This window comes from Sphingomonas sp. CFBP 8760, assembly GCF_014841615.1.
Lineage (GTDB): Bacteria > Pseudomonadota > Alphaproteobacteria > Sphingomonadales > Sphingomonadaceae > Sphingomonas.
Window position 1 is genome coordinate 1 of record NZ_JACYUG010000001.1, and the last position, 56,691, is coordinate 56,691.

The following is a 56,691-nucleotide window of genomic DNA, read 5'->3' on the forward strand; positions in this document are numbered from 1 at the left end:
AGGGGGAGCGGGCCGGCACCGCAAAACGCGCCCCGGCGCGTTTTCAAACAGATTCTGACAGCGCCAGCAGCCCGTCGATATCGACATGCGCCTCCAGTTCGGCCGCGATCGCATCGAGTGCGGCATCGACATCGGCGGCGTGATCCGGCCCCTGCCCCGCCGCCGTCAGCCATGCCCGGCGCTGCGCCGCCATGCCGAACAGGCCATGGACGTAACTGCCCGCAACCAGTCCGTCCGCGCTCGTCGCCCCGTCGTGCCGGCCATCGTCGAACGTCGCGACCGGCCGCGCGGCATCGCCGCCCGTCGTCCGGCCGAGATGGATCTCATAGCCGGTGAAGCGTTCGCCCCGCGCGACCCCGGCGACGCGGGTCAGCGTCTTGGCGCCGTCCAGCACCGTCGACACGTCCAGCAGCGAAAGGCCCGGCACCGTCTCCGCCGGCCCCTCGATCCCCGCCGGATCGGCGATCGTCCGCCCCAGCATCTGATAGCCGCCGCACAGCCCCATGACCGGCCGGCCACGACGGCGATGGCCGAGGATATCGATGTCCCACCCCTGTTCGCACACGAAGCGCAGGTCGGCGATCGTCGCCTTCGATCCGGGCAGCACGATCAGATCCGCCTCGACCGGGATCGGTTGCCCCGGCGGCACCATCACCAGCTCGACGTCCGGTTCCAGCCGCCACGGCTCCAGATCGTCGAAATTGGCGATATGCGGCGTGACCGGACAGGCGACGATCGCCTTGCCCCCGGTGCCCCGCGCCGCCGCTTTCTGCAGCACGACCCCGTCCTCGCTGGGCAACCGTCCCGCCGCCGTCAGCCACGGCACCAGCCCATAGCTATGCCAGCCGGTATGCCCCGCGATGGTGGCCAGCCCCTCCGCGAACAGCGCAGGATCGCCGCGGAACTTGTTGACGAGGAAGCCGGCGATCATCGCCGCATCGGCGGGATCGATCACCCGGTGGGTGCCGACCAGCGACGCGATCACCCCGCCCCGGTCGATATCGCCGACCAGCACCACCGGCACCCCGGCCGCGCGGGCAAAGCCCATATTGGCGATGTCGCCACCGCGCAGGTTCACCTCCGCCGCCGAGCCCGCGCCCTCGACCACGACGATATCGGCCTGCGCCGCCAGTCGGCGATAGCTGTCCAGTACCTCCGGCATCAACCCTTCGCGGCCACGGCGCCAGTCGGCCGCGCGCAGGATGCCGCGCACCTGCCCCCGCACCACCAGTTGCGAGGTGCGGTCGCCCTGCGGCTTCAGCAGCACGGGGTTCATGTCGACATGCGCCTCCGCCCGTGCCGCCAGCGCCTGTGTCGCCTGCGCCCGGCCGATCTCGCCCCCGGCTGTCACCGCGGCGTTGTTCGACATGTTCTGCGGCTTGAACGGCCGGACAACCAGCCCGCGATTGGCCAGCGCCCGGCACAGTCCGGCGACCAGCACCGACTTGCCGACATCGGACCCGGTGCCCTGCAACATTATCGCGCCCATGCGATCACCCCCGCCACGATCCACAACAGCCCACAGGCGCGGCGATAGACGGTCAGCGCCCGGCGCACGTCGCGCGCGGTCAGCCCGATGCGACCGTCGCCGATCCACGGTTTGTCCGCGATCACCCCGTCATAGGCGACCGGCCCGGCCAGCCGGATGCCGAGCGCCCCCGCCATCGCCGCCTCGGTCCAGCCGGCATTGGGGGATGCGTGGCGGCGGGCGTCGCGCCGCATGATCCGCCAGCCGCCCCCGCCCGCCAGACAGATCAGGGCGCCGCCCAGCCGCGCCGGGATCAGGTTCGCCGCGTCGTCGAGCCGGGCGGACGCCCAGCCGAACGCGCGCCACCGGGGCTCGCGGTGCCCGATCAGGCTGTCGGCGGTATTGATCGCCTTGTACCCCCATAGTCCCGGCAGCCCGAGGGCGAGAAGCCAGAAGGTCGGCGCGGCGATGCCGTCGCAGAAACTCTCCGCCAGGCTTTCGATCGCGGCGCGCGCCACCCCGGCTTCGTCCAGCGCCGCGACATCGCGACCGACGATCCGCGCCACCGCCGTGCGCGCATCGGCAAGATCGCCGCGTTCCAGTGCGACCGCGACCGCGCGGACATGATCGTCGAGGCTGCGTTGCGCGATCCCCGGCCAGGCGAGCAACGCCACCCCCAGCCATCCGGCCGGGCCGAGCGCGGCACGCGCCGCCGTCGCCACCACCCACGCGCCCCCCGCCCCCGCCGCCACGACCAGCGCGATCGTCGCCACCCCCATGATCCGCCGCGTCGCGAAACGCGCAGCCGGGCGGTTCCCCCACGTCTCGCACCACCCGATCAGCCGCGCGAAGCCGCCGACCGGATGGCCGATCCGCGCATAGAGCCGGTCCGACCATCCGACCGCCGCATCGACCGCAAGCGCGACGAGGGCGACGGGATCAGCGATGGCGCAACGCCCGTGCCAGCCGGTCGAACCCGGCCGCGTCGCCGGGCAGGCCGAGCCGCAGCCAATCCGGCCGGTCGTCGAACGGCCGGCTCAATATCCCCGCCCGCCCCAGTCGTTCGAACAGCGCGGCCGCATCATCGCACTCCACCAGCCGGAACAGCGGACAGTCGCCCGACACCGACAGGCCGGCATCGTGCAGCAACCGGTCGATCGTGGCGGCATCGGCGGCCAGCCGCCGACGGGTGGTGTCGATCCAGTCCGGATCGCCATAGGCGGCGGTACCGCAGGCGATCGCCTGCGCCGATACCGGCCAGTCGCCCAGCATCGCCGCCATCGCCGCGACTGGTGCCGCGGCCCCGCACAAAAACCCCAGCCGCACCCCCGCCAGCCCGAAGAACTTGCCGAACGACCGCATCACGATCACCAGGTCGTCCGCCGTCAGCAACGGCAGCACGCCGATATCCGGCGCGACATCGGCGAACGCCTCGTCGATCACCAGCATCCCGCCCCGCGCCGCCAGCCGATGGGCGATCCCGACCAGCATCGCCGGGGGCAATACCCGGCCATCGGGATTGTTGGGATTGGCGAGCAGGATCGTGCCGCCGCGTTCCGCCTCCGCCGCCAGTCGCGCGACCCCGATCGGCTCGGCCCCCGGCAGCGCGTCGGCATGGGTGCGATAGGTCGGCACGACGATCCGCCACGGCCGTGGCAGGTCGAGATGGCGAAGCAGCCGCAGCCCGATCTCGCTGCCCGGCAAGGCCGCGATCGCGTGTCGGCCAACACCAAAATGGCGAGCGGCGGCCTGGCACAATCCGTCCAGCGCCTCGCGCAGCGGCAGCGGCCCGTTATCGGGCACATCGATCGGCTCGATCGGCCAGGCGACCGGATTGATCCCGGTCGACAGGTCGAGCCATGGCTGCGGCGCCGCCGCGAACCGGCGCCGTGCCGCATCCTGCCGGCCGCCGTGAAAGGTGAATGTGCCGTTCGGGCCGGCGGCTGGTTGGTCTTTCGGCATCGCGGCGTCTATCCGCAAAGCGACCGCGCGGTACAAGCGGCGATCCGGGGATGCGACATGATGGAAGCGACGACCGACGACGATGTGCCGGGCCAGGCGCCGGGCCGGATCGTGCTGGTCATCGGCGGCGCGCGGTCGGGCAAGAGCCGTCATGCCCAGCGACTGGCCGAACGGGCATCCGGCCCGCTGACCTTCATCGCCACCGCACAGGCGTTCGACGCGGAGATGACCGACCGGATCGCACGCCACCGCGCCGATCGCGACGCACGCTGGCACACCGTGGAGGCACCGGTCGATCTGGCCGCGGCGATCATCCGCTGCGATGCGCCGGGCGCGATGCTGCTGGTCGATTGCCTGACCCTGTGGGCATCGAACCTGCTGCTGGGTGACGAGGATATCGATCGGCATGTCGCACGGCTCGATGACGCACTGGCCGGAGCGCAAGGCAGGATCGTGCTGGTCACGAACGAGGTCGGCTGGGGCATCGTCCCGGACAACGCACTGGCGCGGCGTTTTCGCGACGTGGCCGGGCGGATCAACCAGTCGGTCGCCGCCCGTGCGCAGGCGGTCGACCTGATCGTCGCCGGCCTGCCCCTTGCGCTGAAACGCCCGTGACCGGACACGCCGGGATCAACTGCCGCGATAGGTGGAATAGCCATAGGGGCTAACCACGACGGGCACATGATAATGCGCGGCGGCATCGGTGACGCGGAACGTGAGGATGATCTCGGGAAAGAACGGTGCAGCGGCGGTAGCCGATCGACCGGCCATATCGAATTGCAGCCGGTATATCCCTGCGGCGATCGCCCGTGGCTCGCCCAGCTGACGCACCCGTCCCTCGGCATCGGTGGTGCCCCGACCGACGATCGTCCAGCCGCCGTCCGGCGCTTGTCTGGCCAATGTCACCGGCACGCCGCCGCGCCCCGTCCCACGGGACAGGTCGAGGATGTGGGTGGAAACCTCGGCCGCCGTCGCGGGGGTGGCGACCGCAGCGACGGCGAGGCCAAGCGCGAGCGATGCGGCGAGTATCTTGATGGGCATCCTGTCGAGCCTTTGCGACCTGAGTGATAAGGCGATCTATACGGCGCGGGCCGCGTCATCGTTCCGCGCGCAGTCCCCTGTCGTCGTCGTGACCGGATGCCTGTCGACCAGCCGATCGCCAAGGCGCGGATTACGCCGGATATTGCCTGACCGCGCCGACGCCCCTAATGTCCGACAAATAAGCACCGGCACAGCCGGCATCCGGGGGAGGAATATGATCGCGCGACCGGTGTGGGTACAGGATGCCGACGGGACGGCCCTGATTGGTACAGCGGTGTATCGGTGATGCCGGACATGCGATCGATCGCGTTCGCCGCAGCACTGGCGGCCACCACCGCATCCGCACAGATGCCGATGCCCGACAAGGCGCCAGACAAGGCGGCCACGACGCTGAACGACCGGTTGGCGGGCGACATCGCGCCCACCCACGATCCGGTCATCATCCGCGAAGGCGATACCTATCACGTCTATTCCACCGGTCTGGGCGATGGCCCCGACCGGATCATCGCGCACCGCGTATCGCGCGATCTGGTCCATTGGGAAAAGGCGGCGACCCCGCTCGCCGCGCTGCCCGACTGGGCGACCCGTGCCATCCCCGGCGCCGGCAATGCCTGGGCACCCGATATCTCCCGTGTCGGCGGCCGCTATCGCCTCTATTATTCGATCTCCACCTTCGGCTCCAACCGCTCCGCGATCGGATTGCTGACCAGCCCGACGCTCGACCCTGACAAGCCCGGTTACGGCTGGCGTGACGAGGGACCGGTGGTCATGTCGACCCGGTCCGACGACTATAACGCGATCGATCCGAACTTCATCGCCGGTCGCGACGGCCGGCACTGGCTGGCGCTCGGCAGTTTCTGGAGCGGGTTGAAGCTGTTCGCGCTCGATCCCGCCACCGGCAAGCTGCTGAACGCCGGCACCCGCCCGGTATCGATCGCCCGCCGCCCGGCACCGGCCGGCGCACCGGCACCGGTGGAGGCGCCCTTCATCGTCGATCATGGCGGCTGGTACTGGCTGATCGCGTCCTACGACTATTGCTGCAAGGGCAATGCCAGCACTTATTACACCGTGGTCGGTCGGTCCCGCGCGGTCACCGGCCCGTATCTGGGCAGGGACGGCAGCACGATGATGGCGGGTGGCGGCACCGTGCTGCTGCGCGCCGACCTGCCCGAGAAGGATCGCTTCCGCGGCCCCGGCCATGCCGGTCATTTCCGCGATGCCGACGGCACCGACTATCTCGTCTACCACGCCTATGATCGCGAGAACAAAGGCACGCCGACGTTGCGGCTGGTCCGGCTGCGCTGGGACGCGGACGGCTGGCCCGCCGCCCGATGACCATCCCTTCCCCATTCCCGGTATTGACCGATCGACGCGCAGGAGCCTCCCGATGATCCACCCGTCCCGCCGCCTGTTCCTGGCCGGCGCCACGCTGACCGCCGCCGCGCCCGCCCTGGCGCGGGCCGTCCCGTCCGCGCCGATCGTCAACCCGCTGGTCCGCCAGCGCGCCGATGCGCAGGTGTTCCGCCATACCGACGGCTGGTATTATCTGACCGGATCGGTGCCGGAATATGACCGGCTGGTGCTGCGCCGGTCGCGCACCATCGCCGGACTGTCCACCGCCACGGAAGCCGTGCTGTGGCGGCATCAGGCGAGCGGACCGATGTCCGGCTATATCTGGGCGCCCGAGCTGCACCTGATCGACGGCCGCTGGATCATGTACTTCGCCGCCGGCCCCAGCGGCGGTGGCGCCGATGTGTTCCGCATCCGCACCTATGCCGTGGTCTGCGAGGGGGCCGATCCGATGACGGGCACATGGACCGTCCTCGGCCAGCTGGAAACGCCGTGGGACAGCTTCAACCTGGATTCCACCAGCTTCGTCCATCGCGGCACCCGCTATCTGGCGTGGGCGCAGCGCGAACCGGGGATCGAGACCAACTCCAACCTCTATCTCGCGCCGCTGGCCACGCCGCTGACGCTGGCGGCGAAGCCGGCCCGCCTGTCGGTGCCGACGCTCGACTGGGAAATCCGCGGCTACAAGGTGAACGAGGCGCCGGCGGTGCTGGCGCGCAACGGACGCCTGTTCATGACCTATTCTGCCAGCGCGACCGATGCCCGCTATTGCCTGGGGATGCTGACCGCGCGCGACGACGCGAACATCATGGACCCGGCCGCCTGGACCAAGAGCCAGACCCCGGTGATGACCACCTCGCCCGCGCACAAGGTTTACGGCCCCGGCCACAACAGCTTCACCGTCGACGAACGCGGTCGCGACATGCTGGTCTTCCACGCGCGCGATTATGCGACGATCAAGGGCGATCCGTTGCTCGATCCAAACCGCCACACCCGCGTGCAACCGATCGTCTACCGCGCCGACGGTACCCCCGTCTTCGATCCACCGGTGGCGAACGGCCCGCTCGCCTGACCGGCCGGTCGCGGGCCGGGCGGAGGGGGGTTACCCGCTCCGCCTACCGCTTCGCCTACCGCGCCGGTCGCTGCGACGCGGTGGTATCGCGCAGCGCGCGGAATTCGCTGTCGGACGACCAGTTGGGCCACAATGGCTGGTCCGCCAGTCGACGGCCGACCGCGTACAGGATCGACATGTCGCTCTGCACGCTGCCGGTATCCCAGTTCGGATCATATTGATCGGCAGGCTGGTGGTATTTGTCGCGGACATAGGCATCGGCCAGTTCCTTGCCGCGCGCCGTGCCGCCGACCGCCAGATCCTGTCCGGCATCGTAGGATACGGCAGGCACGCCGCGCTTGGCGAACGGGAAATGGTCGGACCGGTAGAAACTGCCCGCCTCCGGCCGGGCATCGGGGGTGAACCGCCGTCCCTGCGCCCCGGCGGCCTCGGTCAGCATGGTCAGCAGGTCGAGCCGCGCCGCGCCGGAGATGCTGAAATCGGTGGTGCGCGCGGCGGCGAAGGGGCCGTCCATGTTGATGACCCCCGCCGTGGTGGCGAGTGGACGGAGCGGATTGGCGGCGTAGTATTCCGACCCCAGCAGCCCCTTCTCCTCTGCGGTCACCGCCAGGAACAGGATCGAGCGATCCGGCTTCGGCCCGGTGGCATAGGCGCGCGCCAGTTCCAGCAGCGCCGCGACGCCCGACGCGTTGTCGAGCGCGCCGTTATAGATGCGATCGCCGGTCGCATCGGGCTGGCCCACGCCCAGATGATCCCAATGCGCGGAATAGATCACCGTCTCCGCCGGATGGCCGGTGCCCGGCAGGACGCCCGCGACATTGCGCGAGGTGATGACCTCCGACTTCACCTGATAGCGCGCGTCGAGCGTCGCCTTCAGCGGCATCGGCCGGAAATCCGCGCGCCGCGCCGCCGCCTTCGCCGCCTCGAAATCGAGCCCCGACGCCTTGAACAGCCGCTGTGCCAGATCGCGCTGGATCCAGCCTTCCATCGGGGTATGCGACGCCTTGGGATCGGCCCGGACGATATCGAACATCGTGTTGGTGTTGGAGTTCTTGACCGTCGCCCAGCCATAGGAGGCGGGCGCCGTCTCGTGGACGATCAGGATGCCGGCCGCCCCCTGACGGGCCGCCTCCTCGTACTTGTAGGTCCAGCGGCCGTAATAGGTCATCAGCTTGCCGCCGAACCGCCCCTCGCCGCCTTCGAAATCGGGATCGTTGACCAGCACGACCATGATCTTGCCGCGCAGATCGACGCCCTTGAAATCGTCCCACTGCCGCTCGGGCGCGCGCACGCCGTAACCGACGAAGACCAGCGGCGCATTCGCGATGGCGACGGCCTGCTGCCCGGTCAGCGCGGCACGAACAGCGATCTCGTTGCCCTGGGTCAGCGCCTGCGTACCGCCATCCGCGCGCAGCGACAGCGCGGGCGTACCCACGATATCGGATTTCAGCAGCGGGACGTTCTGATACCAGCCGCCCTTGTCGCCGGCCGGTTTCAGGCCGGCGGCCCGCATCTGCGCCGCGATATACGCGATGCTCTTGTCCTCGCCCGCCGTCGCCGGCCCGCGCCCCTCATAGGCGTCGCTCGACAGGGTCTGGATATCGCGGGAGATACGTTTCACGTCGAAGGTCGGCGTGGTCGGCGTCGGGCCGGGCGCGGCGATCGCGGAGGCGGAGATCAGGAGGCTCGACAGGATCAGGCGCTTCAACATGCGGTCTCCGTAACTGGCTGGGTCCGCCCGACAATGCATGACCGGTGGGGCCGGGGCAATGGCCCCGGCCACGCATCCGGCCTAAGCCCGCCCCCCGCCCTTGAACGACGTGCGAACCGCATGATCCGCCGCCCGCGCGGTCAATGCCATGAACGTCAGCGACGGGTTCACGCAGGAGATCGACGCCATCTGCGCACCATCCGTGACGTAGAGGTTCGAGGCGGCATGGGCCTGGCTCCATTCGTTGAGGACGGACCGGCGCGGATCGCGCCCCATCCGCGCGCCGCCCATTTCGTGGATCGCGTCGCCGGGAACGTGTTCCTTCTCACTGCTGGTCACGTTGGTCAGTCCCGCGGCCTTCAGCATCGCCTCGCCCTGGATGCGGGCATCCGCCATCATCCGCAGCTCGTTGTCGCGGAAGCGCACGTCGAAGCGGACCAGCGGCACGCCGAACCGGTCGACCTTGCCGGGGTGCAGCGACACGCGGTTGTCGGCATAGGGCAGGCATTCGCCGAACGCGCCCATGCTGAACCGCCACGGGCCATAACGACGCAAGCCCTGCTTCATCGATGCGCCGAAGCCGACCGGCGCCGCCACGTCGCGCCGCGCGCTGCCCTGATAGCCATAGCCGCGCTTGAACCCGACGCCCTCGTCGCCGCCGATGTTGCGGAAACGCGGGATGTAGACGCCACCCGGACGGCGGCCATATTCGATGAATTCGTCCATGCCGGGAATCTCGCCTTCGATCCCGACGCGGAAGATGTGATCCATCACGTATCGACCCAGCGTCCCGCTCGCGTCGAAATAGCTGCGGTCGCTGCCCGGCGCGCGCGAGTTGAGGAGGATCTGCGTGGACGCGATCGCGGAGGCGCACAGGAAGACCAGATCGGCCTGCACCGTTTCCGCCTGCCCCGTCTTCGCATCGATCAAGCGCACCCCGGTGACGCGCTGGCGCGCCGCGTCGTAATCCAGGCTTGTGACGACCGCATCGGATTGCAGCGTCAGCCGCCCGGTCACGCGCGCGGCGGGCAAGGTGACCGCCTGGGTCGAGAAATAGGCGCCGAACGAGCAGCCGTTGCCGCACTGGTTGCGGAACTGGCACTTCGTCCGGTTCTGGTCCGGCTTGTCCTCCGTCATGTTCGACAGCCGGGTGTTGATGAGCTTGCGGCCGGGGAATTTCGTCTCCAGCCCCTGCTTCAGCCATTTCTCGGCGACGTTCATCGGGATCGGCGGCTGGAACTCGCTGTCGGGCAGATAGGGCAGGTTCTCCCGCGAGCCGGACACGCCGATATATTTCTCGACATAGCTGTACCACGGCGCGACGTCGTCATAGCGGATCGGCCAATCGCCATCGATGCCGTCGCGCTTGTTCGCCTCGAAATCCTCCGGGCTCCAGCGAAAGCACCAGCGGCCCCAGATGATCGACTTGCCGCCGACCGCCCCCGGCCTGATCCAGTAGAACTTCTCCCCCTCGTCATAGGCATAGGGGTTCAGCCGGTCGTTATTGTAGAATTCGCGGTTGCTCGGCGCGACATAGCCATGCTTCGCGATGAAATAATCGCTGTCCGTCAGCGGCGCGGGCATGATGTTGCGGGCCGGTATTTCATAGGCGGGCTTGCCGTCATAGGTATAGCCTTCGCCGTGCTCGACCATCCGGCCGCGATCGAGCATCAGGACGCGCAGGCCCTTTTCCGTGAGTTCCTTCGCGGCGAACCCGCCGCTGACGCCCGATCCGATGACGATCGCGTCGAACCTGTTGGTCGAAACCATGATCTGTTCTCCGGTGGCCGGTCAGAAGCGCAGGGCGCGAAGCGTGCGGAAGCTGGTCGTGACGTCGGGCAGATAGGGCGCGGGCGCCTGATCGTTCTCGACATAAAAATGCCGCACGCCCGCGCTGCCCTTCAGCGCGAACAGCGCGCCGAAATCGATCGTCCCCTGCCCCACCGCGGTCATGCTGCGATCCGGGCGCATGTCCTTGACGTGATAGGCGTACAGGCGTGGCGACAGCCGGCCAATCAGCGCCGGCAAATCCTGGCCGGCATGGGCCGCCCAGTACAGGTCAAGTTCCAGCTTCACCAGCGCGGAATCGGTTTCCCGCAACAACCGGTCGTAGAGGCTGACCCCGCCGGGCCGGATCGTGAACTCGAAATCGTGGTTATGGTAGGCGAAGCCCAGTCCGGCCTTTTTCAGGTCGGCGGCGAACCGGTCGATGTTCGGCAGCGCCGCCGCCCAGCCCTGTTCGGTGCGATGCTCGTCGGTCATGTACGGCAGCACCACGGTGGCCGCGCCCAGCGTCTTCGCCATCGTCACCGACCGGTCGAACTGCCCGAGCAGCGCGTCATAGCCGATATGGACGGACGGGGCGGTCAACCCCAGCCGGTCCATCGTCCGGCGCAGCATCGCATGGTCCATGGCGTCATAGCCGCCACCACCGAACTCGACCTCGCGGTAACCGATACGCGCGATCTGCGCGAGCGTGCCCGCCGGGTCCTTCGCGAACAGGTCGCGCACGGTGTAGAGTTGCAGCCCGATCGCCTTCAGCTGCGCGGCGGATGCCGCCGGGGCCAGGGTCGACGCCGCGATCGCGCCGGTGCCGACGAGCAGGTTTCTACGGCTGAGGATCATGCGGAATACACCTTGTTGACCTGGGCATAGGGAAAGGCGCCGTTATATTCGCCCGGCACCGGCAGGTATTCGCGCTCTTGCGTCATGCCGATCTCCGACGTGTAATAGCCGGTGATGACGAGCTGCCGGAACGCCTCGAAGAAGTCGCCGCCGGACGGGATCCGGTCGTTCATCGCCAGCGTCAGCAGCGCGTCCTGCTGCACGGGCGTCGCCTGCGCAGCGGGGATGCGATGATCGCGCTGGCTGCGCGCCTCGATCGCGTCCAGCCCGGCGATGATCGGTACCCGGTCCGCCGGCATCGCCCAGTCGGCGAGCAGTTTCTCGATATAGGCCGGCACCCCCGCCGCGATCGCACCGGGGGTATCGGTGGTCGGCAATACGCGTTCGCTGAGGGCGGTCATCAGCGCCCGCTGCCCCGGCGTGAACACGGCGATGCTGGGTGGGCCTTCACTGATGGCCGGGATGGCGGCCGGTACCCCGGCGGCCTGCACGACCCCGGCCGCGCGGGCGATCGGGGCGAACAGGGTCGTGCCGAACATGGCGACGACCCCGGCGAGGGCGGTTCTGCGATCGATCATCGGCCCTGCTCCGTCAAATCCTGCGCGATCGCCGCCGCGGTCAGCGGCCGGACCCAGATGTTGCGGAACGCGACGGGGGAATCGTGATCCTGCAACTGGATCGGCGCGGCGTCGCCATGCGCCTTGTAGCCGGCGACCTGTCGCCAGATGGTGGTACCCAGCATAGCCTGATGGTTCTGCACCAGCACGCCGTTCAGCATCGCGGTGACATAGGCGGGGCGCAGCAGCGTGCCGTTCGCGGCGAAGCGGGGCCGCTCGAACACGATGTCGTAGGTCTGCCATTCGCCGGGCCGCCGCGCGGCGTTCACCAGCGGCGGTTTCCAGCCATAGACCGCGCCGACCGTGCCGTCGGCATAGGTGGGGTTGCGATAGCCGTCGAGGATCTGCACCTCGTAACGCTGCATGAACCAGATGCCGCTGTTGCCGCGATCCTGCGACGCCTTGGTCGGCGGACTGGGCGACCGGAATTCGAGATGAAGCTGGACGTCGCCGAAATCCTGCCGCGACACGAGATTGTTCTCGCCACCGCTCCGCGCGCGCGACGGGATCGTCAGCGCACCGTTCTCGACCGGCCACATCGTGCGTTCGGCGCGCCACGCATCGGTCGAGCGGCCATCGAACAGCACCACCGCATCGGCAGGCGCACCGCCCGGCACCGCCGCCGGGGCCACGACCACCGGGGCGGGCCGGTCGGCGTCATGGACGCGCCACTGCCCGCCGGGCAGCATCGGCGTATCCCGGAAACCCGGCTTCTCCTGCGCCGTGGCGGGCATGGTCGTTGCCAGCACCAGCGCCGGACCGGCCAGCGAACGGATCGTCATCGCTTTCCCCCTCATGCCGCATCGATCTCGCGATAGGCGGCGATCAGGCGGTCCTCGCCCGCCCGGCCCGGCACCGAATTGCCGTGCTCCATGCCGATCACGCCGGCATAGCGTTTCGCGCGCAGCCATCTGACGATCGAGCGATAGTTGATCTCGCCCGTCGTCGGCTCCTTGCGGCCGGGATTGTCGCCGAACTGGATATAGCCGATCTCGTCCCAGCAGGTCGCCAGCGTCGGGATCAGGTTCCCGGACTGGATCTGCTCGTGATACAGATCGGCCAGCACCTTCACCGCCGGGCTGTTCGCGCCGCGCGCGACCGCATAACCCTGCGCGACCGTCTGCATGTACACGCCGGGATGATTGGTCCGGGTGTTGAGCGGCTCCATCACCATCGCGATGCCGTGCGGCGCGACGATATCGCCGGCGCGGCGCATCACATCGATCACCCGCGCGGTCTGGATATCGACGGGCACCTTCGGGTCCATGAAGCCGGTGACGACGGTCATCCGTGTCGCGTTCAGGCGTTTGGCGACACTGATCGAGGCACGGATGTCGGCCAGGAACCCCTCGCGCTCCGCCCCGTCTTCAGCGCCGAGCAACGGCCGCGACTTTGCCCATTGCGGCATGCTGGCGACGAACACGCCCATCGTCATGCCCCGATCCGACAGCGCCTTCGCCATCGCGGTCTGATCGGCGACGGAACGGGTGGCGGCCTCGTTATCCTCCCACGCGGTGAAGCCCTGATCGGCGGCATAGGCGATCTGTTCGATCCGCCCGCCCCGGCTGGCGAAGCTGCCCTCGTGCGGGGCATAGCCCAGCGAGAAGCGGGCCGCGTTGCCCCCACGACGCTGCGCGGCGATCCCGGCGGGCAGCAGCGATGCGGCGGCCCCCGCGGCGATCAGGGTGCGGCGGGACACGTCCGTCACTTCGCGCCTTCCGCACGCAGATAGGCGATGATCGCGGCCCGTCTGGCCGGATCGGGCGTCGCGATCGGCATCCGCGTGCCGGGCACCTTCTTCGACGGCGCGGCGAGATATTCGTCGAGCGTCCTGTCGGTCCAGCGCAGCTTCGCCGCCTTCATCGCCGCCGAATATTGAAAGCCGGGTACCGCCGCCGCGTCGCGCCCGACGACGCCGTACAGGTTCGGCCCGATGCCGTTGCGCCCGCCCTTCTGGACGGTGTGGCACGCGCGACAGGCGGCGAAGGCGGGCGGCGCGTTCGCCGGCGCCTGGGCGGTGGTTGGGGCGGAGGCGATCACCGATGCCCCCGCCGCGACGACACCCACACCCATGACCATCAGCAGCTTCATTCCGTCTCTCCTGGATCGATCGGTGTCCATTTCCGGTCGGCATGGGCGTTGGCGATCACCGCCTCGATGAACCGCATCGTCCGCAACCCGTCGACCACGCCGGGGAAGCGGCGATCGCCATCGCCCCGGATCGCCGCGGCGAAGGCCCGGTACAGGTTCGCGAACGCCTCGATATAGCCTTCGGGATGGCCCGCCGGGGTCCGCGTCAGCGCGGCGATCCCGTCATGCAGGCCGGGCCCGCCGGTCCGCACCACCTCGGCCGGCCGATCCAGCCAGCGCAGCGTCAGCGTATTCGGCTCCATCTGCGCCCAGTCCAGCCCGCCGCGCTCGCCATGGATGCGCAGGCGCAGCCCGTTCTCTTCCCCCGCCGCGACCTGGCTGGCCTTCAGTACACCCCGCGCGCCGCCCACGAACCGCAGCAACGCGCTGACATCGTCGTCCAGCCGCCGCCCGTGCACGTGCGTCGCGATGTCCGCCGATACCGATTCCACCGACAGGCCGGACACATGCTCGGCGAGGTGAAATGCATGGGTGCCGATATCACCCAGACATCCGCCCATGCCCGCCCGCGCGGGATCGGTGCGCCATGCCGCCTGCCGGTTGCCGTCGTTATCGATCGGCAGGCTTAGCCAGCCTTGCAGATATTCGACCTGCACCAGCCGGATCGCACCGAAATCGCCGCGCGCGACGCGCAGCCGCGCCTCCTCGATCAGCGGATAGCCGCTATAGGTGAAGGCGAGCGCGAACCGGCTGCCGCTGGCTTCGGCCGCCGCGGCGATCGCCTTGGCTTCGGCGACGTTCATCGCCATCGGCTTTTCGCACAGCACCGCGAACCCCGCCTCCAGCGCGGCGATCGCCATCGGTGCGTGGAGGTGATTGGGCGTGACCACCGCGAGCGCGTCGATCCGCTCGTCCGCCGGCAACGCCCGCTCCCCGGCGATCATCGCGTCGAGCGACGGATAGACGCGCTGCGGGTCCAGCCCGATCTGCGCCCCGGTGTGGGTGTTGCGCCCGGCATCGGGGCTGAACGCGCCCGCGACCAGTTGCCAGTCGCCATCGAGCGCGGCGGCCATGCGGTGGACCGCGCCGATAAAGGCCCCCTCCCCACCGCCGACCATGCCCAGCCGCAGCCGCGTCATGCGCCCTCCCCCGACAGGCCGAGGATCGAGCGGATCGATGCCCGGTCGATGCCGCTCGCCGCGAAATCGTCGAACGACCGTTCGGTCAGCCGGATGATGTGATCGCGGATGAAGGGCGCGCCCTCCCGCGCGCCGTCCTCGGCCCGCTTCAGCGCGCACTCCCATTCCAGCACCGCCCAACCGGCATAGCCATATTGCGCCATGCGACTGAAGACGCCGGAGAAGTCGACCTGCCCGTCGCCCAGCGACCGGAACCGCCCGGCGCGATCGACCCAGTTCTCGTACCCGCCATAGACGCCCGACCGCCCAGTCGGATTGAACTCGGCGTCCTTGACGTGAAAACACGATATCCGGTCGTGATAGCGGTCGATGAAATCAAGATAATCGAGCTGTTGCAGCACGAAATGCGACGGATCGAACAGCAGGCGTGCCCGTGGATGATGGTCTACCGCCGCCAGGAAACGTTCCCATGACGCCCCGTCATGTACGTCCTCGCCCGGATGGACCTCGAACGCGCAATCGATGCCCGCCGCCTCGAACGCGTCGAGGATCGGTGTCCAGCGGCGGGCGAGTTCGGCGAACGCCTCCTCGATCAGGCCGGCGGGGCGCTGCGGCCAGGGATAGACATAGGGCCAGGCCAGCGCGCCCGGGAAGGTCGCATGGGCGGACAGGCCCAGATTGGCGCTGGCCCGGGCGGCGAGCTTCACCTGATCGACCGCCCATCGCTGCCGCTCCGCCGGTTTGCCGCGCAGTTCGGGCGGCGCGAACCCGTCGAACAGCGCGTCATAGGCCGGGTGGACCGCGACCAGCTGCCCCTGCAGATGCGTCGACAGTTCGGTGATCTCGATCCCGTGCCGGGCCAGCGTACCGCGCAGATCGTCGCAATAGTCGCGACTTTCGGCCGCCAGCGTCAGGTCGATCAGTTGCGGACTGCACGGAATCTGGACCCCGACATAGCCCAGCCTCGCCGCCCATTCGGCCAGCCCGCCCAGCGTATCGAACGGCGGCTCCGCGCCCAGAAACTGCGCCAGGAAGATCGCCGGCCCCTTCATCGCCGTCATGCCGCGACCTCCCGTCCCGTATCGTCGCGAAAGGTGAACTGGAACAGCAGCGCGATCACCGCCGCGGCGATTGCGGGATACCACCACATCTGCTGCCAGTCGGCGATGGTGGGCGCGGCCGGCAATTGCGCATAGAGCATCGCGCCGATCTGCGACCCCAGCAACATGCCGACGCCATAGGTGAACAGCGTCAGCATCCCCTGCGCCTGCGCGTTGACGCCTTTCGGGGTGGCGACGGTGCCGGTGTAGATCGCCCCGGCCACGAAGAAGAAATCGTAGCAGACGCCGTGCAGCGCCACGCCCAGATAGACCGCCCATAACGACGAGCCGCCGTCACCGATCGCGAACAGCGCATAACGGAGCGCCCAGGCGATCATCCCGACCAGCAGCAGCGGCTTCACCCCGAACCGGCGGTACAGCCACGGCATCGAGAACATGAAGACCAGTTCGGACATCTGCCCGATCGCCAGCGTACCGCCGACATTGGCGATCCCCGTCGCGCCGACATAGGGCGAGGCATAGGCGTAATACATCGCGAGCGGGATCGAGATCAGCGTCGCGCAGGTCATGAAGATCAGGAACGACCGCTGCCGCAGCAATCCGAACGCCTCGACGCAAAAGACCTGCCGGATCACGCTTTCTTGCCGCGGCGCATCGGAGGCGACATGGGGCAGCGTGAAGCTGTAGAATCCCAGCGCGACCGAGACGACCGCCGCGACGCGGAATATCTGCGGGCTGGCGGACAGGCCGGCCCAGCCGACGATCAGGCCGGCGGTGATCCAGCCGAGCGTGCCGAACGCGCGGACGAACGGGAAATTGTCGGTCCGGTCGCCAAAGCTCTTGAGCGCGATCGTGTTGGCCAGCCCGACCGTCGGCATATAGAGGATCATGTAGCCGAGCAGCAGCCAGACGAAGGTGGCGCCCGCCGCCGGGGTCACGAACGACGGCAGCGCGAACAGGATCGCGCCGCCGACCAGATGCAGGATCACCATCAACATCCGCGGGCTGACATAACGTGCCGCCGCCATGCCGAGCAGGAACGATCCGACGATCGACGCGATCGGGCCGACCGAGAACGCGTTGCCGATCAGATTACCGATCCCGACCGTCTGCATGACCAGACCGAGGGTGACGTTCCACGCCCCCCACACGAAGAACTGCATGAACATCAGCGCGCTGAGTCGCCCGGTCAGCATGCCGCCCGCCGGGTTTACGCCTGTCGCGTGGGATGCATCATATGCAACCGCCATTCGCACCTCTCCGATCGCAGTTGTCCTGCTTGTCGAGCATCAGGCTACGAGGCCGCGAAACCGATGTAAAGGATTACATCACCGGTATATCGACATGGTCGATCACGGGTTACAGGGGCCGGGATATGCCGACGATCATCGAAGTGGCCGCATTGGCGGGCGTCTCCACCGCCACGGTGTCGCGCGTGCTCAGCCGGCCCGAACAGGTGTCGGAGGACACGCGCCGGCACGTGCTCGCCGTGGTCCGCGCGTCCGGCTATGCGCCCAATGTCGCGGCGCGGAGCCTGCGCACCTTGCGCGCGGCGAAGATCCTGCTGACCGTGCCGGATATCTCCAACACCTTTTTCGCCAGCGTGATCCGCGGGGCGGAGGAAGCGGCCCGGGACGCGGGCTATTCGGTCGTGGTCGGCGATACGCGCCACGATCCCGAGGTGGAGGATCAATATGCCGACATGCTGTCGCGCCGCGAAGTCGACGGGCTGATCTTCCTCGGCCACCGGCTGCCCGCCAGTCTGGCGGCGCTGCTGGTGCGGAAAGGCGCGGCCGCCCCGATCGTCAACGGCTGCGAATACAGCCCCGATCTGGGCGTACCCAGCGTCCATATCGACAATGCGGCCGCCGGCGCGGAGGCGATCGAACACCTGATCGACCTCGGCCACCGGACGATCGGCGTCATCACCGGCCCCGAAGTCAGCCCGATCAGCCGCGATCGCCTGGCCGGCGCGGTGGCCGCCGCCGAACGTCACGGCCTGCGCGATGCCCTGCATATCGGGATCGGCGACTATGCCGCCAGATCGGCCTTTGAACAAACCCGTCGGTTGCTGGCGCAGGGCGTGACCGCGATCTTCTGCTTCAGTGACGAGATGGCGATGGGCGCACTGGGCGCGATCGGCGAATCCGGTCTGGCCTGTCCGGCGGACATATCGGTCGTCGGGTTCGACGATCTGCCCCTCGCCCGGTATTTCCACCCGCCGCTCACCACGATCGCGCAGCCCAAGGGGATGATCGGCCGCCGCGCGGTCGACCTGCTGGTCGATATCCTGCGCGGGGTCGACAGCCCCTGCCAGCAGGTGACGTTGCGTCACGAGCTGGTGATACGCCATAGTACCGCAACGCCGGCACCGACATGAACCGGCAGGACGAGAGGATGCCGATGCGCAGGAACCGATTGTTATCGCTCGTTTCGCTTGCCGCGCTGGTGCCGGTCGCGGTGCCGGCGCAAGGCGCGCCCGGGCAGGCGCAGACGACCGGCGGCGAACCGGCGGCGACACCCCAGCGACTGGTGCTGACCGATCTGCCGCGCGCCACGGGAACGCGGGTGACGCTGTTCGACGGGCGCACCCTGAACGACTGGCGGGGCTGGCTGGGTTATGCCGATCCCGCGCTGACCTATCGCGCCGATCCCGGTGCCCGGCCGATCGGCGCGGTGCGGGGCGGCAGCGACGGTGCCGGTTTCGCGGTCCGCCGGATCGATGGCGCCCCCGCCATCTGGATCAGGGGACGAACCTGGGGTAGCCTGGTCCACCGCGCGGACCTGCGCGATTATCATCTGCGACTGCAATATCGCTGGGGGGACAGGACGTGGGCGCCCCGGATCGGGCAACCGCCCAACAACGGCCTGCTCTATCATACGCATGGATCACCCGGCGAGGTGTTCGGCACATGGCGCCCGTCGATGGAATTCGAGATCATGCAGGGTTCGACCGGCATGGCGGTGGTGGTCGGCGGCAAGGTGCGCGGGCGGACCAGCGTCACGACCGATCCGTCGCTGATCGCGCCGCACCTGCGGTTCCGGGTCGGTGGCCGGCGGATCGACATGGTCAACAACACCCCGACCTGGAACGTCGAGGCCGCGACCGACGCCGAACGCCCGGCGGGGCAGTGGAACACGCTCGACCTCTATGTGCTGGGGGATCGCGCCATCCATGTCGTCAACGGCGTGCCGGTCGCCGAGATCACCGACATCGCGACGATCGCCCCCGACGGTAGCCGACGCCCGCTGACGCACGGGCATATCCAGTTGCAATCGGAAGGGGCGGAAACCTGGTTCCGCGCGATCACCATCGAGCCGATCGACGCCCTGCCCCGGATCGTCGTGCGACAATGACCGGAACGGCGGGCCGGGCATATCGCTGTCGACACCGCAACGGACGGGGATGAAATTGATCGATCGTCTTCGTGGGCGGGCAACGGTAATGCCATGGGCGCCGACGCCGGCGACCTCGATCCAGGTGACATATGACGGTGGATGACACGCTTTCCGCAAGGGTCGAGGCCCTGATACGCACGATCGCCGCGCGGGAGATCATGCCCCGCTATCGCGCCTTGCGGGATCAGGACATCGCAGAGAAGGCACCGGGCGATATCGTCACCGTGGCGGATCATGCGGTGGAAGCGGCGTTGGCCGAAGCACTGGCATCGTTGCTGCCGGAAGCGCGGTTCATCGGCGAGGAACGCTGCGCCCTTCTGCCCGCGCTGCTCGATACGCTGGACGACGGGCTGGTATGGATCGTCGATCCGATTGACGGCACCGCCAATTTCGCCGCGGGCCGCGCGCCCTTTGCGGTGATGGTGGCGCTGCTGGAGAACGGGACCACGATCGCGTCGTGGATTTACGACCCGCTAGCCGACCGGATGACGACCGCCAGACAAGGTCGGGGTACCCGCCGCAACGGGACCGGGATCGATACGGGTTTGCCGGCCGACGACGCCCGAGACTGGACGGGCATCGTCAGCCGGTTCGCCATGCCGGACGAGATGGCACCCGCGGTAGCCGCGCTGGAGACCCGGATCGGTACGGTCGTGCCGACCATGCGATGCGCCGGCCATGAATATGTGCTGGTCGCGGAAGGAAGCCGGGACTTCGCGCTATACTGGCGAACGCTGGCATGGGACCATGTCCCCGGGGCGTTGCTGCTGGTCGAGGCGGGTGGCGTGGTCGAGCGGCTCGACGGGACGCCCTATCGACCGGGATCGACCGCCACGGGGCTGTTGCTGGCCCGCGATCGCCGCATCGCGGACCATGTTAGGGCGGTGCTGCGCCAGCCGGCCGGCACCGGCTGAACCGGATCAGCCCGGTTGCTTGGCCAGATCGTCGAACGCCTTCAGCCGACGCAGCAGGGACGGCATGTCGCGCAGCGGCACCATGTTCGGCCCGTCGCTGGGGGCGGCGTCGGGGTCCTGATGGGTTTCGATGAAGACGGCGGCGACGCCGACCGCGATCGCCGCCCGCGCCAGCGGCGCGACGAATTCGCGCTGTCCGCCCGAACTGCCGCCCTGCCCGCCCGGCTGCTGCACGGAATGCGTGGCATCGAACATGACCGGATATCCGGTCGATGCCATGATCGGCAGCGACCGCATGTCGCTGACCAGCGTGTTATAGCCGAAACTGGCGCCGCGTTCGCACAGGATGATCCGCTCGTTGCCGGAACCCGCCAGCTTGGCGGCGACGTTCGTCATGTCCCATGGGGCAAGGAACTGCCCCTTCTTGACGTTGATCGCCCGGCCCGTGCGGGCCGCGGCAACTAGCAGATCGGTCTGCCGGCACAGGAAGGCGGGGATCTGCAGAACGTCGACCGTCTCCGCGACGATCGCGCATTGCTCGACATCGTGGACATCCGTCAGCACCGGACAGCCGAAACGCTCCCGCAGCTCGGCGAAGATGTCGAGCGCCGCCGATAGGCCGATGCCACGCGGGGCATCGAGCGAGGTCCTGTTCCCCTTGTCGAACGAACTCTTGTAGATCAGGGGGATGCCGATCCCGGCACAGATATCCGTCAGCGCCTCCGCCGTTTCCAGGGCATGCGCGCGGCTTTCCATCTGACAGGGGCCGGCCACCAGCACGAAGGGCCTGTCGTTGGCGATCTCGATCGCGCCGACCGTCACCGTCTTCATCGCCACCGCCATCAGAATTGCCCGCATTCGGAAAGGATGGCCCCGACGTCGCGACCGCGTGCCGCCTGTATACGGATGCGCGCCTCGTTCGCCAGCACTTCCCAGGCGGCTTCCTCGATCTCGTCCCACCGATCGCGCGGGATCACGACCACTCCGACCTCGTCGGCGAACACCACGTCGCCGTTGCTGATCGGCACACCGCCCATCGCGATCGGGCGGTTCATCGCCTTGACCGTGCCCTCGTACTTGATGTCGTCGCAGGTCTGGCCGCGGGCGTAGACCGGCAGTCCCAGCGCCCGGACGTCCGCGGTATCGCGCGTCGCCCCGTCGATCACCGCGCCCACCGCGCCCGACCGTATCGCCAGATTGGCGTTGAGATCGCCGAAATAGGCGTGTTCCGGCACATCGCTCGCCACCATGATGACATCGCCGGGCCGCACGAACCGATAGGACTGAAGCGCGTCGTAGATGCCGTTCCACGGCCCGCCGGGGGAACGGTCCGGCCGTACCGCCAGCGCCGTCAGTTCCAGCGTCTTGGCGCGACCGAGCAACTTGCCGCCGCTGGTCGGACGCAGGGCGGCGGGCAATACCACCTTCATCCCCCGCTCCTTGGCGATGTCGGACAGGATCGACGAACTCAGGTGCGGCAGCAGCGTGCGAAACCGGGCGACTTCGGGCGCACGCAGCCCGGCGGCCACGGTCTCCGCAAAGGCCAGGTCCTGCGTCAGATTGATGTCGATCTGCTCCAGCGGATCGAGATCGAACAGGATCGGCCGGGTGCCGAAGCGGCGGGTGGGCGGGCCGTTGCCGGTGTTGCGCACGATGTACAGGCTCATCGCCTCGACCACGGTCGCCGGCAGATCGACGCTGTTGGGGACGCGGCCGGTGCCATAGGCGGGGGTATCGCCATCCCAGCAATATTGCTTGCCACGGCTGACGCCGACCAGACTGTCCGCCTGCGGATCGGCCAGCAGCGCCGCGATCGCGCGATCGATGGTGTCGCTGGTGATGAACGGTGCGGTACAGAGCAACTGCACCCACAGATCGGCATCCGGCCGCTGCGCACATTCCCACGCGAACATCGCATGGCCATCGGTGGCGTTGGTCGCCAGTTCGGCGGGGCGCGACAGACGCGACACCGGCAGGTCGCTGGCCAGTTCGGCCAGCGCATCGTTTTCGGTATCGAGGCAGACTTCAGTGATCGCGGCGCATTCCAGCGCCTGGCGAAGCTTGCGCTTGAACAGATAGTCTCCGTCCAGGACCTGCGTGTTCTTGCCGGGAACGCGGTCGCTGCTGCCCTTGGCCGGGATGAAGGCGATGGATTTCATGGGTTCAACCGTTCAGGATATCGTTGACGTGCAGCATGCCGTGGAGGCGTCCATCGGCATCGGTGACGGGGAGGACCAGCAGGCCGCCGGCGTGCTCGCGCATCATGACCATTGCCTCCCCCAGTCTGGCGTCCAGACCGATCACCTGCGGTTCGGATTGCATCAGGGCGTGGGCGGGGGTGGTGTAGACGTCGTGGCGCGCCTGAAGGTGACGGCGGATGTCGCCGTCCACCACCAGACCCACCAGCCGGCGCTCGTGATCGACGATGCAGGCGGCCCCCATCCGTCCACCGGACATCACCGCCAGCAATTCGGCCACGGATGCGGACGGCAGCGCCACCGGCAATTCCATCCCCGTGCGCATCACGGCGTGGATCGGCACCATCTGCCGGCCCAGCAGGCCCGCGGGATGGTGGCGCAGGAAATCCTCGCGGGTGAAGGCGCGGGCGCGGCTGACCGCCACCGCCAGACCATCGCCGATGGCCATCTGCAGCGTCGTGCTCGCGGTCGGCGCCATGCCGATATGATCCGCCTCGCCCCCGATCGTGGCGGGGATCAGATGCGAAACGGCGCGGGCCAGCGGGCAATCGGCCCGGCCGACCACGCCGATCAACGTGCAGTTCCGCGCGCGCAGGATCGGCAGGATGCGAATGATCTCATCCGTCGTGCCGCTGTTGGAGAACAGCAGGACCAGACTGCCATCCTGCACAGCGCCCAGATCGCCATGTGCCGCTTCGGCCGCGTTCAGGAAAAAGGCCGGGGTGCCGAGGCTGGAGAACGTCGCGGCGACCTTTGCCGCGACCAGCCCGGATTTGCCGACACCCAGGCAGGCGATCGGCCGACGCTGCGCGGCAATCGCCGCGACAACTGCCGTGACGCTGTCGGGGATGCTGCGTTCGAACATCTCCAGCGCCTGCCGTTCGCCGGCGATGACGTCCGCGAACCAATCGCGTGCCGCCCTGGCGGCGAACGACCGGGGCTGCCGGGCGACGAGCGCGATCAATGGACCTGCTCCGGTTTGGCGGCGAGCACCCGCGCCATTCCCGCATCCCAGCGGGCGGGGTTGACGGTCCGGCAGCAGCGATCGATGATTTCCTCTCCCGATAGCGCCGGGCTTCCAGGATTGAAGGCTTCATTGGCGAAATGATAGGCGAACCATGTCCGGGTCGACGCTGCGGACGGGGTGCGGGGATCGCCACGGCACACATCGTCGACGAAGGCCGGAATGTCCGAATAGGTGTTGAGCCAGTCCGCGCTGGCAAAGCTGGAGCGTCGCATCGTCGGGACGCCGAAGGCGGCCGCCAGCGCGAAGCTTTTCGAATCCCCGACCAGCATCCCGGCCGCGTACCGGGCCAATGCCGTCGTGCTCGAAACGCCCAGGACACCGGCGGGCGCCAGGATCACCCGATCGCCCAAACCCGAAACGAGGTCCGCCAGTGCCGTCCTGTCGACGTGCAGCACGTTCAGTGGGTGATCCGTCACGACCAGCGTCCCATGGGGGGTGATGTCCGCGGCGATCGTCGCCAGCATCTGCTCGCTGCCGACACCGTCCGGGCGATGCTGGCGGAAGAAATTCTCCTCATGCTCGTATTCCAGCGGCAGCAGGAAAGCTGGCCTGTCCGGCGAAATGCCGAGTTGATCGAACACGGCATGGCGATCCGGTGTCACCTGATCCTGGTGAGCATGCATGTCCGCCCATAGCGGCGCGATCAGGGCGTCGAGCCGGGCGCGACCGGCGGCATCCAGATCGGGCATCACGCCGTTCGCGAACGGCCGGTCGGTTATCATGACCGTCGGCACTACCCAGAACGGTGTGGCGGCGACCTCCATCAGATAGCGGACCGTCCCCGGAAATGCGCGGGCCGTGGCGAAGTCCGCGCTTCGACACAGCACGATATCCGGTGACAGGGCATGGATGTACGCCAGCAGATCGTCACGCTCGATCGGCGCCATGCGCAGGCTGGGGTGATCGTTGCTGTCGATGATGTGCCATTGGACGTTCGGCAGATCACTGCAACTGACCAGCTCGTTGTGACCAAGGCCGGTGTTCCGCCATGGCATCGGGGCCAGCACATGCACGTCGGCGACCGTCACCAGTCGGCGCAGGATCGGCTCGACGATGGCACTGAACCACCAGGGCGTCACGACCGGCAAATACAGCAGGATCCTTATGCGGATGTTCCGACCATGGGAAGGTCCCGGAACCTGTCGTTGAGGCGGTGGTACTTCATGTCGCTCCAGACCGACGCGCGTTTCGAGGAATGCCGAGGCTCTTTCCTTGATAGCAATCGGCCCGAACCCGATTGCCGCACGTGGTAAAAATTTTCCTACCCATCGCCGGGCGTCGTGGGAAAATCCGCTAGATTTGAGGAGAGGATGCCCATGCGGCGTCTCCCGTCGACCCACGACGGAATGTGCCATGACCTATGTACCCGCTCCTGCCGACACCGTTTCCGAAGCGGAGAACACCTTCTTCCTGCGGGGAAAAGTCGGGCGAATGGGCAAGCTGCTCGCCCATTTCGAGCTCTATCGGCAGATCGTCGACATGCCGGGCGCAGTCGTGGAACTGGGCGTCTACAAGGGAGCGTCCCTCATGCGCTTTGCGACGTTCCGCAGCTTGCTCGAAAATGACGCCTCGCGCGAGGTGCATGGTTTCGATGCCTTCGGCGCATTTCCGCTAGCCGGTGTGGAGAGCCACGACGACCGGGCCTTCATCGAAAATTTCGAGCGCGAGCGAGGAGAAGGCATTGCCCGTGAGACGCTGATGAACCTGTTCGCCGACAAGGGAATCGGCAACGTTCATCTTCATGAAGGCAATATCTTCGATACGTTGCCCGATTATCTCGGTCGCAGGCCCGAGTTGCGTATCGCGCTGCTGCATCTCGATGTCGATGTCTATGAGCCGACTGCGTTCGCGTTGGACCATCTGATGCCGCATATGGTGCCGGGCGGGCTGATCGTATTCGACGATTACGGGTTGGTGGCAGGCGCCACCCGCGCGGCGGAAGAACTCGCCTCCCGACATAAGATGCGCTTCGAAAAGATGCGGCATTATACGGTACCCGCATTCCTGCGAGTACCGGCATGAAGTGTGCACGACGATTACCGCGTGATTGCCGGGCGTAACGCCCAAAAACCATCCCGCCGCCAAGCTTTTCGAATAATTTGGTCGGGGCGACAGGATTCGAACCTGCGACCCCCACACCCCCAGTGTGATGCGCTACCAGGCTGCGCTACGCCCCGACCGATGGAGCCGTGCCGACAGGGCCGGTACGCTCCAGAGCCGCGGCCTCTACGCGCGCTCCGGGACGGATGCAAGCGTCCGATTGCACCGACTTGCTCCGGGGTCCTGATGATCCCGATCCCGTCACTCCGGCATCGCCCCGCCAGCCCGTTGCCACGGCCCGCTGCGGGTGGTAGCGGGCCGGTTCGTGCGCGAGGGGCCTGTGCCTTCGCCGATCAGCCATAAACGGGTCCGATGTTCATTCCCTCTGCCTACGCCCAGACGACCGGCGGCGCCGCCGCGAACGGTGGGATCGCCTCGTTTCTCAGCCTGGCGCCGCTGCTGCTCGTCTTCGTCGTGTTCTATTTCCTGATGATCCGCCCGCAGCAGCGCCGGATCAAGCTGTTGCAGCAGTCGGTGGCCGCGGTGCGCAAGGGTGACGGCGTCGTCACCGCCGGCGGCCTCGTCGGCAAGGTGACCAAGGTCGAGGACATCTTCGTCGAGGTCGAGATCGCCGCCAACACCCGCGTCAAGGTCGTCAAGTCGACGCTGGCCGAGATCACGAGCTCCACCGCGAAGCCGGCGAACGACTGATGCTGGATTTTCCGCGCTGGAAGGTGTGGTCGATCATCGCCACGCTGGCGGTGCTGGTCGCGCTGGCGATCCCGAGTTTCCTGCCGGAGCGGGTAACCGCCGGCCTGGGTTCCCGCGTCCCCCACATCAATTTCGGCCTCGATCTGGCGGGCGGCAGCTATCTGTTGCTGGAGGCGGACACCGCCGATCTCGCCAATTCGCGGCTGGAGGCGATGCGTGACCAGGTGACCGCCGAGATGCGCCGCGCCAAGCCGCGCATCGCGATCGGTGATATCTCCACGCGCGACAGTCAATTATCGTTCATGCTGCGCGACCCCTCGCAGGTCGACGCCGCGCGCGAACGCCTGTTGACCATCACCGGCGGTGGCGCGGGCATGACCGGCCAGCGTGAATGGGACATTCAGGTCGTCGACAGCAGCCGCTTTGTCGTGCGCCCGACCGAGGCAGGCCTGCGTCAGGCGATCGATACCGCCATGGGCGACGCGACCGAGGTCGTACGCCGTCGTATCGACGAACTGGGCACGCGGGAGCCGACGATCATCCGTCAGGGGACGGACCGCATCGTCGTGCAGGTCCCGGGCCTGCAAAATCCACAGGCATTGAAGGACCTGCTCGGCAAGACCGCGCGGCTTGAATTCAAGCTGGTTGACCTGACCGCGACGCCGGAGCAGTTGGCAAAGAAGCAGGCACCCGTCGGCAGCCAGATCCTGCCCTATCCGGGCAACCCCGCCGGCCCGCCGGTGATCGCGGTGAAGCGTTCGGTCATCATCTCCGGCGACCAGTTGATCGACGCGTCGCAGACCTTCGACCCGCAGGACAATCTACCGCAGGTGGCGATCACCTTCGACGGGGCCGGCGGTCGTCGCTTCGCGCGCGTGACGCAGGAAAATACCGGCAAGCCGTTCGCCATCATCGTCGACAATCAGGTGATCTCGGCTCCCAACATCAACGAACCGATCCTCGGTGGTCGCGCCTCGATCTCGGGCAACTTCACCGTTGAATCGGCCAACCAGCTCGCCATCGCACTGCGATCCGGCAAGCTGGACATCAACCTCAGGGTGATCGAGGAATCGACCGTCGGCCCCGAATTGGGGCAGGATTCGATCCGCGCCGGCGTCCTCGCCTCCGCCGTCGCAGTGGCACTGGTGGTGGCGTTTATGCTCGTCACCTATGGCCGGTTCGGTTTCTATGCGAACCTCGCGGTCGTCATCAACGTGTTCGTCATCGTCGGCGTCTTGGCGTTGCTCAATGGCACCCTCACCCTGCCCGGCATCGCCGGCTTCGTGCTGACGATCGGCACCGCAGTGGACGCCAACGTCCTCATCAACGAACGCATCCGCGAGGAACGGCATCGCGGACGCAGCGTCGTGCAGGCGGTGGAGTTGGGTTACAAGGAAGCCAGCCGCACCATCTTCGAGGCGAACGTGACGCACGCGATCTCGGGCGTCATCATGTTGGTGCTGGGGTCAGGCCCGGTGAAGGGCTTCGCGGTCGTGCTGCTGATCGGCATCGCCACGTCGGTGTTCACCGCCGTCACCTTCACCCGGATGCTGGTGGCGCTGTGGATTCGCCGCACCAAGCCCAAGACGATCAACATCTAAGGCGAGCGGCCCCATGAAACTTCTCAAGCTCGTCCCCGACGACACCAACATCGATTTCGTCGCCTGGCGCAAATGGGCCTTCGGGCTGACGCTGGCGCTGTCGATCATCGCCGTCTCGCTGGTCGGTCTGCGCGGTCTGAACATGGGCGTCGACTTCGTCGGCGGTCTGTCGATCGAGGAACGCTTCCCCACCCCGCCCTCGCTCGACCGGGTGCGGGAAGTGGTGGATGCGCAGGGCGTCGGCCAGGCTGCGCTCCAGCAGTCGAGCGACCAGCGCACCGTCACAATCCGCCTGCCGGTCCAGAACAGCGCTGATGAAGGCGCCACCAACGCCGTCGTTCGCAAGGTCGAAGCGGCACTGGCGCGCGAATTCCCCGGTGCGACTTTCAGTCGTTATTCCACCGTGGGCAGCAAGGTATCGGATGAACTGAGATGGAAGGGCGGGATGGCCGTGTTCTTCGCCATCCTCGGCATCGCACTGTTCGCCATCTTCCGCTTCGAATGGCAGTTCGGCGTCTCGACCGTGGTGGCGATCGTTCACGATCTGCTGATGACGCTCGGATTCTTCGCGCTGATGCGGAATTATTTCGAAGTCGATCTCAACACCGTCGCGGCGGTGCTGACGATCATCGGCTATTCGATCAACGACAAGATCGTGATCGACGATCGCATTCGTGAGAACATGCGCCGCTATCGCAAGATGGAGATGCGCGAGATCATCAACCTGTCGGTCAACGAAACGCTGCCGCGTACCGTCATGACCTCGCTCACCATCCTGCTGGCGCTGGGCGCGCTCCTGTTGCTCGGCGGGCATGTGCTGCGCGGCTTCACCGCGGCGATGATCCTGGGCATCGTGGTCGGCACCTATTCGTCGATCTACGTCTCGTCGTCGCTGCTCATCACGCTCGGCCTTCGCGCCGAACCCAATCGCGAAAAGCCCGGCACGCTCGACAATCGCCGCGTCCCGGACGCGGAGCGGATCGTCCCACGGGAACGTTGAGGCCAGCGTGAGGATGGTACGATGAGGATGGAACGCGGTCAGCCCGTGAACGGGCCGGCGATCCGTGGCTTCACCACCGCGGGCTATCGCCTCGACGACGTGACGGTCGCGCCGTCGCTGCTGCTGACGATCGATCGCGCCAGCGACTGGATGCCGCCACCGCTGGCCGAACTGACGATCGCGGCGCTGGAACCCGCGCTGGACCCGAAGCCGGAATTCATCGTGCTGGGTACCGGCGCCGGGCTGGTCCGCCCGCCGCTGTCGCTGGTCCGCGCGCTCGACGCGCGCGGTATCGGGCTGGAGGCGATGGACAGTCGTGCCGCCGCCCGGGCCTGGGGTATGCTCCGCGAGGAAGGCCGCCCGATCGCGGCGGCGCTCTACCCGCTCGACGCCTGATCCTCGCCGGTCGCCGGCCGAACCTTTATCGCGGAAAGGGGTGGAGGAGACAGCCCCCACCCCTGTCACGATCAGAGGCGGACCGTGCCCGGATAGGCGAACAGATAATCCGCATCCTCGCTGGCCGTGATCGTCTCCGATCCGGTCACCGTCACGCATTCGCCCGCCTTGAAGGCGACGCCGGCCACCTCGCCGCTGCCCTTGATCGGGACGATCCATGCCGTCAGCCCTTCGGGCAGCGCCACCGGATGCGTGCCGCCGGTCCAGCGTTCGAGCACGAATTTCGGCCCCTCGACCAGCACGGTGCGATAGTCGCCTGCCAGCCCCGGTGACACGATCGGCCGATAGGGATCAAGATGCGCCACCGCGACGCCGTCATCCAGATGCAGTTCGCGCGGCCGGCCGTAATCGTAGAGGCGATAGGTCGTCTCCGAATTCTGCTGCACCTCGATCAGGGTCAGGCCCGCACCGATCGCGTGGATCGTGCCCGATGGCGCGTAATAGAAATCGCCCGCCTTCACCGGCACCCAGTCCAGCTTCTCCTCGATCGATCCGTCAAGCGCGGAGTCGCGCAGTTCGTTCGCCCCGATCGCCTGTTTCGGCCCCAGCGCGATTGTCGAATCGGGGGTCGCCGACAGGATCGTCCAGCATTCGTCCTTGCCGCGCGGCAGGCCGCGCTTGTGCGCCTCATCGTCGTCGGGATGGACCTGCACCGACAGTTTCTCGCCCGTGAACAGATATTTGATCAACAGGGCGGGCGCGGTATCGCCCGGTGCCTGAAACCACACCTCGCCCACGGGCTCACCGCCGCCCTCGACATCGTCGAAGCCGGGATACAGGTCGCGCCGGCCCCAGGGTTTCTCGACGCGGTGGGTGTGGAGCAGCGTTGCCGGCATGGAATCCCTCGAAATCTGACATAAGATCATTGCGGAACGCGCGGGGGCGCCGCCCGCTCCGCTTCGGCATCGTCTAGCCTATTGTTCGGGCGCTGTCCGCTGCGCTAAGGCGGTTGCCGATGCGTATCCCCCAGTCCCGCGCGCTTGCCCTTGCGCTTCTTGCCGCCGTCGCCCTTCCGGTCGCCGGCTGCGCCCGCAACCAGGCGGCCAAGGGCGACACGCCCTATATCGCCCGCGATGTCGGCACGCTCTATTCCACCGCCAAGCGCCGGCTCGACCAGAGCCGGTACAAGGAGGCCGCGGTCCTGTTCGACGAGGTGGAGCGTCAACACCCCTATTCGATCTGGGCACGCCGGGCACAGTTGATGAGCGCGTTCAGCTATTATCTGGCCAAGGATTATACCGCGTCGATCCAGTCGGCGCAGCGGTTCATCTCGGTCCATCCCGGCAACCGCGATGCGCCCTATGCCTATTACCTGATTTCGCTTGGCTATTACGAGCAGATCCAGGACGTGACGCGCGATCAGCGGATCACGCGTCAGGCGCTCGACGCGCTGGGCGAACTGACCCGCCGTTACCCCAACACGCGCTATGCATCGGACGCGCGGCTCAAGATCGATCTGGTCAACGACCATCTCGCGGGCAAGGAGATGGAGATCGGCCGCTTCTACGAAGCGCGCAGCCAGTGGCTTGCCGCCAGCATGCGGTTCCGCAGCGTGGTCGACCGATACCAGACCACCACCCATGCGCCCGAGGCGCTGATGCGCCTGACCGAGACGTATCTGGCCCTGGGCGTTCCGGCTGAGGCGGAGAAGGCCGCGGCGGTACTCGGTGCGAACTATCCCGGCAGCGACTGGTACGAACACGCCTACAAGCTGATGAAGGACCATCCGGTACAGCAGGCGGCGCTGGTCGCCCCCGGCACGCCGATCGTCGCACCGGGCACCAAACCCAACTCGCTTCCCGGCCTCAGCACCGATGCCACCCGCAATGCGCAGCCGGATGCGGTGCCGGGCACCGTGCAGCCATCGACCGCGCCGGTGACCGGTCCCGGCGGGGCCGCCCCGGTCGGCCCCGGCGCGGGTGCCGCCACCCTGCCTGGCCAGCCCACACCCCAATAAGGCGGACCTGGAACAAAAGCGGTTCAAATCCATCGCGAACCGGCGTACATCACCGCCGATGCTGACCGCGCTTTCCATTCGCGACGTGGTGCTGATCGAGGCGCTGGACCTCGATTTCGGTGCCGGTCTCGGCGTGCTGACCGGCGAGACCGGTGCCGGCAAGTCGATCCTGCTCGATGCGCTCGGGCTGGCGCTGGGCGGGCGCGGCGATAGCGGGCTGGTTCGCCACGGCGCCGGCCAGGCGGTGGTGACCGCCAGTTTCGATCCCCCCGATGCGTCGCTGGCGGCGCTGCTCGACGGCAACGGGGTCGAGGTCGAGCCCGGCGAACCCCTGCTCGTCCGCCGCGTGGTGAAGGCGGATGGCGGCAGCCGCGCCTTCATCAACAACCAGCCCGCCTCCGCCACGCTGCTGCGCGAGATCGCACCGCGACTCGTGGAGATCCACGGGCAGCACGATGATCGCGGCCTGCTCGCCGCGCGGGGCCACCGGGCGCTGCTCGATGCGTTCGGCCGCTGCGATCCGTCGGAGGTCGCGCGCGCATGGATCGCCTATCGCACCGCCGAGGCCGATCTGGCCACCGCCCGGGCGGAAATCGAGACTGCCGCGCGCGACCGCGAATGGCTCGAACACACTGTCGCCGAACTCGACAAGCTGAACCCTCAGCCCGGCGAGGAGGAAACCCTCGCCGATCAGCGCCGCACCATGCAGCGCGCCGAGAAGATCGCGGGCGATCTCGCCGCGATCGGTGATTTCCTCGACGGCTCCGATGGCGGCCTCGCCCAGTTGCGTCAGGCCGCCCGGGTCCTCGAACGCGTCGCGGAGGATCATCCCGCGCTCGCCGATGCGCTCGCCGCGATCGACCGCGCGGTGGCCGAAAGCGGCGTGGCGGAGGAACGGCTGCACGAAGCGCGCCTCGCGCTCGCCTATGATCCGCGCACGCTGGAGGATGACGAGGCCCGCCTGTTCGAACTGCGGGCGATGGCGCGCAAGCACCGGGTCCAGCCCGATGGCCTCGCCACCCTCGCCGCCGAACTGACCGCGCGGCTCGAACGACTCGACGCCGGCGAAGGCGGTATCGCCAAGCTGGAAAAGACCGTCGCCACCACCCGTGCCGCCTATGACAAGGCCGCCACCGCGCTCAGCGCCCGGCGCGTCGCCGCCGCGACGGGGCTCGATGCCGCCGTCGCGGGCGAACTGGCGCCGTTGAAGCTGGACGCCGCCCGCTTCCGCACCGTCGTCGCCACGCAATCGCCGGAGGGCTGGTCCGGTGCCGGCAAGGATCGGGTCGAGTTCGAGATTTCGACCAATCCCGGTGCGCCTTTCGCTCCGTTGACCAAGATCGCCAGCGGCGGCGAATTGTCGCGCTTCATTCTCGCGCTGAAGGTCGCGCTGGCCGATCAGGGCGGGGCCGCGACGATGGTGTTCGACGAGATCGATCGTGGCGTCGGCGGCGCGGTCGCCTCCGCGATCGGTGAACGCCTCGCCCGCCTCGCCCGCGCCACGCAGTTGCTGGTCGTCACCCACAGTCCGCAGGTCGCGGCGCGTGGCGCGGCGCACCTGCTGATCGCCAAGTCGTCGGACGGCACCGTCACCCGCACCGGCGTCCGCCAGTTGGGCGAGGCGGAACGGCGGGAGGAGATCGCCCGGATGCTGTCCGGCGCCACCGTGACGGACGAGGCGCGGGCACAGGCCGACCGACTGCTGGAAACCGCCTGACCTTGCGGCCTTCCGCCACCGCCGATACCCCCGCGATCATGGACCCGCTGCCCGAATCCGATCTTGCCGCCGCCGCCGAACTGGAAACGCTGGCCGCCGAGATCGCCCGCCACAACCGCCTCTACCATAATGAGGACGCGCCCGAGATCAGCGACGCGGACTATGACGCGCTCGTCCGCCGCAACACCGCGATCGAGGCGGCATTCCCCCACCTGATCCGCCCCGATTCGCCCAACACGCAGGTCGGGGCCGCCCCCGCCGGGCACCTGGCCAAGGTCCGCCACGCGCGACCCATGACCAGCCTCGACAATGGCTTTGCGGACGAGGATATCATCGAATTCGTCGCCCGCGTCCGCCGTTTCCTGAAACTGTCGGACGACGAACCCGTCGCCCTCACCGCCGAACCCAAGATCGACGGCCTGTCCTGTTCGCTTCGATACGAGGATGGCCGGCTGGTGCAGGCGCTGACCCGCGGCGACGGCACCACGGGCGAGGATGTGACCGGCAACGTCCGCACCATCGCCGACATTCCCGACCGGATCACCGGCGCGCCCGCGATCTTCGAGGTGCGCGGCGAGGTGTACATGGCCAAGGCGGATTTCACCGCGCTCAACGCCCGCCTCCTCGCCGAGGCGACCGCCGCCGGCAAGGAACCGCGCCAGTTCGCCAATCCGCGCAACGCCGCCGCCGGCTCGCTCCGTCAGAAGGACGCCGCCGTCACCGCCGGTCGGCCCCTGCGCTTCCTGGCGCATGGCTGGGGCGAGGCGAGCGAGGTGCCCGCCGACACGCAGGAACATCTGGTCGATCATCTCCGCCGCTGGGGTTTCCCGATCGCCGCCGCCTTCACGCGCGTCGATGATGCCGCCGGCGCCCTCGCCGTGTACCGCGATATCGAGCGGGAACGCGCCGACCTGCCCTTCGACATCGACGGTGTCGTCTACAAGCTCGACCGCCTCGACTGGCAGGCACGGCTCGGCATCGTCGGCCGCACCCCGCGCTGGGCGATCGCGCACAAATTCCCGGCCGAGCGCGCACAGACCACCCTCAACGCGATCGACATCCAGGTCGGTCGCACCGGCGCCCTCACGCCGGTCGCGCGGCTGGAACCGGTGACGGTCGGCGGCGTCGTCGTCACCAACGCCACGCTGCACAATGCCGACGAGATCGAACGGCTGGGCGTCCGCATCGGCGACCGTGTCGTCCTGCAACGCGCGGGCGACGTGATCCCGCAGATCGTCGAGAACCTGACCCGCGACGCCGACCGCCCCGCCTTCGTCTTCCCCGATACCTGTCCCGAATGCGGCAGCCTCGCGGAACGGGGCGAGGGCGAGGTGGTCGTCCGCTGTACCGGCGGTCTCGTCTGTCCGGCACAGCGGGTCGAGCGGCTGATCCATTTCGTTTCGCGCTACGCGTTCGATATCGTCGGCCTCGGGCTGGTCCGGGTGGAGGAGTTCTTCCGCGACGGCCTGATCGCCTCCCCCGCCGATATCTTCCGCTTGCACGCGCACCGCGATGCGCTGATCGCGCGCGAACGGATGAGCGAGCTGGTGGTCGACAAGCTGCTCGCCGCGATCGACGAACGCCGCACCATCGCGTTGGATCGCTTCCTCTTTTCGCTCGGCATCCGGCATGTCGGCCAGATCACCGCGCGCGATCTTGCCCGGCGCTATGTGTCCGCCAGGCGGTTCGCGGCGATGATCCATGCCGCCCTGCGCGTCCGCCGCGCCACCGTGCCCGCGATCGGCGAGCCGGAACGCAAGTTCGTGCTGCGCCGGGGCCGCGCGCTGGTGGCGGCGATCGACACCGCCGGTATCGGCCCGGAGGTCGCCGACGCGCTGCTCGGCTTCTTCGCGGAGCCGCATAACCGCGCCGTCGTCGCCGATCTGCTGCGGCAGGTCGACCCGCAGGACGTCGTCCACGAAACCCGCGCCTCCGCCATCGCCGGCCAGACCGTCGTCTTCACCGGCACGCTGGAAACCATGAGCCGCGACGAGGCGAAGGCACAGGCGGAAACGCTGGGCGCGCACGTTTCCGGCTCCGTCTCGAAAAAGACCGACCTCGTCGTTGCCGGCCCCGGCGCGGGATCGAAGGCGAAGAAGGCCGCCGATCTCGGCATCCGCATGATCGACGAGGCCGAATGGGCGGCGATCGTCGCGGCGGCGGGTGCCTCGGACATGCCGACTGAGGCCCAAAGCGAGGCTGATGAACCGCGGACTTGATATGGTCTTTCTGAACGTCCGTTACGTCGGATGAGTGAGTTGGCCATGGCGACCTTGTCGGGCATCTGCCGGCGGTCATACGCGCCATCGGCGAACAGACGGCCGATCCACGGCCATCGCTTGCGCAGGGCAGCGATGACCACGCGCGCCGGCGCTGTCGGAGATATCGGCGGTGGTGCGGTGCATTATCAGCAGCCGACCACCAGTGTCGACGGCGATACCGCCGACCATTCCTCGTCTGTCAGATCACGGGGATTCGGCATCTGCTGGAGTTAGATGACATCAGATCGATTCGTCATGGCGAGCGCAGCGAAGCAATCCAGTGCCGGACCAGGACGCCCTGGATTGTTTCGCTGCGCTCGCCATGACGAACATCCGGATCAACCTCCTGTCATCCCGCTCTAGCGCCACCATCGACGCGCGCGGGCTGTTCCTATACGTCGGTCATGCGCCTTCATGGCGTACCGGCCACCCGGTCAGCGGTGATCGCGATACGCACGGCGACGGCCGCCGGGATATCGGTGGTGGCGGACCATTCGCCCTGACCGACGCCAAAGACGGTCCGGTCGATCGTCACCGCCCCCGTCATCTTCGCGACATCGCCCGCGATGGTCAGGGTGAAGCCAAGGGGCAATGGTCTGCTGACCCCACGCAGCGTCAGCGTGCCATCGGCCTTGTACCGGTCGCCGCCCAGATGGCGGAACCGGGTGGCGCGCCAGACGGCGGTCGGGTGCGTCGCCGCCGCGAACCAGTCGTCGCCGGGCAGCGCGGCCTGCTGACTGCTGACACTGGCGGTCACCGAGGCCATGTAGACGGTGATCGCCGCCGAGGATGTCGCGAGCGCATCGGGATCGAAGCGGATTTTGGCGTGCCATGCGTCGAAGCCGCCCTCTACCGGTGCCTGCGACCATGAGGTGCGGAAACGGATGGACGACGCCTTCATCCGCACCGCCCAGTCTGCCGGTTTCGCGATGCCCGGCATAGTCGCCTGCTTCACCGGCGTTTCGGAGGGAAGCGGTCGCGGCACTGCCGCCGATGCCAGCGCCCCTGGCGGCGGCGTGGGTGTGGGGACGGCAGGCGACGGCGCGGTCACGTCATGCGGCGCCTCCGCGGGATATCCACCCCTCCCCCAGAGCATTAACCCGGCGAACGCCACGACGATCGCGATCGCCGCCGAACCGAGCAGCCGGGGCGACACCGGCACCATCCGCGCGAGATCGGTCGTGCGATCCGCGAACTGGTGCTTCAGCGCACCCGCCACATGCAGCGCGATCGCCAGCAATGCGATCCATACCATCACGACATGGGCGGCGGAGGCCGCGGCATTGATCGCGTTGCGAACGGCGGACGAAAGACCGGATATCCCCGGCACGTGCGGCCACGGCACGATGGTGTAGAGCAATGTCGGCACGGCGACCTTGCCCGAAGACACGATGAGCCAGCCCGACAGGGGCAAGGCGAGCAACAATCCGTAGAAGCCCCTGTGGATCGCCTTGGCCAAGTGCCGTTCGATGGGCCGCAGCGCCGCCGATGGCGGCGGCGTATAAGCCAGCCGCCAGCCGATGCGGGCGATCGTCAGCAACAGGATCGTGATGCCGATCGACTTGTGGAGCTGGAATGCGGAGAACGTGTCCGGACCGCGGGACACCCCCATCCGCCAGCCCAGCCCGACCTGGAAAGCGAAGGCCGCCGCCGTCAGCCAGTGCAAGACGATCGCACCGCCGGCATAGCGCGGCGCGCCGCGAACGTGATCCATCCCGCTTGCTCCCGTCAATGACAGGCGACCGAGCTTGCCCGCTCGGTATCGCCAGCCTGATAGTATGCGGCCCCGGGACAGGCGCAAAGCAGCTGCGCCCTCCCCGGCCGGTTCGTTCCCCTACCCGCCATCGCGCCGACGCTGTCAGATGCCTTGCCCGGTTCCGTCGACGCGATCGGCGCGGCGAAGAAGGCGATCTGATCGGTCGCAGGGCCCCCGCCGCCTGCCGGGCGCTTGCCCCGGAGCCGCCCGATCAGAAGTTGACGCTGGCCCGCACGCCATATTGGCGCGGCGCACCGTAGAACTCGTTGTTGCCGGTCTGGCCCGAGACATAGTCCTTGTCGCCCAGATTGGTCCCGTACGCCTCGATCTGGTAATCGCCGGAACGATAGGTCAACAACGCTGACAGCAACCCGCGACCGCTCAGCCGGTCCGTGACCGGATTTTAGAACAACGTGGTGAATTGCGACCCGACATAGGCGTAGTTCAGGCGCGGTGTCAGTGTCGCATTGCCGCCAGCCTTGATGCTGTACTGCACGCCTGCATTGTAGGTCCATTTCGGCGACAGCAGGTTCTGTCCACCCGAGTTGGTCTGCAGGAACGGGCTGTAGTTGAAGCAGGTCGGCGGGCTGGACGCGACCCCGGTGGCGCATTGCGGCCCCAGTGTGCCGGGCGGCAGGCGGCGGGTGTTGACCAGCGTGATGCTGCCGAGCCGGGAGTCAACGAACGCCCCGCCGAAATCACCGGAGAAACCGCCAAACTTCACCTGCACCTGCGCCTCCAGCCCGCGGATACGGGCGCTGGGCAGGTTGGTGACGCCGGCCGTGCCGGTGTTCACATCGGTGATCGAGAACTGGAAGCCGTCATACTCGTTCCAGAAGCCGCCGATCTGGGTGCGGATATGCCCGTCGGCCAGCGTCGATTTCAGCCCCGCCTCGTAATCCCACACCGTTTCGGGCTTGAAGATCGAGGTCGCCGAATTGAACCCGCCCGGCTTGTACCCGCGCGCCGCGAACACATACAGGAAATGGTCGGCGTTCAGCTGATAGTTGATCGCGACCTTGCCGGTGACGCGGCCGTCGCTCGCCGATCCGCCGAGGTTGACGATGCGGGCGTTGACCGTCGTGAAGGCCGGATTGCCGGTCCCCGCCCCGACATAGGCGCCGCGGAAGATTCCCCCCTCGCTCGACGTCTTATAGTGCGAGTAACGAACGCCGGTCTGGATCTCCAGCGCATCGGTCAGGTGGTAATTGCCCTGCGCGAAGATGCCGAGGGTCGTCTTCTTGGTCGCGGCGATCGTCCGCGTCGGCGCGGGATTGCCCGTGCTGGTGTTGAACAGGTCGACCTTGTTATACTGATAATAGCCGCCGAGAATCCAGTCGAACGGGCCATCGGTAGGCGAGATGATGTTGATCTCCTCGGTCGTCACCCGTTCGCGGACGGACTGGTTCTGCGTGAACGACGCCGTCGCGGTGCCATCCATGTCGTAGAGATTATTGACCCGGCGGTTCTGATACCCGCTCAGTGACCGGAGCGTGATGCCGTTGTCGAGGACATAGCGCAGGTCGAGGCCGTTGATCAGCGTCCGTTCGTGGTTGCGCGTCGGCGCATTGTAGCTGAGCGTGCGGATATCGTTCGTGCGCAACGCCGCGAACTGCGTGCCGAGGATCGGGCGATAGGCATAGCCGCCGGTGTTGCGGTCGGTCAGCCCCAGCTTGTACAGCGCCTCGAAACTGCCCGGCTTCCACAACACGCCAACGCGGCCCGACTTCTCGTTCAACCGCCCCGGATCGTTATCGAGCGGCCCGATATCGTCATAGAAGCTGTCGTTGCGCTGGAAATTGCCGGCGATCCGCACCGCCAGCGTGCTGGTGATCGGCAGGTTGAGCGCGCCCTGCAGGTTGGTCGTGTCGTAATTGCCGTATGCGCCCTGAACATAGCCGCCGACTTCGGTCAGCTTCGGGCTTTGCGAGTTGATGAAGATCGCGCCACCGGTCGAGTTCGATCCGACCAGCGTCCCCTGCGGCCCGCGCAGCACTTCCACCCCGGCGATGTCGTAGAACGCCGTCGTTCCCGCGATCGGCGGCTGGAACAGCCCGTCCAGATACGTGGCGACACCGTTGGACACGGCGGGCGACGGACTTGCCAGCCCGATGCCGCGGATATTGACCGACTGGGTCAGGCCCGCATCAACCACCGATAGCGACGGCGACGCGAACTGGAGGTCGGACAGGCGCGTGACCGCCTTTTCCGCCAGTGCGGTGGGCGACAGCGCGGTGGCCGCGATCGGCACCGTCTGAAGATTCTCCGACCGCCGCTGCGCCGTCACGATGATGTCGGCCAGGCTGTCCTCCGCCGGGGCGACGTCGGGTTCCTGCGCCGTCCCCGTCCCCGTCCCCGTCGCCGACTGCGCGGCGGGCGTCGTCGCGACCGGATCGGTCGGCGCCGCTGGTATCGCCTGCGCCGACGCCGGGTGCGTCGACAGCATCGCGCCGAGTGTCACGGACGCGAGTAGAAAGGCCTTGGCCTGCATGATTGATCCTCCCCGTTTTTCGTTATGATCCGGCGCACGCCGAACGTGTCAGGGTGTGCGCCCGCTCTTGTGAGCTTTTCCGGTCGCGCTGCGCTTTCGCGGCTCGAAATCGTGTAGTTTCTGAAGCATGGCGCGGAGAGCGACCTGTTCGTCATCGCTCAGCACGCTGAAATTGGTCGCGTCGGCACGTGCCGTGATTGCTTCGATCGCGGTGCGCAGTTCGGCACCGTGTGGCGTCAGGTACAAGGCATGGCTGCGGCGGTCGCGGCCGGGACGACGCTCCACCGCGCCGAGTGCGACGAGTTCGTTGACGGCCTTCATGGTGCTGGCGCGATTGATGCCGAGTGCCCCGCCGAGCGCCATCTGGTCGCAGCCTTCATGCAGCGCGACGTAGATCACCGCCGTCGCCCGCGACGGCGTCACGCCGACTTCGCTGAGTTCCGCCGCCACCCGCGCGATCAGCTTCACCTCGGTACGATGAAGCAGATAGCCGAGATGCTCGGACAATGGGCCGAAGTCCGGCACAGCCTCTCCTTTTTCATTGTTTGCTAGCGATACAGTATCCCTGACATACAGTTCGTCAAGTGCAAAATGTCATATCGATTGATGCAAAGGGTGGGTCCACAGCCTCCGCCATCTCCACCTTCGATCGGATGACGCGGAAACATCATCGAATTTACGGTATGCTAGGCCCGCACTATCCCGGTGAGAATAATTTTCGACTCCGGCCACCCCGCCACGATGGTGGCCCGAACCGGATCAGTCCGCGTCAGGACCAGAGTCGGGTCAGCACCGATCGTGCCGCCCGATCGTCTCCACCGAGTCGTTCAAGGATGAATCGTTCCTGTTCGGCCATGATCCCGCGCGCATTCGTGCAGGTCGCCTTGCCCGTTTCGGTAAGGGTCAGCCCGTGCGATCGCCCGTTTACCGGTTGGCGCGTCACCAGACCGCGCGATTCCAATCCGGCGGCAAGCGGCACCATGTTCGCGCGCTTGATCCCTAGCATCCGCCCGAGGTCGCTCTGGGTGATTCGTGGATTGTGCTCGATCAACAGCAGAATCGAGGCCTCCGACACCTTCAGTCCGATCGCATCCAGACGCTGCGCCAGCTCGCCGATGATCGCATTGGATGCACGCCGCAACAGATAGCCAAGATGGCTGTCGAACGGATTTTCGAGAATGCGGTCTGCCGAATGGATCATGCCGGCATCGTACGATCCGGGCTTGCCGATGGCAAATTCGATTGTTATTCATCATAACATAATCAGGAGGGGAACGGATGATGCCGCACATCGATCTGAACATCGGAGGCAATGCGCGCGCCGCCTCGTCGGAGATGACGTTCGATCGGCGCGATCCCGTCACCGGCGCGGTCGCCACCACCGCTGCCGCCGCGACGATGGCGGATGCCACCGCCGCCGGCGATGCCGCCGCCGCCGCCCTGCCCGGCTGGTCCGCGCTCGGCCCGAACGCCCGCCGCGCGATGCTGTCGAAGGCCGCCGACGCGCTGGCGGCGAAGGCCGATGATTTCGTCGACGCGATGATGGGAGAGATCGGCGCGACCGAGGGCTGGGCCCGGTTCAACCTGATGCTGGCGGTCGGCATGGTGCGCGAGGCCGCCGCCCTGACCACCCAAATCGGCGGCGAGGTCATCCCCTCCGACAAGCCCGGCTGCATCGCGATGGCGCTGCGCGAACCCGCTGGCGTCGTGCTGGGCATCGCGCCGTGGAACGCGCCGATCATCCTCGGCGTCCGCGCGATCGCGGTGCCGCTGGCCTGCGGCAACACCGTAATCCTCAAGGCGTCGGAGCAATGCCCGCGCACACACGGCCTGATCGTCGAGGCGTTCGTGGCAGCGGGGCTGGGCGACGGCATCGTCAACCTCATCACCAACGCGCCGGCCGATGCCGGCGACGTGGTCGGCGCACTGATCGACCATCCGGCGGTGCGGCGGGTGAACTTCACCGGATCGACCGCGGTCGGCCGGGTAATCGCCAAACGCTGCGCCGAGCATCTGAAGCCCGCGCTGCTCGAACTGGGTGGCAAGGCACCACTGATCGTGCTGGACGATGCCGATCTGGACGAGGCGGTGAAGGCGGCGGCGTTCGGCGCGTTCATGAACCAGGGCCAGATCTGCATGTCGACCGAACGGATCATCGTGGTCGACGCGGTCGCCGACGCCTTCGCCGCGAAGTTCAGCGCCAAGGTGGCGACGATGGCGGTCGGCGATCCGCGCGCGGGCAAGACGCCGCTGGGCGCGGTGGTCGATCGCAAGACCGTCGCCCATGTCGCGGGACTTGTGCAGGATGCCCTGTCCGCAGGGGCGGAACAGTTGAACGGCGGCGCGGCGGACGGCGTGCTGATGCCCGCGCACGTGATCGACCGGGTGACGCCGGCGATGAAGCTGTTCCGCGAGGAAAGCTTCGGCCCCGTCGTCGCCATCGTCCGCGCGGCGGACGAGGCGGCGGCGATCACGCTGGCCAACGACACCGAATATGGCCTGTCCGCCGCAGTGTTCACCCGCGACACCGCGCGCGGCCTGCGCGTCGCCCGCCAGATCAGATCCGGCATCTGCCACATCAACGGCCCCACCGTGCACGACGAGGCGCAGATGCCCTTCGGCGGGGTGAAGGGGTCCGGTTACGGCCGCTTCGGCGGCAAGGCCGGCATCGACAGCTTCACCGAGCTGCGCTGGATCACGATAGAGACCGAACCCGGCCACTTCCCAATCTGAACCCGTCCAGTCACCGCATTCACCACCTTCAGGAGTTCCATTCATGACCACCGACATCGATCCCGTCGAACTCGCCACCGTCGCCTGCACCGTCGAGGACGGCGTCGCCTGGGTCAGCTTCAACCGCGCCGACAAGCGCAACTGCATGTCGCCGCGCCTCAACCGCCAGATGATGCGCGTGCTGGACGATCTGGAGTTCCGCAGCGACGTCGGCGTGCTGGTGCTGACCGGTGAAGGCACCGCCTGGTCCGCCGGCATGGACCTGAAGGAATATTTCCGCGAGACCGAGGCGCAGGGGCTTCAGGGCACGCGCGGCGCGCAGCGGGAAAGCTATGGCTGGTGGCGGCGGCTGCGCTGGTATCAGAAGCCGACGATCGCGATGGTCAATGGCTGGTGCTTCGGCGGCGCCTATGGCCCGCTGTTCGCCTGCGATCTCGCCTTCGCGGCGGAGGACGCGCAGTTCGGCCTATCGGAGATCAACTGGGGCATCCTGCCCGGCGGCGGCGCGGCCAAGATCGCGACCGAAATGACGTCGTTCCGCAACGCCATGTACCATGCGATGATGGGCGAGAATATTGACGGCCGAACCGCCGTCGAATGGGGCTTCGTCAACGAGGCGCTGCCGCTGGACAAGCTGAAGGCGCGCGTCGCCGAGGTGGCCGATGTCCTGAAGAAGAAGAACCCCGTCGCGCTGAAGGCGACCAAGGACGCGATCCGCCGCGTCCGCGAGATGACCTATGACAATGCCGAGGATTATCTGATCCGCGCGCAGGAAGCCGCCAACAGCTACGACAATGACGGCCGCAAGGAAGGCATCAAGCAGTTCATCGACGACAAGACCTACAAGCCCGGCCTGGGCGCGTACGACCTCTCCAAGCAGAAGGGCTGACCCGCGCCATGACGATCGCGTCTCTCGACCGACTGCTCCGCCCGCGTTCGATCGCGATCGTCGGCGCATCCGACAAGCCCGGCGCGCTCGGTGCATCGGTGCTCACCAATCTGGAGCGACAGGGTTATGCGGGTGACATCCACCTCATCAACCCGAAGCGGGACATGATCGGCGGGCGTGCCTGCATCAACAGCATCGCCGACCTGCCCGACGGCGTCGATGCCGCCGTGCTGGCGATCCCGCGCGTCGCCGTGCTGGACACCGTCCGCGCGCTGGCGGCGCGCGGCGTCGGCGCGGCGATCATCTTCTCCGCCGGGTTCGCCGAAGGCGGCGCGGAGGGGATGGCGGAACAGCAGGAACTGGCGCGCATCGCCGATGCGGCGGGCATGGTGATCGAGGGGCCGAACTGCCTCGGCCTCGTCAATTTCGTCGACGGCATCCCGCTGACCTTCGTCGAATTGCCGCCGGTGAAGATCGACGGCGGCAAGCGGATCGGCATCGTGTCGCAATCGGGCGCGATGGCCGCGGTGCTGGGCGTGTCGCTCATCAGCCGCGCGCTGCCGCTCTCCTTCTCCGTGTCGACGGGGAACGAGGCGGCGAGCGGGGTGGAGGATTATGTCGATTACCTGATCGACCATGACGACACCCGCGTGATCGCGATGATCGTCGAACAGTTCCGCAAGCCCGCCCGCTTCCTCGACGCCGCCCGGCGCGCCCGCGCCGCCGGCAAGCATATCGTCCTGCTCCATCCGGGCCAGAGCAGCGCCGCGCGCGAATCCGCCGCCACCCATACCGGCGCGATGGCCGGCGACTATGCGGTCATGCGCACACTCGTGCAGCGCGCGGGCGTCATCTTCGCCGAAACGCTGGAGGAACTGGCCGACATCGCCGAGATCGCGCTGCGCTGCGCCACGCTGCCGCAGGGCGGAACCGCGGTGATCGTCGAATCCGGTGCGTTCAAGGCGCTGACGCTCGACTTTTGCGAGCAGATCGGCCTGTCGCTGCCCGCGATCCACGATGCCGACAGCCCGGCGCTGCGCGCGACGATTCCCGATTTCGTCCCGGTGTCCAACCCGCTGGACGTCACCGCGCAGGGTCTGGTCGATCCCGACCTGTATCGCCGCACCATCGCGGCGCTGGTCGACGACGACCGCTTCGGCACCATCATCGTGCCGCTGATCCAGACCGATCCCGGCACCAGCCGGATCAAGTTCCCGACCATCGCCGCCGCGATCCGCGACATGACACCCGCCAAGCCGGTAATCGTCGTCGGGCTGGACGAAGGGGCGGAGGTGCCGGCCGCCTATATCGACGAGCTGCGCGCGCTGGGCGTGCCCTATTTCCCGACCACGGAACGCGTCTATCGCGCGGTCAAGCGGCTGTCCGACCATGCGGCGCGCGATTTCGCGACGGCCGACGGCGCACCCACGCCCCTCCCTGCGCTGGCCGACGCAGGCGGGGTCGTGCCCGAATATCGCGCCAAGGCGCTGCTCGGCCCGCTCGGCATCCCCTTTCCGCAGGCGACGCTTGCCACCACGGCGGCCGAGGCGCTGGCCGCGGCCGAGGCGATGGGCTGGCCCGTCGTGCTGAAAGCGCAGTCGACCGACCTGTCGCACAAGAGCGATGCCGGCGGCGTGATCGTCGGGCTGGCCGATCCGGCCGCGCTGGCCGCCGGATGGGACCGGCTGGCCGCCAACATCGCGCATCACCGGCCCGGCCTGATCCTCGACGGCGTGCTGGTGGAGAAGATGGGCGAGCGCGGCACCGAACTGATCGTCGGCGCGCGCAACGACCCGGAATGGGGACCGGTGATCCTGCTCGGCTTCGGCGGGGTGATGGCCGAACTGCTCCACGACGTCCGCCTCGTGCCCCACGATCTGACCCGCGCGGCGATCGTCGCGGAACTGCGCCAGCTGAAAAGCGCGGCGCTGTTCGACGGGTTCCGTGGTTCGCCGGCGCTGGATGTCGATGCGGTCGCCGACATCGTGATCGCGGTCGGCCGCCTGCTCGCCGCCGAACCCGCGATCCGCGAAATCGATCTCAATCCGGTGCTGGTCTACCCCGTCGGCAAGGGCGCGGTCGCGCTCGATGCGTTGATGCTGGTCGATACGGGCGGCTAGCAGCACGGGCGCGACCGCGAACACGACGATCCGAACAATGAAACCGGCGCTCGACCGGTAGGGAAACGATAGCGAGGGAACAAGAGGATGGCTGAGGACCCACGTCGGATATTGAGCGACGCACCGATGCGACGGCCACAGGTCGTAGCGATCGCGCTTTGCGTGCTGCTCAACGCGCTCGACGGGTTCGACGTGCTGTCGATCAGCTTCGCGTCACCCGGTATCGCGAAGGAATGGAGCGTCGATCGTGCCGCGCTCGGCATCGTGCTGTCGATGGAACTGATCGGCATGATGGCCGGGTCGATCGGCCTCGGTGCGCTGTGCGATCGGATCGGCCGCCGCCCGACGATTCTCGCCTGCCTCGCGATCATGGGGTCGGGCATGGCGATGGCGATGCACGCCCGCAATATCGAGATGCTGTCGGTCTTTCGGCTCTTCACCGGGGTCGGAATCGGCGGAATGCTCGCGGCGACCAACGCCGTGACCGCCGAGTTCGCCAATGCCCGCCGCCGCAGCATGGCGATCGCGATCATGGCGACCGGCTATCCGATCGGCGCGATCGTAGGCGGATCGATCGCGTCGATGATGTTCGCCGCCGGCCATGACTGGCGATCCGTCTTCGCGATCGGCGCCGTCGCCACCGCGCTGTGCATTCCGCTGACCTGGTTCCTGCTGCCCGAAACGGTGTCGTTCCTGGTCCACAAGCGCCGCGCCGATGCGTTGGAGCGCGTCAATGCGGTCATGCGCCGGTTGGGCCATGCGGTCGTCGATGCCCTGCCCGCATCCGTCCCCGGCGCATCACGGGGCGGTATCGGCCAATTGTTCCGGCCCGGTCTGGCGGCGATCACGATGCTGCTCACCCTCGCCTATTTCGCGCATATCATGACCTTCTACTTCATCCTGAAATGGACGCCGAAGATCGTCGCCGACATGGGCTTTTCGCCATCGTCGGCGGGCGGCGTGCTGGTGTGGGCGAACATCGGCGGCGCGACCGGGTCGCTGGTGCTCAGTCTGTTGACGCAAAAGCTGCCGGTCCGCTGGCTGACGATCGGCGCGATGCTGCTGTCGACCGCGATGGTGGCGGGGTTCGGCCACGCACCAGCCAATCTCGCGACGCTGTCGCTGATCGTGGCGATCGCGGGTTTCTGCACCAACGGCGCGATCGTCGGCATGTATGCGATGATTGCCCAGTCATTCCCCACCGCGCTGCGGGCGAGCGGTACCGGCTTCGCGATCGGCGTCGGGCGCGGGGGCGCGGCGCTCAGCCCGATCGTGGCAGGCTTCATGTTCCAGGGCGGGATCGGCTTTGCCGGCGTCGCGCTGACCATGGCGCTGGGATCGGTGGTCGCTGCCGGCGCGGTCTTCCTGCTCCGCTACGAAGACCGCGCCGCGCTGACGGGTTAGGCGATTTCCTCGGGCAGCAATTCGGTATCGACCTGCGCCTGCATCGCGGGCAGGTATCGCCGCCCCGCCATCGCACCGGGCACGAAGATCGCATCGACCGCCGCCAGCGTCGCATCGGACAAGGTCAGGGACGCCGCCGCGACATTCTTGTCGAGATGCGCAGGGTTGCGCGTCCCCGGCAGCGCGACGACGAACGGATGCCGCGCCAGCACCCAGCCCAGCGCAAGCTGCCCCGGCGTCACTCCCGCCGCCACCGCCACGGCGTCGAACCGCGCGACCAGTTCCAGATTGTGCGACAGGTTCGGCTCCACAAAGCGCGGCAGATTGCCCCGCAGGTCGCCCGCCGGATAGTCCGCCGCCTTGATCGCGCCCGCCAGCAACCCCCGGCACACCGGCGAAAAGGCGACGAAGCCGATCCCCAGTGCCGCGCAGGCGTCGAACACCGCCACCTCAGCATTGCGGACGCAGGGGGAGAATTCGGTCTGGATCGCGGCGATCGGATGGACCGCGTGCGCGCGGCGGATGGTCGCGGCCGACATCTCTGACAGCCCGATCGCGCCGATCTTCCCCGCCTCGACCGCGCGCACCAGCGCCCCCACCGACTCCTCGATCGGCACATTGCGATCGAGCCGGTGGAGATAATAGAGGTCGATATGGTCGGTCCGCAGCCGCTCCAGCGCGCCGTCCAGCGTCCGCGCGATCGCCGCCGGCCGGCCGTCCAGACCGCGCTTGCCGTCGAACATGCCCAACACGCATTTGCTCGCCAGCGTATACTCGCGGCGGCGATGGCCGACCGCCCGCGCCACCAGCCGCTCATTCTCGCCGTCACCATACAGCGCGGCGGTGTCGAGCATCGTCACGCCCGCATCCAACGCGTGGTTGAGCAGCCGGATGGCGTCCGCCTCGCCCGGGAAATCGCCATAGCCGTGGTTCAGCCCCATGCAGCCGAGGCTGACGGCGGACACGTCGATGGTGCCGAGGCGGCGGGATGGCAGGACGGGCATGGGCAACTCGCAGGATGACGGCGGCGGATCGACATCGTTCTTCCGCGATCGTGATCCGCGCCGCAACCGGGATCGCCGCGGCCGCGGTCAGCGGGCGAGCTGTAGCTCCAGTTCGCCGAGCACGCGGTAACAGTCGAACACCTTCGCGACCGAGCTGTCGGGTTCGCGGCCCTCGCGGATCGCGGCGATAAATTCGCGGTCCTGCAACTCGATGCCGTTCATCGACACCGCCACCTGCGACACGTCGATCGGCTCCTCGCGCCCGTTCACCAGATCGTCGTAGCGCGCGATATAGGTGCCGTTGTCGCAGATGTAGCGGAAGAAGGTGCCCAGTGGCCCGTCATTGTTGAAGCTGAGCGACAGGGTGCAGATCGCGCCGCTCTCGCTCTTCAACTGGATCGACATGTCCATCGCGATGCCCAGTTCGGGGTGGATCGGCCCCTGGATCGCATTGGCCTGCACGATCCGGCCCGCCTGATGCGCGAACAGATCGACCGTGTGAGCCGCGTGGTGCCACAACAGATGGTCGGTCCAGCTCCGCGCCTCACCCTTCGCGTTGATGTTCTTGCGGCGGAAGAAATAGGTCTGCACGTCCATCTGTTGGACCGCGATCTCGCCCGCCACGATCCGGTTGTGGACGAACTGATGGCTCGGATTGAAGCGGCGGGTGTGGCCGACCATGCAGACGAGGCCGGTTTCCCGCTGCACCCGCAGCACGTCCTGCGCGTCGGCCCAGCTGTCGGCCAGCGGGATCTCGACCTGCACGTGCTTGCCCGCCTTCATGCAGGCGATCGCCTGTTCGGCGTGCATCTGCGTCGGGGTGCACAGGATCACCGCGTCGACATCGTCCCGCGCCAGGGCCTCGGACAGGTCGGTGGTCGCGTGCGCCGCGCCATATCTGTCCGCGACGGCGCGCGCCTGATCCAGTTCGCGGCTGACGATCGAGGTGATCGTAACGCCCTCGATATTCTTCAGGCCGTCTAGATGTTTTTCGCCGAACGCGCCCGCGCCGGCCAGTGCTATACGCATGGGATTTCCTGTTCGGGTTGAAGGACGATGTGCCCGACCGCGGTGTTGCTTGCGGGGACGTGATAATGGCGGTGCAGCGCGCGGGTGCGCCGGCCCAGCGCGCCGCGCATGATCAGCCACATGACCAGCTCGATCCCCTCCGACCCCGCTTCGCGCAGATAGTCGATATGCGGCATGCGGCGCAGTTCGTCGGTGTCGCCCACCAGCCGGTCGAGAAACAGATTGTCCCATTCCCGGTTGATGAGGCCCGCGCGCGGCCCCTGAAGCTGGTGGCTCATGCCCCCGGTGCCCCAGACCTGCACGTTCAGATCCTCGCCGAAGCTCGCCACCGCCTTGGCGATCGCCTCGCCCAACGCCCAGCAGCGGTTGCCGGTCGGCGGGGGATAGGTGACGACGTTGACCGCGATCGGGATCACCCGGCACGGCCAGGCATCGGGCTTCCCGAACATCATCGACAGCGGCACGGTCAGCCCGTGATCGACCGTCATCTCGTTGATGATCGTCATGTCGAATTCGTCGAGGATGCAGCTTTGCGCGATGTGCCACGCCAGGTCGGGGTGGCCCATCACGACCGGCACCGGGCGCGGTCCCCAGCCTTCGTCGGCGGGTTCGAACGATTCCGCGCAGCCGATCGCGAAGGTCGGGATGATCCGCATGTCGAAGGCCGACGCATGGTCGTTATAGACCAGGATCACGACGTCGGGCTTCTGTTCGGCCTGCCACGCCTTCGTCCAGTCATAGCCGGCAAAGGCGGGCGCCCAATACGGTTCGGCGGTCCTGTCCAGATCGGATGCGACGCCCAGCGCGGGGATGTGGCTGCTGGCGATGCCGGCGGTGATGCGCGCCATCAGCTGCCGTCCCTGATCGACCGCGCGCCGACCGGCGACCGGCCGCCCGCGATCATCATCGCCGTATAATCGTCCAGGCTCATGCCGCTCATCGTGCTCACCGCCTGCAGGAAGCTCTGGCCGTCGGTCGAGAAGACCTTGGCCATGAAATAGATGTTGCCGCCCAGATCGAGCAGCCGGTTGTAATCGCGGTCCAGCACCGCCTGCCGCTGTTCGGCGGTCATCGGCCATGCCTCCAGATAGGCGCGCTCGTCCGCCTTCCAGCGTTCGCGATTCTCCGCCTTCATCAGGCTCATTGCGAACTGGTTGAGGTGATAGCCCTGCCGCGCCCGTTGCGCGGTGAAGAAGCGCGTGCCGGGAATGTCGTCGAACTGGGCGAGATATTCGTGAATATCGCGCGGCTGGCGGGGAAGGTCGCTCACCGCCCGCGCGCCTTCAGCATCGCGTCCAGACGGGGAAAGACCCGGCGGGCATTGCCCTCGAAGATCGCGCGCCGTTCGGCATCGCTGATCTCCAGCGCGTCGACATAGCGTTTGGTGTCGTCGAAATAATGCCCGGTCTGCGGGTCGATACCGCGCACTGCGCCGACCATCTCCGATCCGAACAGGATGTTCCTGTTCTCGATCACGTCGGCCAGCAGGTCGATCCCCGGCTGATGATAGACGCAGGTGTCGAAGAACACATTGTTCATCAGATGCCCGGCCAGCGCCGGCTTCTTCAGCATGTCGGCCAGCCCGCGATACCGCCCCCAGTGATAGGGGACCGCACCGCCGCCATGCGGGATGATGAAGCGCAGCGTCGGGAAATCGGCGAACAGGTCGCCTTCCAGCAACTGCATGAACGCGATCGTGTCCGCCGCGATGTAATAGGCCCCGGTCGCGTGCAGCCCCGGATTGCAGCTGCCCGACACGTGGATCATCGCCGGCACGTCCAGTTCGACCATCGCCTCGTAGAAGGGATACCAGTAGCGGTCGGTCAGCGGCGGATGGCGGAAATGCCCGCCGCCCGGATCGGGGTTGAGGTTGCAGCCGATGAACCCCATGTCGACGCAGCGCCGCAGTTCCGCGATCGAACCCTGCATGTCGGCAGCCGGCGACTGCGGCAACATGCACACCGCGGCGAAGATGTCGGGGTAGAGATCGACGCACCGCGCGATCAGGTCGTTGTTGGCGCGCGCCCAGGCGATCCCCACGCCCTCGTCCCCGACATGCGGCGCCATGGCGGACGCGCGCGGGGAAAAGATCGTCATATCCGCCCCGCGTTCACGCAGCAGGCGGATCTGGTTTTTCTCCAGCGTCTCGCGGATCTCGTCGTCGGCGATCGCGGGATAGGCGGGCGCTGGCCGCCCCGCCTCGAACGCCGCGACCTGATCCTCGCGCCAGCGGTTATGCGCGGTCGGCGCGGTGGTATAATGGCCGTGGCAATCGACGATCATCGTCATGCGGCGTCCCTCCTGTCGTCGTTGATCTGCCCGATCTTGGCGGACAGCCCCGGTGCGGGGCGCTGCACCCCCAGTTCGCCGATCGCGCGCTGCCGCAGGACGGTGGCGCGCGTCATCGCGCTGCCGGTGCCGAGCGCATCGAGCGTTTTCGTGACCTCTTCCATCTCGGCGGCGCGGCGCAGTCCATGGATCATCATGCGATCGAGATTATAATCCGCCCGCGCCGCCCACGGCTTCGCCCGGTCGCTGGCATCCAGCGATGCGAACACCTCCGCCGAAACGCCCGCCGCCGCCGCCGCCAGCGCGCATTCGGCCGTCAGCGCCTCCATCCCCTTCACCATCACCGACCGGATCATCTTGATCGACGACGCACGGCCGATCTCGTGCCCGACGACGTCGATCCGCGTGAAGCCCAGCGCCGCCAGCGCCACCTGCGCCGCGCCTGCCGCCGCCCCGCTCAGCAGCAGCGGCACCGAAAGCCGCGCGGGGTCGACCGGCGCCATCACCGCAACGTCCACATAGCATCCGCCCGCCGCGTCGATCAGCCGCGCCGCCGCCCGCTTGGTTTCGGGCGCGACGCTGTTCATGTCGCAATAGAGCGCGCCGGGCGCGATCGCCGCCGCCGCTGCCGTCGCGACCGCCAGCGCCTGATCCGCCGTCACCAGCGACAGGATGACCGGCGCGTCGCGAACCGCATCCGCCAGCCGGTCGCAACCCGCGACGCCGGCCATGGCATAGGCCGCGCGCATCCCCGCGCTCCCTTCCGTGCCCGCACCATCGCTCAGGCGATCATGAACGCGCGCGCCACTCCACCCCCCGGCGGTGGCGAAGGTGCGTCCGGCTTCGCCGAACCCGATCAGGGCGAGCATCGTCTCCATCGCCGGGGACCTGCCGCCTTTGCGCCGCCCCGACCAATCGGATTGCACGCGCATCCATTAGATTATGCGAAGTCTCCGCTATTCCTGCTCGGCCAGCGTCTCGATGAAGCGGCGTTGCAACGCCGTCGGTCGCCAGTCGTCGCGCGTCGAGATGCCGATCGTGCGGCCGACATCGCCGGGCACCGGGCCGATCGCCGCCAGCCAACCCGCCTCCAGCTCGACACGGACCTGATCGGTGGACAGCAGGGTCAGGAAATCGCTGCCGACCAGTATCTGGCGCACCATGATGACCGACCCGCATTCGATCGGCACATGCGGGGCCGCGACCCCGGCTGCGGCGAACATCGATGCCCACAGCGCGTACAGCGGCGTCCCCGGCGCGGGGACGATCCACGGATAGGACGCCAAGTCGCGCGCATCCACCGTGCCGCCCCGCGCGGCAAGCGGATGGCCCGCGCGGCCGATGATGATCGGACGGTCCTCGAACAGCGGCCGTTGCGCGATCCCGTCGGGCGCCTCCGCCCGCAGCGCGCCGACCATCAGGTCGATCTCGCCATCGCGCAGCGGCCCGACCAGTTCGGCGTGCGATCCCTCGACGATCGTCAGATCGACCTGCGGATGCCGGGCATGGAACAGCCCGATCGCCTGCGGCAACAGGCGCGCCCGCGACAGCGGCATCGCCCCGATCACGATCCGCCCCACCTCGCGCCCGTGCAGCGCCGCGAGTTCCGCGATGCCCGACCGCAATTCGACCAGCGCCAGCCGGAAATTACGCGCGACCGCCAGCCCCCGCGCAGTCAGCGCGATGCCGCGGCCACGCCGCTCGACCAGCCGCTGGCCGATGCCCACCGACAGGTCGCCCACCGCCCGGTGCAGCGACGCCTCGCTCAGCCCCGTGGCCCCGGCCGCCGTGGCATAGCTGCCGGCATCGGCGACCGCCAGAAACGCGCGGATCTGCGCGCCGGTTGAATGGCCTCTGCCGATCCGCCGCAACGCCGCCTCGGCCCGCGGGGCCAGGATATGCGCCGCGTCGGTCGGCATCATGCCGTCCGCCCGCCGGTCGAACAGCGTCAGGCCGATCTGCGCCTCCAGCTTGGCCAGTCCCTGCGTCACCGCCGGCTGCGTCAGGTTGACGGCGCGCGCGGCGCTGCTGATCCGCCCGGTCGCGACGATCGCGACCATCGCGCGCAGGTGCCGGCTATTGAGACTGAGCGGGTCCATGATGCGCGATTAGCAAAAACTTATGCGGCGCGCACGAATTGCATTTGTCGCGGATCGGGCCGGCTGTCCATGACGCCCGGCAGCGTACAGGGTCGAAGGGAATTGGCATGTCGGGCATCGTCGTCCAGAATATCGCACGCGCCGATCCGGCCGTCATCGACGGGCTGGCCCACCACGGCGTCGCGACGGTGCACGAGGCGCAGGGCCGTACCGGTCTGCTCGCCCCGCACCTGCGGCCGATCTATCCCGGCGCACGGATCGCGGGCAGCGCGGTCACGATCTCCGCCGCGCCCGGCGACAACTGGATGATCCATGTCGCGATCGAACAGTTGCAGCCCGGCGACATCATCGTGCTCGGCCCGACCAGCCCCAGCACCGACGGCTATTTCGGCGATCTGCTTGCGACCTCGGCGATGGCGCGCGGCTGTCGCGGACTGGTGATCGATGCCGGTGTGCGCGACATACGCGACCTGACGCAGATGGGCTTTCCGGTCTGGTCGAAGGCGGTGCACGCACAGGGCACGATCAAGGCGACGATCGGATCGGTCAACGTCCCGGTCGTGTGCGCGGGCGCGCTGGTCAATCCCGGCGACATCGTGATCGCCGATGACGACGGCATCTGCATCGTCGCGACTGCCGATGCCGCCGCCGTGCTGGAAAAGGCCGATGCGCGCGCGGCGATCGAGGAATCCAAGCGCCAGCGGATGGCGGCGGGTGAACTGGGTCTCGACATCTACGACATGCGCCCCCGGCTGGCGCAGATGGGCCTGAAATATGTCTGATCCGGCGAGCGATGGCGTCCGCTGCATGTGGATGCGCGGCGGCACGTCGAAGGGCGGTTATTTCGTCAGGGACGATCTACCCGCCGACCGCGATGCCCGCGACGCCTTCCTGCTCCGCGCGATGGGCTCGCCCGATCCGCGCCAGATCGACGGCATGGGCGGCGGTGATCCGCTGACCAGCAAGGTCGCGCTGGTATCGCGGTCGGACCGCGCGGGCGTCGATATCGACTATCTGTTCCTGCAGGTCTTCGTCGATCGCCCGATCGTCAGCGGCCAGCAGAATTGCGGCAACATCCTGGCCGGCGTCGGCCCCTTCGCGATCGAGCGCGGGCTGGTCGCACCGACCGGCGACGAGACGCGGGTGGCGATCTTCATGGAGAATACCGGCCAGATCGCGGTCGCGACCGTGGCGACGCCGGGCGGCGTGGTCGACTATGCCGGTACGGCGCGGATCGACGGCGTGCCGGGCGGCGCATCCCCGATCCCGCTCGAATTTCGCGATACCGCCGGATCCTCCTGCGGCGCGCTACTGCCGACGGGGAACGCGGTCGACGAAGTGAACGGCATCCGCGTCACCCTGATTGACAATGGCATGCCCTGCGTCGTGATGAAGGCGGCCGATGTCGGCATCACCGGCTATGAAAGCCGCGACGAACTCGACGCCGCCACCGACCTGAAGGCACGAATCGAGGCGATCCGCCTCGCGGTCGGCGAACGCATGAATCTGGGCGACGTGCGCGACAAGTCGGTGCCAAAGATGATGCTCGTGGCCCCGCCCCTTCATGGCGGCGCGATCACGGTGCGCAGCTTCATCCCGCACCGTGCACATGCGTCGATCGGCGTGCTGGGCGCGGTCAGCGTCGCGACCGCCTGCCTGATCGCCGGATCGCCCGCGGCAGAGGTCGCGACGGTTGCCGCGGGTCGCCGCAAGACGCTGTCGGTCGAACACCCCACGGGGGAGACGACCTGCGTGATCGAACTGGACGAACGGGGCGCGGTGCAGACCGCGGCGATGCTGCGCACCGCGCGCAAGCTGATGGACGGAAAGGTTTTCGCATGAGCACCGACGCAGCGGGCCGCATCACGAGCTGGCACCCGAACCCCACCGTCCCGCGCTTCGTGCCGCCGCCCGGCGCGGTGGACGCGCATTGCCATGTGTTCGGGCCGATGGCCGACTTCCCGTTCAGTGCGCAGGCGAAATACCTGCCCGCCGATGCCGGACCCGACATGCTGTTCGCCCTGCGCGACCGGCTAGGCTTCGCGCGCAACGTCATCGTCCAGGCCAGTTGCCACGGCACCGACAATGCCGCGACGCTGAACGCCATCGCCCGTTCCGGCGGCATGGCTCGCGGCGTCGCGGTGGTCGATCCGGCCATCACCGATCGCGAACTGGAAGCGCTACATGACGGCGGCATTCGCGGCGTCCGCTTCAACTTCCTCAAGCGACTGGTCGACAACGCGCCCAAGGACAGGTTCCTCGAAATCGCCCGTCGCATCCAGCCGCTCGGCTGGCACGTCGTCATCTATTTCGAGGCGGATATCCTCCAGGAATTGCGCCCCTTCCTCGATGCGATCCCGACATTGATCGTCGTCGACCATATGGGCCGCCCCGACGTCACGCAGGGCCCCGACGGTGCCGACATGACGGCGTTCCGCACCCTGCTCGACAGCCGCGACGACATCTGGACCAAGGTCACCTGCCCCGATCGCCTCGAAGAACCCGCCGGCCCGCCCTGGGACCGGTTCGTCACGGTGGTACGCCCGCTGGTCGAGGATTATCCCGACCGCGTGCTGTGGGGCACCGACTGGCCACACCCCAACATGCAGAACGCCGTGCCCGACGACGGCGCACTGGTCGACATCATCCCCCGCATCGCGGTGACGGCGGACTTGCAGCGGACGTTACTCGTGACGAACCCGATGGCACTGTACTGGCCGGAAGATCGCGGCATCCCGCCCAGCCTCTGACCGGTGCAATCCGGCTTCGGATGTCAGGAGCATCGGGATCATGCCAGACGACGCAACAATCCGATCAGAATGATCCGTTCGGCGCTTGAGAGGTTGGCAAGCAGCCGATCCTCATGCGCCCCGATGCGAGCCAGACAATCCGCGACCATGGCACTGCCCGCAGCGGTCAGTGTCAGTGCGAAGGCACGTCTGTTGCTGGGCACCACGACGCGCGTGATCAGATCCCGTTCTTCCAGTTCGGCAATGAGTCCGACGATGTTTGCACGCTTGATCTCCAGGGCGTCGGCAATGCTGCCCTGATTGATCCCGGGATTGGCCGCGATCAACGCCAACACGCCGAACAGCACCTGACGAATCTCGGTTCCGGCCATCGCTTCGGAGAAACTCCTGTCGAGACCGTTTCCGACGCGTCGCACCTGATAGCCGACGAACGCATCTAGAAGACTCGTATCGATCTGCCCACGCTGTTTCGTCGTCACGCGATACCTGTAATTTTGCTCCGATCCCTGTGTTCACTTCCCCACGAAGGGTCAATAGCTGCCTTGGTATGATTATCGTGATAACTGAGCAACATATATATCACATATCAGTAGGCTGGTGAAGTTGCCCGCAACATCGCAAGTTTTTCAGCTAAACCATTGTGATAATAGATTGATATGTCACATTGCATTCCATAGGATTCTGGCTATCCGGCCCGTCAAGGATGCAT

Annotated in this window: 52 protein-coding genes, 1 tRNA gene and 2 pseudogenes; 21 read left to right on the top strand and 34 right to left on the bottom strand. The window is 67.6% G+C overall.

Annotated elements, in window-relative coordinates; genetic code table 11:
- Positions 1-43: 43 nt before the first annotated feature.
- The 3 genes from IFT82_RS00005 to IFT82_RS00015 are packed head-to-tail and all read right to left on the bottom strand — an operon-like array spanning position 44 to position 3,430.
- Positions 44-1,489 carry a cobyric acid synthase gene (locus tag IFT82_RS00005; protein WP_192123148.1) on the bottom strand — a complete coding sequence of 482 codons (1,446 nt, stop codon included), beginning with the start codon at positions 1,487-1,489 and terminating at the stop codon, positions 44-46.
- Positions 1,477-2,415 (bottom strand): adenosylcobinamide-phosphate synthase CbiB, encoded by a 939-nt coding sequence (gene cbiB, locus IFT82_RS00010; protein WP_192124197.1) that lies wholly within the window; start codon positions 2,413-2,415, stop codon positions 1,477-1,479. The genes IFT82_RS00005 and cbiB overlap by 13 nt, the downstream gene beginning before the upstream one ends.
- On the bottom strand, positions 2,408-3,430 hold the full coding sequence (locus IFT82_RS00015) for a threonine-phosphate decarboxylase (protein ID WP_192123150.1): 1,023 nt from the start codon (positions 3,428-3,430) through the stop codon (positions 2,408-2,410). Before IFT82_RS00015 ends, cbiB begins: the two co-directional genes overlap by 8 nt.
- A gap of 57 nt (positions 3,431-3,487) precedes the next feature.
- Here IFT82_RS00015 and cobU point away from each other — a divergent pair, with 57 nt between their 5' ends.
- The gene (gene cobU, locus IFT82_RS00020) at positions 3,488-4,045 is read left to right on the top strand and encodes a bifunctional adenosylcobinamide kinase/adenosylcobinamide-phosphate guanylyltransferase (RefSeq protein ID WP_244646297.1); all 558 of its coding nucleotides are present in this window, start codon (positions 3,488-3,490) and stop codon (positions 4,043-4,045) included.
- Positions 4,046-4,060: 15 nt separating this feature from the next.
- On the opposite strand, the gene uraH is transcribed toward cobU, so the two are convergent.
- Positions 4,061-4,471: a hydroxyisourate hydrolase gene (uraH, locus tag IFT82_RS00025; RefSeq protein ID WP_192123155.1), complete on the bottom strand. Its 411-nt coding sequence runs from the start codon at positions 4,469-4,471 to the stop codon at positions 4,061-4,063.
- A gap of 294 nt (positions 4,472-4,765) precedes the next feature.
- Here uraH and IFT82_RS00030 point away from each other — a divergent pair, with 294 nt between their 5' ends.
- Together IFT82_RS00030 and IFT82_RS00035 are read left to right on the top strand one after the other, a co-directional pair.
- Entirely contained in the window at positions 4,766-5,806 is a 1,041-nt protein-coding gene (locus IFT82_RS00030) for an arabinan endo-1,5-alpha-L-arabinosidase (protein WP_192123157.1), read from the top strand.
- A 52-nt stretch (positions 5,807-5,858) separates the two neighbouring features.
- Positions 5,859-6,887: pseudogene (locus IFT82_RS00035) on the top strand (glycoside hydrolase family 43 protein); the annotation flags it as partial.
- A 61-nt stretch (positions 6,888-6,948) separates the two neighbouring features.
- Here IFT82_RS00035 and IFT82_RS00040 read toward each other — a convergent pair.
- The 10 genes from IFT82_RS00040 to IFT82_RS00085 all read right to left on the bottom strand — a co-directional run bounded on the left by IFT82_RS00040 (position 6,949) and on the right by IFT82_RS00085 (position 17,333).
- Positions 6,949-8,604 carry a M28 family metallopeptidase gene (locus IFT82_RS00040; RefSeq protein ID WP_192123160.1) on the bottom strand — a complete coding sequence of 552 codons (1,656 nt, stop codon included), beginning with the start codon at positions 8,602-8,604 and terminating at the stop codon, positions 6,949-6,951.
- 81 nt (positions 8,605-8,685) lie between these two features.
- Positions 8,686-10,374, bottom strand: coding sequence for a GMC family oxidoreductase (locus IFT82_RS00045; RefSeq protein WP_192123162.1), 1,689 nt, complete (start codon positions 10,372-10,374; stop codon positions 8,686-8,688).
- A 21-nt stretch (positions 10,375-10,395) separates the two neighbouring features.
- Entirely contained in the window at positions 10,396-11,229 is an 834-nt protein-coding gene (locus tag IFT82_RS00050) for a sugar phosphate isomerase/epimerase family protein (protein WP_192123164.1), read from the bottom strand.
- Positions 11,226-11,807 (bottom strand): gluconate 2-dehydrogenase subunit 3 family protein, encoded by a 582-nt coding sequence (locus IFT82_RS00055; protein ID WP_192123166.1) that lies wholly within the window; start codon positions 11,805-11,807, stop codon positions 11,226-11,228. The genes IFT82_RS00050 and IFT82_RS00055 overlap by 4 nt, the downstream gene beginning before the upstream one ends.
- Entirely contained in the window at positions 11,804-12,628 is an 825-nt protein-coding gene (locus IFT82_RS00060; protein WP_192123168.1) for a 3-keto-disaccharide hydrolase, read from the bottom strand. The genes IFT82_RS00055 and IFT82_RS00060 overlap by 4 nt, the downstream gene beginning before the upstream one ends.
- Positions 12,629-12,639: 11 nt before the next feature.
- A complete protein-coding gene (locus tag IFT82_RS00065) occupies positions 12,640-13,554 on the bottom strand; it encodes a hydroxypyruvate isomerase family protein (protein WP_342355006.1) in 915 nt (304 codons plus the stop codon).
- Positions 13,551-13,937: a c-type cytochrome gene (locus IFT82_RS00070; protein ID WP_244646299.1), complete on the bottom strand. Its 387-nt coding sequence runs from the start codon at positions 13,935-13,937 to the stop codon at positions 13,551-13,553. Before IFT82_RS00070 ends, IFT82_RS00065 begins: the two co-directional genes overlap by 4 nt.
- Positions 13,934-15,076: a Gfo/Idh/MocA family protein gene (locus IFT82_RS00075; protein WP_192123170.1), complete on the bottom strand. Its 1,143-nt coding sequence runs from the start codon at positions 15,074-15,076 to the stop codon at positions 13,934-13,936. The genes IFT82_RS00070 and IFT82_RS00075 overlap by 4 nt, the downstream gene beginning before the upstream one ends.
- Complete coding sequence (locus IFT82_RS00080) at positions 15,073-16,137, bottom strand: sugar phosphate isomerase/epimerase family protein (RefSeq protein WP_192123172.1); 1,065 nt, start codon at positions 16,135-16,137, stop codon at positions 15,073-15,075. Before IFT82_RS00080 ends, IFT82_RS00075 begins: the two co-directional genes overlap by 4 nt.
- Positions 16,134-17,333: an MFS transporter gene (locus IFT82_RS00085; RefSeq protein ID WP_244646301.1), complete on the bottom strand. Its 1,200-nt coding sequence runs from the start codon at positions 17,331-17,333 to the stop codon at positions 16,134-16,136. Before IFT82_RS00085 ends, IFT82_RS00080 begins: the two co-directional genes overlap by 4 nt.
- Positions 17,334-17,512: 179 nt before the next feature.
- Between IFT82_RS00085 and IFT82_RS00090 the strand changes: the two genes are divergently transcribed.
- The 3 genes from IFT82_RS00090 to IFT82_RS00100 all read left to right on the top strand — a co-directional run bounded on the left by IFT82_RS00090 (position 17,513) and on the right by IFT82_RS00100 (position 20,450).
- Complete coding sequence (locus tag IFT82_RS00090) at positions 17,513-18,517, top strand: LacI family DNA-binding transcriptional regulator (protein WP_192123176.1); 1,005 nt, start codon at positions 17,513-17,515, stop codon at positions 18,515-18,517.
- A 38-nt stretch (positions 18,518-18,555) separates the two neighbouring features.
- The gene (locus IFT82_RS00095; protein ID WP_244646303.1) at positions 18,556-19,494 is read left to right on the top strand and encodes a 3-keto-disaccharide hydrolase; all 939 of its coding nucleotides are present in this window, start codon (positions 18,556-18,558) and stop codon (positions 19,492-19,494) included.
- Positions 19,495-19,631: 137 nt separating this feature from the next.
- Positions 19,632-20,450, top strand: a complete 819-nt coding sequence (locus IFT82_RS00100) for an inositol monophosphatase family protein (protein WP_207105713.1) — start codon at positions 19,632-19,634, stop codon at positions 20,448-20,450.
- A gap of 6 nt (positions 20,451-20,456) precedes the next feature.
- Here IFT82_RS00100 and kdsA read toward each other — a convergent pair whose 3' ends face one another.
- Genes kdsA through IFT82_RS00120 form a run of 4 tightly spaced genes read right to left on the bottom strand, consistent with a single transcriptional unit; the run spans position 20,457 to position 24,754 of the window.
- Entirely contained in the window at positions 20,457-21,308 is an 852-nt protein-coding gene (gene kdsA / locus IFT82_RS00105) for a 3-deoxy-8-phosphooctulonate synthase (protein WP_199860262.1), read from the bottom strand.
- Complete coding sequence (locus IFT82_RS00110) at positions 21,293-22,609, bottom strand: RraA family protein (RefSeq protein ID WP_192123182.1); 1,317 nt, start codon at positions 22,607-22,609, stop codon at positions 21,293-21,295. Before IFT82_RS00110 ends, kdsA begins: the two co-directional genes overlap by 16 nt.
- Before the next feature lie 4 nt (positions 22,610-22,613).
- Positions 22,614-23,612 carry a KpsF/GutQ family sugar-phosphate isomerase gene (locus IFT82_RS00115; protein ID WP_244646305.1) on the bottom strand — a complete coding sequence of 333 codons (999 nt, stop codon included), beginning with the start codon at positions 23,610-23,612 and terminating at the stop codon, positions 22,614-22,616.
- Positions 23,609-24,754 (bottom strand): hypothetical protein, encoded by a 1,146-nt coding sequence (locus IFT82_RS00120; protein ID WP_342355022.1) that lies wholly within the window; start codon positions 24,752-24,754, stop codon positions 23,609-23,611. The genes IFT82_RS00115 and IFT82_RS00120 overlap by 4 nt, the downstream gene beginning before the upstream one ends.
- A gap of 274 nt (positions 24,755-25,028) precedes the next feature.
- Between IFT82_RS00120 and IFT82_RS00125 the strand changes: the two genes are divergently transcribed.
- Positions 25,029-25,697, top strand: a complete 669-nt coding sequence (locus IFT82_RS00125; protein ID WP_192123184.1) for a TylF/MycF/NovP-related O-methyltransferase — start codon at positions 25,029-25,031, stop codon at positions 25,695-25,697.
- 78 nt (positions 25,698-25,775) lie between these two features.
- Here IFT82_RS00125 and IFT82_RS00130 read toward each other — a convergent pair.
- A tRNA-Pro gene (locus IFT82_RS00130) sits at positions 25,776-25,852 on the bottom strand.
- Positions 25,853-26,087: 235 nt separating this feature from the next.
- On the opposite strand from IFT82_RS00130, the gene yajC reads away from it, so the two are divergent.
- Genes yajC through IFT82_RS00150 form a run of 4 tightly spaced genes read left to right on the top strand, consistent with a single transcriptional unit; the run spans position 26,088 to position 29,423 of the window.
- Positions 26,088-26,426 (top strand): preprotein translocase subunit YajC, encoded by a 339-nt coding sequence (gene yajC / locus IFT82_RS00135; protein WP_192123186.1) that lies wholly within the window; start codon positions 26,088-26,090, stop codon positions 26,424-26,426.
- A complete protein-coding gene (gene secD, locus IFT82_RS00140) occupies positions 26,426-28,027 on the top strand; it encodes a protein translocase subunit SecD (RefSeq protein ID WP_192123188.1) in 1,602 nt (533 codons plus the stop codon). The genes yajC and secD overlap by 1 nt, the downstream gene beginning before the upstream one ends.
- Positions 28,028-28,040: 13 nt before the next feature.
- Positions 28,041-29,027: a protein translocase subunit SecF gene (secF, locus tag IFT82_RS00145; RefSeq protein WP_192123189.1), complete on the top strand. Its 987-nt coding sequence runs from the start codon at positions 28,041-28,043 to the stop codon at positions 29,025-29,027.
- A 21-nt stretch (positions 29,028-29,048) separates the two neighbouring features.
- A complete protein-coding gene (locus IFT82_RS00150) occupies positions 29,049-29,423 on the top strand; it encodes an Mth938-like domain-containing protein (RefSeq protein WP_192123191.1) in 375 nt (124 codons plus the stop codon).
- A gap of 71 nt (positions 29,424-29,494) precedes the next feature.
- On the opposite strand, the gene IFT82_RS00155 is transcribed toward IFT82_RS00150, so the two are convergent.
- The gene (locus IFT82_RS00155; protein ID WP_192123193.1) at positions 29,495-30,319 is read right to left on the bottom strand and encodes a class I mannose-6-phosphate isomerase; all 825 of its coding nucleotides are present in this window, start codon (positions 30,317-30,319) and stop codon (positions 29,495-29,497) included.
- A gap of 119 nt (positions 30,320-30,438) precedes the next feature.
- Between IFT82_RS00155 and IFT82_RS00160 the strand changes: the two genes are divergently transcribed.
- The 3 genes from IFT82_RS00160 to ligA (IFT82_RS00170) are packed head-to-tail and all read left to right on the top strand — an operon-like array spanning position 30,439 to position 35,376.
- Positions 30,439-31,440, top strand: a complete 1,002-nt coding sequence (locus IFT82_RS00160) for an outer membrane protein assembly factor BamD (RefSeq protein WP_192123195.1) — start codon at positions 30,439-30,441, stop codon at positions 31,438-31,440.
- Between the two features lie 58 nt (positions 31,441-31,498).
- Positions 31,499-33,157 carry a DNA repair protein RecN gene (recN, locus tag IFT82_RS00165; RefSeq protein ID WP_192123197.1) on the top strand — a complete coding sequence of 553 codons (1,659 nt, stop codon included), beginning with the start codon at positions 31,499-31,501 and terminating at the stop codon, positions 33,155-33,157.
- A gap of 38 nt (positions 33,158-33,195) precedes the next feature.
- Positions 33,196-35,376 (top strand): NAD-dependent DNA ligase LigA, encoded by a 2,181-nt coding sequence (gene ligA, locus IFT82_RS00170; RefSeq protein ID WP_192124211.1) that lies wholly within the window; start codon positions 33,196-33,198, stop codon positions 35,374-35,376.
- 17 nt (positions 35,377-35,393) lie between these two features.
- On the opposite strand, the pseudogene IFT82_RS20670 reads toward ligA (IFT82_RS00170), so the two are convergent.
- The 6 genes and pseudogenes from IFT82_RS20670 to IFT82_RS00195 form a co-directional block, all read right to left on the bottom strand.
- Positions 35,394-35,595: pseudogene (locus IFT82_RS20670) on the bottom strand (transposase); the annotation flags it as partial.
- Between the two features lie 235 nt (positions 35,596-35,830).
- A complete protein-coding gene (locus IFT82_RS00175) occupies positions 35,831-37,132 on the bottom strand; it encodes a YceI family protein (protein ID WP_192123199.1) in 1,302 nt (433 codons plus the stop codon).
- A gap of 253 nt (positions 37,133-37,385) precedes the next feature.
- Positions 37,386-37,529 carry a hypothetical protein gene (locus IFT82_RS00180; RefSeq protein ID WP_192123200.1) on the bottom strand — a complete coding sequence of 48 codons (144 nt, stop codon included), beginning with the start codon at positions 37,527-37,529 and terminating at the stop codon, positions 37,386-37,388.
- Positions 37,530-37,577: 48 nt separating this feature from the next.
- On the bottom strand, positions 37,578-39,665 hold the full coding sequence (locus IFT82_RS00185; RefSeq protein WP_192123202.1) for a TonB-dependent receptor: 2,088 nt from the start codon (positions 39,663-39,665) through the stop codon (positions 37,578-37,580).
- Positions 39,666-39,713: 48 nt separating this feature from the next.
- Positions 39,714-40,190 (bottom strand): MarR family transcriptional regulator, encoded by a 477-nt coding sequence (locus IFT82_RS00190; RefSeq protein ID WP_192123204.1) that lies wholly within the window; start codon positions 40,188-40,190, stop codon positions 39,714-39,716.
- A 244-nt stretch (positions 40,191-40,434) separates the two neighbouring features.
- Positions 40,435-40,866, bottom strand: a complete 432-nt coding sequence (locus IFT82_RS00195) for a MarR family winged helix-turn-helix transcriptional regulator (RefSeq protein ID WP_192123206.1) — start codon at positions 40,864-40,866, stop codon at positions 40,435-40,437.
- 134 nt (positions 40,867-41,000) lie between these two features.
- On the opposite strand from IFT82_RS00195, the gene IFT82_RS00200 reads away from it, so the two are divergent.
- The 4 genes from IFT82_RS00200 to IFT82_RS00215 all read left to right on the top strand — a co-directional run bounded on the left by IFT82_RS00200 (position 41,001) and on the right by IFT82_RS00215 (position 46,811).
- Entirely contained in the window at positions 41,001-42,398 is a 1,398-nt protein-coding gene (locus tag IFT82_RS00200; RefSeq protein ID WP_199860276.1) for an aldehyde dehydrogenase, read from the top strand.
- Between the two features lie 43 nt (positions 42,399-42,441).
- Positions 42,442-43,287 (top strand): p-hydroxycinnamoyl CoA hydratase/lyase, encoded by an 846-nt coding sequence (locus IFT82_RS00205; RefSeq protein WP_192123210.1) that lies wholly within the window; start codon positions 42,442-42,444, stop codon positions 43,285-43,287.
- An 8-nt stretch (positions 43,288-43,295) separates the two neighbouring features.
- On the top strand, positions 43,296-45,407 hold the full coding sequence (locus tag IFT82_RS00210; RefSeq protein WP_192123212.1) for an acetate--CoA ligase family protein: 2,112 nt from the start codon (positions 43,296-43,298) through the stop codon (positions 45,405-45,407).
- 87 nt (positions 45,408-45,494) lie between these two features.
- A complete protein-coding gene (locus tag IFT82_RS00215) occupies positions 45,495-46,811 on the top strand; it encodes an MFS transporter (protein WP_192123213.1) in 1,317 nt (438 codons plus the stop codon).
- Here IFT82_RS00215 and IFT82_RS00220 read toward each other — a convergent pair.
- The 7 genes from IFT82_RS00220 to IFT82_RS00250 all read right to left on the bottom strand — a co-directional run bounded on the left by IFT82_RS00220 (position 46,808) and on the right by IFT82_RS00250 (position 53,232).
- Positions 46,808-47,815: an aldo/keto reductase gene (locus IFT82_RS00220; RefSeq protein ID WP_192123215.1), complete on the bottom strand. Its 1,008-nt coding sequence runs from the start codon at positions 47,813-47,815 to the stop codon at positions 46,808-46,810. The genes IFT82_RS00215 and IFT82_RS00220 overlap by 4 nt on opposite strands.
- 87 nt (positions 47,816-47,902) lie before the next feature.
- Positions 47,903-48,844 (bottom strand): Gfo/Idh/MocA family oxidoreductase, encoded by a 942-nt coding sequence (locus IFT82_RS00225; RefSeq protein WP_192123217.1) that lies wholly within the window; start codon positions 48,842-48,844, stop codon positions 47,903-47,905.
- Positions 48,835-49,692: a class III extradiol dioxygenase subunit beta gene (locus IFT82_RS00230; protein WP_192123219.1), complete on the bottom strand. Its 858-nt coding sequence runs from the start codon at positions 49,690-49,692 to the stop codon at positions 48,835-48,837. The genes IFT82_RS00225 and IFT82_RS00230 overlap by 10 nt, the downstream gene beginning before the upstream one ends.
- A complete protein-coding gene (gene ligA, locus IFT82_RS00235) occupies positions 49,692-50,114 on the bottom strand; it encodes a protocatechuate 4,5-dioxygenase subunit alpha (RefSeq protein ID WP_192123220.1) in 423 nt (140 codons plus the stop codon). Before ligA (IFT82_RS00235) ends, IFT82_RS00230 begins: the two co-directional genes overlap by 1 nt.
- Complete coding sequence (locus tag IFT82_RS00240) at positions 50,111-51,133, bottom strand: amidohydrolase family protein (RefSeq protein ID WP_192123221.1); 1,023 nt, start codon at positions 51,131-51,133, stop codon at positions 50,111-50,113. The genes ligA (IFT82_RS00235) and IFT82_RS00240 overlap by 4 nt, the downstream gene beginning before the upstream one ends.
- Positions 51,130-52,011, bottom strand: a complete 882-nt coding sequence (locus IFT82_RS00245) for an NAD(P)-dependent oxidoreductase (RefSeq protein ID WP_192123222.1) — start codon at positions 52,009-52,011, stop codon at positions 51,130-51,132. The genes IFT82_RS00240 and IFT82_RS00245 overlap by 4 nt, the downstream gene beginning before the upstream one ends.
- Positions 52,012-52,089: 78 nt before the next feature.
- A complete protein-coding gene (locus tag IFT82_RS00250) occupies positions 52,090-53,232 on the bottom strand; it encodes a LysR family transcriptional regulator (RefSeq protein ID WP_192123223.1) in 1,143 nt (380 codons plus the stop codon).
- Between the two features lie 107 nt (positions 53,233-53,339).
- On the opposite strand from IFT82_RS00250, the gene ligK reads away from it, so the two are divergent.
- The 3 genes from ligK to IFT82_RS00265 are packed head-to-tail and all read left to right on the top strand — an operon-like array spanning position 53,340 to position 55,982.
- Positions 53,340-54,014, top strand: a complete 675-nt coding sequence (ligK, locus tag IFT82_RS00255; protein WP_192123226.1) for a 4-carboxy-4-hydroxy-2-oxoadipate aldolase/oxaloacetate decarboxylase — start codon at positions 53,340-53,342, stop codon at positions 54,012-54,014.
- Positions 54,007-55,074, top strand: a complete 1,068-nt coding sequence (locus IFT82_RS00260) for a 4-oxalomesaconate tautomerase (protein WP_244646309.1) — start codon at positions 54,007-54,009, stop codon at positions 55,072-55,074. Before ligK ends, IFT82_RS00260 begins: the two co-directional genes overlap by 8 nt.
- Positions 55,071-55,982, top strand: coding sequence for an amidohydrolase family protein (locus IFT82_RS00265; RefSeq protein ID WP_192123228.1), 912 nt, complete (start codon positions 55,071-55,073; stop codon positions 55,980-55,982). Before IFT82_RS00260 ends, IFT82_RS00265 begins: the two co-directional genes overlap by 4 nt.
- 38 nt (positions 55,983-56,020) lie before the next feature.
- Here IFT82_RS00265 and IFT82_RS00270 read toward each other — a convergent pair whose 3' ends face one another.
- The gene (locus tag IFT82_RS00270; RefSeq protein ID WP_342355007.1) at positions 56,021-56,461 is read right to left on the bottom strand and encodes a MarR family winged helix-turn-helix transcriptional regulator; all 441 of its coding nucleotides are present in this window, start codon (positions 56,459-56,461) and stop codon (positions 56,021-56,023) included.
- Positions 56,462-56,691 lie beyond the last annotated feature (230 nt).

Bases quoted from the DNA above. Each gene is read 5' to 3' on its own strand.
- IFT82_RS00125 (WP_192123184.1), top strand. From the start codon at position 25,029: ATGACCTATGTACCCGCTCCTGCCGACACCGTTTCCGAAGCGGAGAAC.
- IFT82_RS00205 (WP_192123210.1), top strand. From the start codon at position 42,442: ATGACCACCGACATCGATCCCGTCGAACTCGCCACCGTCGCCTGCACC.
- IFT82_RS00055 (WP_192123166.1), bottom strand. From the start codon at position 11,807: ATGATCGATCGCAGAACCGCCCTCGCCGGGGTCGTCGCCATGTTCGGC.
- ligK (WP_192123226.1), top strand. From the start codon at position 53,340: ATGTCGGGCATCGTCGTCCAGAATATCGCACGCGCCGATCCGGCCGTC.
- IFT82_RS00250 (WP_192123223.1), bottom strand. From the start codon at position 53,232: ATGGACCCGCTCAGTCTCAATAGCCGGCACCTGCGCGCGATGGTCGCG.
- IFT82_RS00060 (WP_192123168.1), bottom strand. From the start codon at position 12,628: ATGACGATCCGTTCGCTGGCCGGTCCGGCGCTGGTGCTGGCAACGACC.
- cobU (WP_244646297.1), top strand. From the start codon at position 3,488: ATGATGGAAGCGACGACCGACGACGATGTGCCGGGCCAGGCGCCGGGC.
- IFT82_RS00085 (WP_244646301.1), bottom strand. From the start codon at position 17,333: ATGCTGACCGGGCGACTCAGCGCGCTGATGTTCATGCAGTTCTTCGTG.
- IFT82_RS00160 (WP_192123195.1), top strand. From the start codon at position 30,439: ATGCGTATCCCCCAGTCCCGCGCGCTTGCCCTTGCGCTTCTTGCCGCC.
- IFT82_RS00080 (WP_192123172.1), bottom strand. From the start codon at position 16,137: ATGACGGCGATGAAGGGGCCGGCGATCTTCCTGGCGCAGTTTCTGGGC.
- IFT82_RS00075 (WP_192123170.1), bottom strand. From the start codon at position 15,076: ATGACGCGGCTGCGGCTGGGCATGGTCGGCGGTGGGGAGGGGGCCTTT.
- IFT82_RS00200 (WP_199860276.1), top strand. From the start codon at position 41,001: ATGACGTTCGATCGGCGCGATCCCGTCACCGGCGCGGTCGCCACCACC.
- kdsA (WP_199860262.1), bottom strand. From the start codon at position 21,308: ATGCGGGCAATTCTGATGGCGGTGGCGATGAAGACGGTGACGGTCGGC.
- IFT82_RS00230 (WP_192123219.1), bottom strand. From the start codon at position 49,692: ATGGCGCGCATCACCGCCGGCATCGCCAGCAGCCACATCCCCGCGCTG.
- IFT82_RS00265 (WP_192123228.1), top strand. From the start codon at position 55,071: ATGAGCACCGACGCAGCGGGCCGCATCACGAGCTGGCACCCGAACCCC.
- IFT82_RS00050 (WP_192123164.1), bottom strand. From the start codon at position 11,229: ATGATCCTCAGCCGTAGAAACCTGCTCGTCGGCACCGGCGCGATCGCG.
- IFT82_RS00260 (WP_244646309.1), top strand. From the start codon at position 54,007: ATGTCTGATCCGGCGAGCGATGGCGTCCGCTGCATGTGGATGCGCGGC.
- IFT82_RS00220 (WP_192123215.1), bottom strand. From the start codon at position 47,815: ATGCCCGTCCTGCCATCCCGCCGCCTCGGCACCATCGACGTGTCCGCC.
- IFT82_RS00240 (WP_192123221.1), bottom strand. From the start codon at position 51,133: ATGACGATGATCGTCGATTGCCACGGCCATTATACCACCGCGCCGACC.
- IFT82_RS00225 (WP_192123217.1), bottom strand. From the start codon at position 48,844: ATGCGTATAGCACTGGCCGGCGCGGGCGCGTTCGGCGAAAAACATCTA.
- secF (WP_192123189.1), top strand. From the start codon at position 28,041: ATGAAACTTCTCAAGCTCGTCCCCGACGACACCAACATCGATTTCGTC.
- IFT82_RS00040 (WP_192123160.1), bottom strand. From the start codon at position 8,604: ATGTTGAAGCGCCTGATCCTGTCGAGCCTCCTGATCTCCGCCTCCGCG.
- secD (WP_192123188.1), top strand. From the start codon at position 26,426: ATGCTGGATTTTCCGCGCTGGAAGGTGTGGTCGATCATCGCCACGCTG.
- recN (WP_192123197.1), top strand. From the start codon at position 31,499: ATGCTGACCGCGCTTTCCATTCGCGACGTGGTGCTGATCGAGGCGCTG.
- IFT82_RS00015 (WP_192123150.1), bottom strand. From the start codon at position 3,430: ATGCCGAAAGACCAACCAGCCGCCGGCCCGAACGGCACATTCACCTTT.
- IFT82_RS00110 (WP_192123182.1), bottom strand. From the start codon at position 22,609: ATGAAATCCATCGCCTTCATCCCGGCCAAGGGCAGCAGCGACCGCGTT.
- IFT82_RS00245 (WP_192123222.1), bottom strand. From the start codon at position 52,011: ATGGAGACGATGCTCGCCCTGATCGGGTTCGGCGAAGCCGGACGCACC.
- IFT82_RS00030 (WP_192123157.1), top strand. From the start codon at position 4,766: ATGCGATCGATCGCGTTCGCCGCAGCACTGGCGGCCACCACCGCATCC.
- IFT82_RS00090 (WP_192123176.1), top strand. From the start codon at position 17,513: ATGCCGACGATCATCGAAGTGGCCGCATTGGCGGGCGTCTCCACCGCC.
- IFT82_RS00070 (WP_244646299.1), bottom strand. From the start codon at position 13,937: ATGAAGCTGCTGATGGTCATGGGTGTGGGTGTCGTCGCGGCGGGGGCA.
- ligA (WP_192124211.1), top strand. From the start codon at position 33,196: ATGGACCCGCTGCCCGAATCCGATCTTGCCGCCGCCGCCGAACTGGAA.
- IFT82_RS00215 (WP_192123213.1), top strand. From the start codon at position 45,495: ATGGCTGAGGACCCACGTCGGATATTGAGCGACGCACCGATGCGACGG.
- IFT82_RS00185 (WP_192123202.1), bottom strand. From the start codon at position 39,665: ATGCAGGCCAAGGCCTTTCTACTCGCGTCCGTGACACTCGGCGCGATG.
- uraH (WP_192123155.1), bottom strand. From the start codon at position 4,471: ATGCCCATCAAGATACTCGCCGCATCGCTCGCGCTTGGCCTCGCCGTC.
- IFT82_RS00005 (WP_192123148.1), bottom strand. From the start codon at position 1,489: ATGGGCGCGATAATGTTGCAGGGCACCGGGTCCGATGTCGGCAAGTCG.
- IFT82_RS00045 (WP_192123162.1), bottom strand. From the start codon at position 10,374: ATGGTTTCGACCAACAGGTTCGACGCGATCGTCATCGGATCGGGCGTC.
- yajC (WP_192123186.1), top strand. From the start codon at position 26,088: ATGTTCATTCCCTCTGCCTACGCCCAGACGACCGGCGGCGCCGCCGCG.
- IFT82_RS00155 (WP_192123193.1), bottom strand. From the start codon at position 30,319: ATGCCGGCAACGCTGCTCCACACCCACCGCGTCGAGAAACCCTGGGGC.
- IFT82_RS00210 (WP_192123212.1), top strand. From the start codon at position 43,296: ATGACGATCGCGTCTCTCGACCGACTGCTCCGCCCGCGTTCGATCGCG.
- IFT82_RS00150 (WP_192123191.1), top strand. From the start codon at position 29,049: ATGAGGATGGAACGCGGTCAGCCCGTGAACGGGCCGGCGATCCGTGGC.
- IFT82_RS00195 (WP_192123206.1), bottom strand. From the start codon at position 40,866: ATGATCCATTCGGCAGACCGCATTCTCGAAAATCCGTTCGACAGCCAT.
- IFT82_RS00175 (WP_192123199.1), bottom strand. From the start codon at position 37,132: ATGGATCACGTTCGCGGCGCGCCGCGCTATGCCGGCGGTGCGATCGTC.